Origin of the sequence: Streptomyces sp. CB02980, assembly GCF_014451325.2 — a bacterium.
GTDB lineage: Bacteria > Actinomycetota > Actinomycetes > Streptomycetales > Streptomycetaceae > Streptomyces.
This window is the reverse complement of the sequence record NZ_JACSCH020000007.1, coordinates 1-57,144: the sequence shown is the minus strand read 5'-3', so window position 1 is coordinate 57,144 and position 57,144 is coordinate 1. Positions and strand designations below refer to the sequence as shown.

Below are 57,144 nucleotides of genomic sequence, written 5' to 3'. Positions count from 1 at the left end.
TTGCGGGTGAGCGGGCCCTTGGCGGCGTTCGAGGAGAGCCAGGACGTGACCAGGTTGACCACGTCGAAGGACTCGCCGGTGTAGAAGGCGGGGGTGGTGCCGTAGCGCTTGCGGTAGGCGTCCAGGAAGTCCTGGGCGGGTTTGCGGTCGGCCGCCTTCTGCTTGGTGTCGGTGGCCCGCTGGACGGGGTCGACGACGGGCGCGCAGACGTACCAGCCCTCGGCGGCGCTCCCGGCCTCCTTCAGGAACTCCGACCCGAAGGCGTGCTGGCCGGCGAACCGGGGCCCGGTGAAGCCGAGTTGCGTCAGGGCGCGGGCGGCGAGCACGGCCGTGGAGCGGACACCGCAGTGGACGTACGCGTCGATGCCGGCGTCGATCATCTCGCCGACGATCCGGCGGTAGTCGGTGACCCCGGCCGGGACCACCCGGAAGTGCGGCTCGATGCCGGCGTACCTGAATCCGAAGCGGGCGCCGGCGGTGCACTGCCAGCCGTACTGGTCGTCTGTGCGTTCCTGGAGGACTCCCGGGCGCCGGATCTGCGGCAGCAGGGTGGCGGACCAGGCGAGGTAGGTGCCCGCCAGGATGTGGTTCGGGACGGCGCGGAGGACGGTCGCGTTCGGCGAGGAGCCGGCGTCCTCGCGCAGGGTGAAGAGGTTGTAGCCCGCCGAGGTGGTGAGGAGCGGTATGCCGGCCTCCTCGAAGGCGGGCAGCTCGGCGACGCCGGTGGCGTCGGAGGTGGGGCCGAGGACGGCGATCACGGAGGGGTCGGAGGTGAGCCGACGGGCTGCGGCGAGGGCGCCGGCGACCTCCCCGCGGTCGTCGGAGACCTTGAGTTCGAGGGTGAAGGGCTTGCCCTTGTGCGTGGCGTTGAACCGCTCGACGGCGAGCCGGGCACCGCGCTCCTGGGCCCGGCCGATCTCCCGGGCGGGCCCGGAGAGGTCGGCGAGGACGCCGATGGCCCAGGTGTCCCGGGGCTTCGGCGCGGGGTGCTTCCCGTCGGTGTCGTCCCGCCCGGAGTTCCACAGGGCGTACGCGCCGCCGCCCGCCGCGAGCACCGCGGCACCGGCGCCGAGCAGCAGGAAGCCGCGCCTGCTGGGCCCGGCCGGGGCGGCGGCGTCCGTGCCGTGCGCCGTCGGGTCGATTTCGGGAAGCGCCAGCATGGCCGTGGAGCGGGTGGCGATGGTGGTGACGACGGGCGCGGGCAGCCAGTCGGAGGGGGCGCCCGGGGTGTCCTCGGTGAGCCGGGCGGCGATCTCCTCGGCGGTGGGGCGTGCGGCCGGTTCCTTGGCGAGGCACTGCCGTACGAGGTCGAGCAGCGGCTCCGGTACGCCGGCGAGGTCGGGCTCGTCGTGCACGGTCCGGTAGAGGAGGGCGTCCAGGGCGCCCCTGCCGAACGGCGGGCGGCCGGTGGTCGCGAAGGCGAGCAGACAGCCGAGTGCGAAGACGTCGGAGGCGGGGCCGACCTCGTCGGCGCGGGCCTCGGCCTGCTCGGGGGCGAGGAAGCCGGGCGTGCCGACGACCATGTCGACCGAGGTCAGCCTGGTCTCCCCGGTCGCACGGGCGATGCCGAAGTCGATGAGCCGGGGGCCGTCGACGGCGAGCAGGATGTTGCCGGGCTTCACGTCGCGGTGGACGATCCCGGCCGCGTGGACGGCGGCTAGCGCGCGGGCGACGGCACCGCCGAGGATCCGTGCGCTCCGCTCGGGCAGCGGCCCGTGGGCGAGAACGGCCTCGCCGAGGGACGGGCCCGGCACGAAGGCGGTGGCCATCCACGGCTCGGGGGCGTCGGGATCGGCGCCGGTCACGGGGACCGCCCAGGGGCTGACGACCCGGCGGGCGGCCTCGACCTCGCGGCGGAAGCGGGCCCGGAAGTCGGCCTGGTCGGCCTGGTCGGCGTGGGTGACCTTGACGGCGGCGAGCTCGCCGCTGTCGGTGCGGCCGAGGTAGACGACGCCCATGCCGCCGGCGCCGAGGCGGCCCAGGAGGCGGTAGCCGGCGATCGACGAAGGGTCGGAGGGCAGGAGCGCCTGGAGGGCGCCGGGCTGGGCGCCGGGCTGGGCGCCGGGCTGGGGGCCGGGCTGGGGGCCGGGCTGGGCCATCGGGCTCACGACTGGGCTCCCCACTGCTTCTTGACGCGGTCCTGCATGATGACGTTGGCCCGGACCTGGGCGTCGGTGGTCTTCGCCTCGGTGTAGCCGGGGGCTCCCTTGACGACGGTGGCGAAGCTGACCTGCCCGATGCGGGTCTGGAGCCAGGTGTAGAACTGCGGTTTCTTGAAAGCGTCGTTGAGGTACGAGCCGCGCTCGACGAGGAGGTCGTCCGTGGTGGACTGGTCGTCGTAAAGGGGGCTGACCGACGTGAGGCCGCTGATGCGTTCGCCCTCGCGCAGCCGCTGGTCGGTGCAGCGCAGCGCCTCCTCCAGGGTTTCGGCCATCTCCCAGTCGGCGTCGGACGCGGTGCGGTGGATGGTGACGGTGGCGGCGACGCGCACGGCTCCCTTGCCGCCCGCGGCCGGGATCTCGCTGTAGGAGGTGACGCTGTAGAGGACGGAGCCCGGCAGACCGCCCCCTTCCCAGGTGCAGTTCTCGTCGAGGACCGGCCAGGAGCCGGGGGCGCTGAGGAACGGGCTGCGCTCGACGTACTCGGGCCCCCAGGCGTCCGGGCCCGCCACGACGGCGAGTGCCAGCCGCTTCGCGTCGGCCGCGGTGCGCGGGGCCTTCCTCGGGTCCAGGGTGACGCCCGGTCTGCTCGGTGTCGGGGACGGTGTCGGGGTCCCCGGTGCGCTGGTGCCCGGTGTTCTTCGGGGCGGTTTCCCGTCGCCTTCGCCGTCTCCCGGCGAACAGGCCGCCAGGAGTGCCAAACCCGCCGCCAGTGCGGCACCGGTGCGCAGCACTCTTCCGTACGCGTCTCTCACGATTCCCCCACGGTCGCTCACACGATCCCCCGGTCGGTGAAGGAGATCGTACGGCTCCGCGGATCAACCGGGCGGGGCTACAACGTCATTGGGACGCTTCTCGCACGGTGTCGTAACGCACACGCGCCTTCTCCACCTCGTCGAGACTGCTCTCGGTCCAGCGGGCGAGTTCCCAGACCTGCCGGGCGGCCTCCTCGCCGATTTCGGTGAGGCTGTAGTCGACGCGGGGCGGGATGACGGGCTTGGCGTCGCGGTGGACGAAGCCGTCGCGCTCCAGGGTCTGGAGCGTCTGGGTGAGCATCTTCTCGCTGACGCGGCCGACTCGTCGGCGCAGCTCGCTGAAGCGGTACGAGCGCTCGCGCAGCGCGATCAGGATCAGGACTCCCCACCGGCTGGTGACGTGCTCCAGGACCAGGCGGGACGGGCACATGGTGCCGTCGACGTCGGAAAGCAGGCTCTTCGGTTCCTCACTTACCTTCATGCCAGTACCTTACTTCAAAGTGGGTACTTTCTTTTGGTTAGCGCCCGTCGTACGGTGAGTGCATCGCCCCTCGCACCCCACGGAAAAAGGACGCATCATGAGCCTCGTCGTCACCGGAGCCACCGGCCAGCTCGGCCGCCTCGTCATCGACGCCCTCCTCTCCAGCCCCACCGTCCCCGCCGAGTCCGTCGTCGCCGTCGTCCGCGACAAGGCGAAGGCCGCCGACCTCGCCGAGCGCGGTGTCGAGCTGCGGATCGCGGACTACAGCAGGCCGGAGACCCTGGCCGACGCGTTCGAGGCCGGCGACCGGGTGCTCCTGATCTCGGGCAGCGAGGTCGGGCAGCGCGTCGCCCAGCACTCCGCCGTGATCGACGCCGCGAAGGCCGCGGGCGTGGCCCAGCTCGCGTACACCGGCGTCCTCGGCGGTGACGAGGCCGACTTCGACCTGGCCGCCGAGCACAAGGTCACCGAGCGGCTGATCCTCGACTCCGGAGTGCCGTACACCTTCCTCCGCAACGGCTGGTACACCGAGAACTACACCGCGAACCTCGCCCCCGTCCTGGCCCACGGCGCCGTCGTCGCCAACGCCGGCGAGGGCCGGGTCGCCTCCGCCACCCGCGCCAACTACGCCGCCGCCGCGGCCGCCGTCCTGGCCGGCCCCGCCGAGGAGCACCTGAACACGGCGTACGAGCTCAGCGGCGATACCGCCTGGTCCTTCGCCGAGTACGCGGCCGAGGTGGCCGCCCAGTCCGGCCGGGAGATCACGTACAGCAACGTGCCCGCCGAGGCGCACCTCGCGATCCTCACCGGCGCCGGCGTCCCGGCCGTCTTCGCCGAGATCCTGGTCGACGTCGACCGGGCCGTCGAGCACGGGGCGCTCGCGCGGCAGACCGGCGACCTGGCCCGCCTGATCGGCCGCCCGACCACGCCGATCGCCGTGACGATCAAGGAAGCCCTGAACGGCTCCTGACCACCTCGCTCCCCGGTCATGACCGTATAGCGGTACGGGCATGACAATCCGCCCCGTGCGGCGCTACCTTCGACAGGACAGCGCGGCACAGGGCGGGAGGTCCGGTGAAGACGGAGAACGAGGAACGAGCAGGATTGCTCTACGGGATCGGCGCCTACGGCATGTGGGGTCTGGTCCCGCTCTTCTGGCCCCTCCTCAAGCCCGCCGGATCGGTCGAGATCCTCGCCCACCGCATGGTGTGGTCCCTGGCCTTCGTCGGCATCGCCCTGCTCGCGGTGCGCCGCTGGGGCTGGATACGCGAGCTCGTCCGCAGCCCGCGCAAGCTCGCCCTGATCACCGTCGCCGCCGCCGTCATCACGGTGAACTGGGGCCTCTACATCTGGTCCGTCAACACGGGCCATGTCGTCGAGGCCTCGCTCGGCTACTTCATCAACCCGCTCGTCACCATCGCCCTCGGCGTCCTCGTCCTCCAGGAACGGCTGCGCCCCGCGCAGTGGGCCGCGGTCGGCATCGGCTTCGCCGCCGTCCTCGTCCTGGCGATCGGATACGGGCAGCCGCCCTGGATCTCCCTGACCCTCGCCTTCTCCTTCGCCGTCTACGGGCTGGTGAAGAAGAAGGTCAACATCGGCGGCCTGGAATCGCTCGCCGCCGAGACCGCCGTCCAGTTCCTGCCGGCCCTCGGCTACCTCGTCTGGCTCGGCACCCAGGACACGCTCGCCTTCGGCGCCCACGGCGCGGGCCACACGACCCTGCTCGTCGCCACCGGCATCGTCACGGCGGTGCCGCTCGTCTGCTTCGGCGCGGCCGCGATCCGCGTACCGCTGTCGACGCTCGGCCTCCTCCAGTACCTGGCGCCGACCTTCCAGTTCCTGCTCGGAGTCCTCTACTTCCACGAGGAGATGCCGCCGGAGCGCTGGGCGGGCTTCTCCCTCGTCTGGCTGGCCCTGACCATCCTCACCTGGGACGCCCTGCGCACGGCCCGCCGGAGCAGGGCGGCGATGGAGGCGGCGAAGACGAAGGCGACGGCCGAGGCCGCGGCGGAGGCCGAGGCCGCGGAGGCCGGGACCGTGACGGCGGACGGCACCACGGAGCCGGCTCGGACATCGGCATTCACTCCCGCGCCGGTGGAGCCGAGGACGTAGCCGGCGAGCTCGACCTCGGTCACGGCGTCCAGGGCCCCTGAACCTCCGGAGCCTTTGAGCGGCCCGCGGGGTGGCCGGTTATCGACCCGAGGGGCCGGTTCCCTCTTGTAACCGGCCCCCTCCTGCGGAACCATCTGGTGCCATGGAGACAGCCACGTGGAAGTCAGCGAGCCACTGCACGGCGACGTACGGGGACGGCGGGGACCCCGACCCCTTCCAGTGGGACACCCGGGAGGACTGCGAGGTACGGCAGATCCTCGACCGGGTCGCCGACAAGTGGTCACTCCTCGTCATCGCCCTCCTCGACCGCCGCGTACTGCGCTTCACGGAGCTCAAGCGCGCGATCGACGGCGTCAGCCAGCGCATGCTGACCGTGACCCTGCGCCAGCTGGAGCGCGACGGCCTCGTGAAGCGCACGGTCCACCCGGTCGTCCCACCCCGCGTCGACTACGAGCTGACGCCCCTGGGCGCCACCTTGCACACCACGATCCGCTCGCTCGTCACCTGGACCGAGCAGCACCAGAACGAGATCGCGGCGGCGCGGGAGGAGTACGACACGCGGGAGACGGCCACGGTCTCCTGAGAGCCCGCCCGCAGCAGGGCACGGATAACCGGTGGCCCCGGCCCCGGACTTCCCCCATCCTCATGGCCATGGAAGAAACGAAGTCGGCCATCGACGAGCCGAAGTACCGCATCCGCGCGCTCCACACCGACCGTACGGTCACCGTCTACCAGGCGTACCGGCCCGAGATCGGCCTTCCCGCGGCCCGCGAGGGACGGTTTCCGGCCGCATGGAAGCGGGACCGGATGACATGGATCAAGCCGTCGTTCCTGTGGATGATGTACCGCTCCGGCTGGGGGAGGAAGGAGGGCCAGGAGACCGTCCTCGCCGTGGAGATCACCCGCGAGGGCTTCGAATGGGCCCTGCGGAACGCCTGCCTCTCCCACTACAAGCGCGGGTTCCACCCCGACCAGGCCACCTGGCAGCGGGAGTTGAGGCAGGCGCCGGCGCGCGTCCAGTGGGACCCGGAGCGCGATCCGCACCTCAGGGCACTCCCGTACCGCTCGCTCCAGCTCGGTCTTTCGGGCGAGGCGTCCCGCCGGTACGCGGACGAGTGGACGGTGTCCGTACGCGACGTGACCCCGCTCGCGCACCGGGTCCACGAACTGGTCCGCTCGGGTGACCTGGAGGCGGCCCGGCTCCTGCTCCCGCGCGAGGAGCCGTACCCGGAGCCCGCGGGGCTGCTGGACCACCTGCGCGGGCAAGGGCCGCAGGAGCTCAGCCGGCCGGTGCCGGCGCCGTGACGACCGAGAAGTTGAAGTCGCCGGTGCCGAGCATCCCGTAGAGCCGCAGCCACAGCTGTACGAGCTGCTCGGTGGCGCGGGCGCTCGTCAGGTCACCGAGGTCGAGGATCCGGTCGGGGGCCCAGCCGAAGGAGCCGAGCAGGCCGGCGACGACGGCCTTGGCGTCCTCGTCGTCGCCGCTGAGGAAGACGTTGTGGTGGCCGGGGACCCGGCCGGGCTCAACCATGACCGTGTTGGTCATGGTGTTGAGCGACTTGACGATCCGGGCCTCCGGGAAGGCGTGCTGGAGCTGCTCGGCGACGCTGACGCCGTCGGGGGTGACGACCTTGGGCGGGAAGCCCTCGGAGAAGTCGAGCCCGTTGGACACGTCGAGGAGGACCTTGCCGCGCAGCCCGTCCGCGCCCACGGACTGCAGGACGGCGAGGGAGACGAGCCCGCCCGTCGCGTTGACGACGAGCTCGGCGGGCCCGGCGACGTCCGCGAAGGTCCCGTGCCCGCCGCCGTACTCGTCGGCCCACTTGACGGCCTCGGCGTTGTCGGCGGTACGGGAGCCGATGGCGACCTCGTGACCGAGCGAGGCGAGCTTGGTGGCGAGTCGGCGGCCGACTTCGCCGGTGCCGAGTACGGCGATCTTCATGAGGTGCGCTCCTTCGAGGGAGACGGCGGCCGGGAAGCCGACCCTACGCCGGACCACACGCGGCCGCCGCTCCAATCACACCCGCGGGAAGGTCGGACGCCGGACGGGTCACGGGGCGCGCGCCGCATGGCCCGGAGTGCCCCGCCTACATCCGCCGTATCACCTGCGCCTCCGCCCGCTCCACCGATGCCCGTCCATGGACGTGGACCAGGGCCAGGTGGAAGAGGGACGGGGCCAGGGGCGCCCAGCGGTGGCGGCGTTCCGGGGCCAGGAGGTGGCGGGTCACGTCGGCACTGCGGAAGGGTACGTACTCGATCGTGTCGTGCTCCCAGCGATCCGCGACTCCCCTGCTCATCCGGGCCTGGAGTTCGTCGCCGGTGAGCTCGGTGAGGCGGGCGTAGAAGTGCGCGCTCCAGTGGCGCTTGCCGACGTCGAGGACGAAGGCGAGGAGCGCCATCGAGTACTCGTGGGGTTCGATCGAGAGTTCCTCGCGCATGCCCCGCCTGGCGACGGCATGCACGTCGGGAGCGTTGCGTCCGGCCGAGTCGATGTGGCGGGAGAGGCCCTCGTTGACGGAGGAGTTCCAGAGGCCGGGGGCCATGCGGACACGCTCGCTCCGGCGGCTGACGACGAGCAGGTGGTCGGCGGTGACGACGGCGACGTTCGCCGCAAAGCTGCACTGGAGGAACGCGGGCGAGGTGAGCGGTGCGTCCGGGTCGAGGTAGCGGCCACGCGGTGTGGTGCCGTCCGCGAGGCGCCGGTCGAGCTGCTGGGCGGCGAGGAAGGTGTAGTAGTCGGTGGGCCTCAGCCGCAGGTGGACCTCGGACTGTTCGTCCAGGGCGGTGCGGGAGATCTCGACGGATTCGACGGCGTACCGGGGCCCGTTCCAGACGGGCCCTCGCTCGCCGGCCGCTGCGGCCCTGGCCTCCTCGGCTTCGATGTCGGCGCGCCAGCCCGCCATCTCCTCGGGCAACTCGACGTCTCCGTCGAGCACTTGCACGTGGACCGACTCGGGAGCGATGGCCCGGTCGCCGTCGCCCTCGACGATGAGGGCGGGGGTGTGGAGCGGGCCGAGGGAGAACGTGCCCCAGGCGCGGCCCTGTTCCTGCCGGTAGGTGAGGCTGCGGACGACTCCGGCGGAGCGGCGCCTGACTTTGAACCAGAGGTCCTGGGTCCACTGCTGGAAGAGGGTCGCGAAGACGACTCCGAGGATGGCGCCGACGATTCCGTTCCCGAGATCTATTCCACTCACGGGCAGCAGCGTAGGGCAGCGGAGACCGCCCCGCGATCATGCGCATGGCGACTTTGGTTCACTCGCCACATCACTCATGCCGCCTGCACCCGGCTGGAGTCGGCGAGGGGCGCCGACGCGGCACACGAGAGGCGGCAGGCGAGGTGCTTGTTCGGTGAGCGAACGTGCCTGACCGGTTTCCGCTCTTGACGCGGAGTCAAAATCTCACTGAACATTCAGCACGCACAACAGAACATCTGAACACCCAGACAACTGAACACAGCACACGCACTCGCACAGCTCCAACGCCTCGTGGCACTCAAGCCCGAGGCGTCTCGCACGTTCCGTCCCATCCCCGTTCGGAATCCGGAGCCCCCACAGATGAACATCTCCGTGCCCAGACGTGTCACCAAGGCCACCGCGGTCGCCGCTCTCGCGGCGCTCGCCCTCGCCGGGCTCACCGGCACCACCGCCTCGGCCAACCCGGCCGCGGCCGCAGCCGCGCCCGACATCCCGCTGGCCAACGTCAAGCAGCACTTGACGGACCTCCAGTCGATAGCCACCGCCAACGGTGGCAACCGCGCCCACGGCCGTACCGGCTACAAGGCGTCGATCGACTTCGTGAAGGCCAAGCTGGACGCCGCCGGATACACCACCACCGTCCAGCAGTTCACCTCCGGCGGATCCACCGGCTACAACCTGATAGCCGACTGGCCCGGCGGCGACCCGAACCAGGTCCTGATGGCCGGTTCGCACCTGGACTCCGTGACCTCGGGTCCCGGCATCAACGACAACGGCTCCGGCTCCGCGGCGGTCCTCGAGACCGCCCTCGCCGTCGCCCGCTCCGGCTACCAGCCCACCAAGCACCTGCGATTCGGCTGGTGGGGCGCAGAGGAGCTCGGCCTGGTCGGCTCGAAGTACTACGTGGCCCAGCTGCCCACCGCCGAGCGCGCCAAGCTCTCCGGCTACCTCAACTTCGACATGATCGGCTCGCCGAACCCGGGCTACTTCGTCTACGACGACGACCCGACGATCGAGACCACCTTCAAGAACTACTTCGCCGGTCTCGGCGTTCCGACGGAGATCGAGACGGAGGGCGACGGCCGCTCCGACCACGCCTCCTTCAAGAACGTCGGCGTCCCCGTCGGCGGCCTCTTCACGGGCGCCAGCCGGGTCAAGTCCAGTGCCCAGGTGCAGAAGTGGGGCGGTACGGCCACGGCCTTCGACCGCTGCTACCACTCGTCCTGCGACACGACGTCGAACATCAACGACACCGCCCTCGACCGCAACAGCGACGCGATCGCGCACGCGATCTGGACGCTGTCCGCCGGCACGACCACGCCGCCCGGCACGGTCTTCGAGAACACGGCCGACGTGTCCATCCCGGACAACGGCGCCGCGGTGACCTCCACGGTCAACGTCACGGGTGTCACGGGCAACGCCCCGAGCAACCTCGCCGTCGGCGTGGACGTCGTCCACACCTACCGCGGTGACCTCGTCGTCGACCTCGTCGCCCCGGACGGCTCGGTCTACAGCCTGTCCAACCGGTCCGGCGGCAGCGCCGACAACATCGTCCAGACCTTCACCGTGAACGCCTCCTCCGAGGTCGCCAACGGTGCCTGGAAGCTCCGCGTCCAGGACAAGGCCTCGGTCGACACCGGCTACATCAGCGGCTTCAAGCTGACGTTCCCGTAAGGCCGCAGGAACGGCGGCACAAGAACGCCCGGGCGGGTCGGTGAACATCGCCCCCGACCCGCCCGGGGTCCCAACTCTCCGCGGTACGGCTCTACTTGCCGGCGTTCGCCGCGTCCACCAGCGCGTCCTTCGTCACCGCGCCGACGTAGACCCTGCCGTCGTCGGTGAGGAGCGCGTTCACGATCTTCGTCTTGAAGAGGGTGCCCGAGCCGAACGCGCCGGTGACCTTGTCGCCGAAGGAGTCCAGGAGTCCCTGGAACTCCTTCGGTGCCTCGTCCGTCTTGGGCGCCGGCGCCCCGGTGTCGATCTTCGCGATCGTCGTCCAGCCCTCGCCGATGACGTTCACGCCGCCCTTGTCGGAGGCGGCGCCGGGACCGAAGCCGCCGAACGCGTCCTCAAGGCCCTTCGGCAGCTGTCCGCCGAACGGGTCGCTCTTCTCACCGGCCGCCTTCTCCGCCCCGCCCTCGGTCACCTTCGCGCCCTCCGGCGCCTTGAAGGTGAAGTCGGAGGCCGCCGGCTTCGAGAAGTCGATCTTCGTGAAGCCCGCGTCGACGACGGGCTTGCCGCCCTCGACCGAGGCGAGGGTGAACTTCAGCGGGGTGCCGTTCGCCGCGTCCACCGCGATCTTCACGGACTCGACCGTCGAACCGGACTGCTTCGGCTTGATCACCAGCTGGTACGCGTCCCGGCCGGCCACCTTCGCCGTACCGTCGACGGTGATCGACGTGGTGTCGCCCGCCGCCTTCAGGACCTCGTCCGCGAGCTGCTTGGGCGTGCCCGGGAGCTCCTGGCCCTTCGGGCCGTCGTGGGCGCCCGGGGCGTCCGCGCCCGCCGGGGCCTTCTCGTGGAAGACCTCCTTGGACTTGCTGTCGTACGCCCAGACGTCGTTGCCGTTGTGGATCAGGCTGTACTCGTCGGAGCCGTCGAGCAGGGTCAGCTTCTGGCGCTCGGGGCCGTCCGCCGCCACCCGCAGGGTGTGGCTGCCGGAGATGAGCTGGGTCAGCCGCTCCGAGGGGTCGGCCGACGCGCTGCCGCCGCCGCCCATGCCGCCGGCGAGGCCGCCGAGGCCGGACGTCAGGCCCTCCAGGGGCAGCCCCAGGTCGGTGGAGATCCGGAACGTGCCGGACAGGGTCTGGGTGTCGGAGGCGGCGATCTTCTCGATGAGCTGCTGGGCGGTGATCTCCGGCAGATCGGGGTCGCCGGACGCCGCCAGCGCCGGGACAAGGCCGATGGTCGCCGCGGCAACTCCTGCCACCGCGACCGGGACGATGTACCGGCTCGCCTTACGGGACTCTGCCATGGTCTCCCCTGCCTCCGTGCCCTTGCGGGCCCTCGTGGTCGATGTCTCCATCTCACCGCAAGGGAGGGGCGGAAGCGTCAGTCCCGGGGATCAACCTCACGTACTGCTTCGGGATGACCCGACCCTGAGACGGGCCGCCGTGCGGCGGACCGCGTCGGGCCCGCACGTACGCCGCTTCCGGAGGCCGTCAGCGCGCCCGTACGCCGCTTCCGGCGGCCGTCAGCCCGCCCGGTGCACCACCGCGTCGCACATCTCCGCGAGGGCCGCCTTCGCGTACCCGTCCGGCAGCGGCGCGAGCATCGCGCGCGCCTCCTCGGCGTACCGCACGGTGTCCCGGCGGGCCTGTTCCAGGGCCGGGTGGGCGCGCAGCCGGCGCAGGACCTCGGCGTGCCGGGCGTCGTCGGTCAGGTCGCCGTCGACGAGCTCGACGAGCTCCAGGTCCTCGGGGCGCCCGTGTGTGGCGGCCGCGGCCCGCAGGTGCAGGACGGGCAGGGTCGGGATGCCCTCGCGGAGGTCGGTGCCGGGGGTCTTGCCGGACTCGTGGGAGTCGGAGGCGATGTCGAGGACGTCGTCGGCGAGCTGGAAGGCGACGCCGAGCCGTTCGCCGTACTGGGTGAGGATGTCGACGACGCTCTCGTCGGCGCCGGACATCATGGCGCCGAAGCGGCAGGAGACGGCCACGAGGGAGCCGGTCTTGCCGCCGAGGACGTCGAGGTAGTGGTCGACCGGGTCGCGGTCCTCCTGCGGACCGGCGGTCTCCAGGATCTGGCCGGTGACGAGCCGTTCGAACGCCTCGGACTGGATGCGTACGGCCTCGGGACCGAGGTCCGCGAGCGTGTGCGAGGCGCGGGCGAAGAGGAAGTCACCCGTGAGGACGGCGATCGAGTTGCCCCAGCGGGTGTTGGCGCTGTCGACGCCGCGCCGGACGTCGGCCTCGTCCATGACGTCGTCGTGGTACAGCGTGGCCAGGTGGGTGAGTTCGACGACGACGGCGGAGGGCACGACGCCGGGCGCGTAGGGGTCGCCGAACTGGGCGGCGAGCATCACGAGCAGGGGGCGGAACCGCTTGCCGCCGGCCAGGACGAGGTGCTGCGCGGCCTCCGTGATGAAGGGGACATCGCTCTTGGTGGCGTCGAGGAGGCCCGCCTCCACTGCCGCCAACCCGGTCTGGACATCGGCCTCAAGAGCCTGGTCCCGCACGCTAAGACCGAACGGCCCGACGACGGTCACGAGGGGGTCTCCTGTCTGCTGACGCCTGCTGATGTTCCCACGAATCGTTCACACGGATTGCGGGCGATCACGCTGACGATCACATGGATTGTCGATGTGTCGCTCGATTCACTCAAGCCAGCGTATCCGGTCACCTTTCGATCACCGTGGGCGCCTTCCCGTCACCCCCGGTATGTTCGGGATCAGCTCATACGACCAGGAGTATGCCCTTTGTCCCGAACAACGATCGACACCGATACGAACGGCGAGCAGCCTCCCCCCGAGGACGACCACGCCTTCCTCGGGCACCCCAGGGGTCTGCTGACCCTCTCGGGCCTGGAGGTCTGGGAGCGGTTCTCGTTCCTCGGCATGCAGGCGATCCTCGTCCTCTACTTCGCCGCGGCCGTCTCCGACGGCGGTCTCGGCATGGCGTCGGGCACCGCGGCCTCGGTCTCGGCGGCGTACGGCACGCTCGTCTACCTGGTCTCGGTGGCCGGCGGCTGGCTCGCGGACCGCATCCTCGGCTCGTACCGGGCGGTCCTCTGGGGCGGCATCCTGATCGCGTGCGGCCACTACGCGATGGCCGTGCCGACGGCCGCCATGACCTGGGTGGGCCTCGGCCTGATCAGCGCGGGCACGGGACTGCTCAAGCCGAACGTGGCGACCATGGTCGGCAAGCTGTACCGGACGGACGACGACCGCCGGGACGCCGGTTTCGCGCTCTACTACATGGCGATCAACATCGGCGCGTTCGCCGGCCCGCTGATCACCGGCTGGCTCGCCGACCACAAGGGCTACCACTGGGGCTTCTCGGCCGCCGCGCTCGGCATGACGCTCGGCCTCGTCCAGTACGTGGCGGGCCGCCGTCACCTGGCCGGACGCAAGCACTCCGCCGAGTTCGCGCTGGCCCCCGACGCCATGCGGCGGGCGGTCCGGCTGATGATCGCCGGCGCGGTCGTCGTGGCCGCCGTCGCCACCGCCCTCGCGCTCGCGGGCTGGCTGACCATGGACCGCTTCGTGGACGTGCTGACCGTGATCTCGGTGATCGCGCCGGTCGTCTACTTCTGGGTGATGTTCACGAGCCCCCGCGTCACCGCGGAGGAGCGCGGCCGCCTCAAGCCGTACGTCGTGCTGTTCCTGGCCTCGGTCGTCTTCAACTTCATCCTCTTCCAGGCGTACTCGACGATGATCCTGCTGGCGTCCACCAACGCCCGTACGACCATCCTCGGCTTCGACTTCCCGGCGAGCTGGTACGCCTCCGCCCTCGGCGCCTTCGAGGTGGCCCTGGCGCCCGTCGTGGCCGCCGTCTGGGCCCGGATGGGGCACAGGCAGCCGCACGCCTCCAACAAGATCGCCTTCGGCGTGATCCTCGGCGGTCTGTCGTTCCTCCTGATGGTCCTGCCGACCTCGGGGCACGCCGACGACACCTACCAGATGGCCGCCTGGTGGATCGTCGGCTCGTACCTGCTGCTCGGCCTCGGTGACGTGCTCCTGGAGACCTCCGGGATGTCCGCCACCAGCAAGCTCGCCCCGAAGGCCTTCTCCAGCCAGACCATGTCGCTCTGGTTCCTCTCGCTCGCGCTCGCCAACGGCATCCAGGCACAGACCGTGAAGCTCTACGACGACGTCTCCAAGCCCGTCTACTTCGGGGTGAACGGCGCCGTGGCCGTGGTCGTCGGCCTCGTCGTGATCGCCCTGGCGCCCTGGCTGCGCCGCACCATGCACCCCGTCCGCTGAGGACCGCCCACCCGTCCATTGAGGTGACGTGATGACGAAGATCCGTACCGACTTCCCGTACGAGACCCGCCACGAGGACCTCCGCATCCCGCTGCCGGACGGAACCCGGCTGTACGCGCGCGTGTGGCGGCCCCTCACCGACGAGCCCGTGCCGGCGCTCCTGGAGTACCTGCCGTACCGGCTCACCGACTGGACGGCGCCCCGGGACTGGCAGCGCCACCCCTGGTACGCGGGCCACGGCTACGCCTCCGTACGGGTCGACGTCCGCGGCCACGGCAACAGCGAGGGCCTGCCCGGCGACGAGTACGACCCGGTCGAGCTCGCCGACGGCGTGGCCGTCGTGAACTGGCTCGCCGAGCAGCCGTGGTGCACCGGCAAGGTCGGCATGTTCGGCATCTCCTGGGGCGGCTTCAACTCGCTCCAGGTCGCCGCGCTCGCCCCCGAGCCGCTCAAGGCGATCGTCACCGTCTGCTCCACCGACGACCGCTACGACAACGACGTCCACTACATGGGCGGCTCGGTCCTCGCCGTCGACATGCACGCCTGGGCCGCCACCATGCTCGCCTTCGTCTGCCGCCCGCCCGACCCGCAGTACGTGGGCGAGGAGTGGCGGGAGATGTGGCTGAAGCGCCTGGAGGCCGTGGAACCGTTCCTGCACACCTGGCTCTCCCACCAGACCCGCGACGCGTACTGGCGGCACGGCAGCGTCTGCGAGGACTACGGCGCGATCCGGGCCGCCGTCCTCGCCGTCGGCGGCTGGCACGACCCGTACCGCGACACCGTCCTGCGGCTCGCCCAGCACCTCCCCCAGGACCGGGTGCGCGGCATCATCGGCCCCTGGTCGCACCAGTACCCGGACCGCGGTCTGCCGCCCGGCCCGGCCATCGGCTTCCTCCAGGAGACCCTGCGCTGGTGGGACCACCACCTCAAGGGCGCCGACAACGACGTGATGGCCGAGCCGCTGCTCCGCTCCTGGATCAGCGACTCGCACCTGCCGGCGACGGTGTACGACGAGCTGCCGGGGCGCTGGGTCACCGACCCCGCCTGGCCCTCCCCGAACGTCACCCCCCTGACGTACGCCTTCCAGGGCGTTCCGGTCGTGGTCGACTCGCCGCAGCAGACCGGGCTCGACGCGGGCCGCTTCTTCCCCTTCGGCAACGACGCCGACCTGCCGCCCGACCAGCGCGACGAGGACGCCCACTCGGCGTGCTTCGACTTCCCCGTCCCGGAGGACGGCGGCCCCGTGGAGATCCTCGGCCGCCCGTCGGTGAGCCTCGCCCTGCGCACGGCCGCCCCGACCGGGCAGGTCGTCGCCCGGCTCTGCGACATCGCCCCCGACGGCTCCTCCACCCTGGTCACCCGGGGCGTGCTGAACTTCTCCGCCCGCTACGGCCGCGACCGGGCCGTGGAGGCGCAGATCGGCGAGACGGAGAGCTTCGTCTTCGAGCTGAACGGCATCGGCCACGCCTTCGCGCCCGGCCACCGGGTGCGCCTCGCGGTCTCGTCCGCGTACTGGCCGTGGATCTGGCCGCAGCCGGACGCGGCGGGCTTCACCCTGGACCCGGCGGGCTCCTCCCTGACCCTGCCGGTCCGCCGCCCCACCCAGGACGCCGTCGAATGGGAGGAGCCGGAGCAGTCGGAACCGCTCGGCGTGGCCTTCCCGCGCACCCTGGAGGAACCGCGCCCGGAGCGGGTGGTGGTCAGGGACGTGGCGAAGGGCGAATGGACCCTGGAGGTCGACCCGAAGTACGGCGGCACGCGCGTGTACCCGGACGGCCTCGAATTCACCGAGGACGCGGTGGAGACCTACACGATCGACGAGAGCGGCCCGCTGTCCGCCCGTACGAACTCGGAGTGGACGATCCGGCTCCACCGCCCGGAGCTCGCCTGGGACGTCACGGTCGACACCCGCTCGGAGATCACCTGCGACGAGGACGCGTTCTTCACGACGAACGAGGTGGTGTGCAAGGAGGGCGGGGAGGTCGTCTTCCACCGGACGTGGGAGAAGACGATCCCCCGTACGGCGGGCTGAGAGCACGCCGTACGGGGGACCGGAGGAGCGGGGCCCGGTTACGCGTTCGTGCCGGCCTTGCGGCGGCGGGCGATCACCAGTGCGCCGGCACCGAGGGCGACGGTCGCCGCGGCCGCGAGACCGAGCTGGGTGAGGTTCTCGTTCGCTCCGGTGGCGGCGAGGCTGCCCTTCACCGGGGTGTTCGAGGAGCCGCCCTGCTGGGTGGTGTTGCTGTTGCCACCGGTGGTGGGCGCCGGGGTGGGCGTCGCGGTGGTCTCCGACGGGGTCGGCTCGGGCTCCGGCTTCGGCTTGTCGGTCTTGGCCGCGAGGATGCCGAAGTCGACCTGCGCGAACTGCTCGCCGATGCCGCAGTCGCCGTCGTTGTCGTCGTACTCGCCGACGCTGAAGGCGACGCCCCTGCCCGCGGGGGCGTCGGCGGCGACCGTGAGGCGGAGCTTCACGTCGTAGTGGCCGCCCTTGACGAGCCTGCCGACCTCGATGGAGTCGAACTCCTCGGTGAACGAGGTCCACTCCAGGTTGTCGGCGGAGGACCACTCGACGGGGATGATCCGCTTGGAGAAGTCCGTCTCGTCGTCGATGAGCTCGCCGGGCTCGGGGAGACGCACGGCGTCGACGTTGGCCTCGACGTTCTCCAGGGTCCGGTCGGAGGTGTTGCTCACGCGCAGCGAGAAGTAGGCGCTCTTACCGGCGGTGACCGTCTTCGGGCCGGTCAGCTCGACCTTGATGGAGTCGTCCTCCTCGCAGTCGCCGCCGATCTCCTCGAAGAACTCCAGCTCCTCCTCGGCCTCGGCGAGCTTCTCGGCGGCGGCCTTCTTCACCTTCTGGGCGAGGCCGATGACCGTGGAGGCGGCAACCTCAGCGTCCGCGAGGTCCGTCGAGGCCTTCTTCAGCTTCTCGTCGGCGGCGGTCTTGGCCGTGGCGGCCTCGGTGGCGGCGGTCTGCGCGGCGGTGACGGCTGCGGCGGCGGCCGTCTTCTGCTCCTCGGTGGCGTCGACGGGAAGCTCTGCCAGGGCCTTCTGGGCCTTCCTGAGCTCCTCGTCGGCGGCGGTCTTGGCCGCGGCAGCCGCGTCGGCGGTCTTCTGGGCGTCGGTGGCGGCGAGCTGGAGCGGGTGGTCGGGCTTGTCGTAGGCCTTCAGGGCCGTCATGGCCTTGTCGAGGTCGACGACGGCCTCGTCGTACTCCTTCTGCGCCAGCGCGACGGCCGCCTTCAGCTCGTCGAGCGTCGGCATGTCCTTGTCGGGGTCTTCGTCACCCGGCGCGGGCTTCTGCGTCGACGCGGGCGCCGGCTTCGTGTCGGCGAAGGCGGGCGCGGCCGAGAGGAACACGACCGGGGTGGTCACAGCGGCGGCCACGGCGGTCGCGAGGATGCGACGAATCTTCACAGTACGGGACCCTTTTTCCTGGTCAGGGAGGGATGAGAGACATGCGGGGCGCGCGCCTGCGGCAACCTCACGCGGCGCGATACCACGGTGATCGTATGGCCGGGAACGGCCGTCCGGGAGACCCGTCTTCGCAGCTCGGAGTGGGGTGGTGCACCCTCCGTCCACGCAAAGGGCGCAAAGCCCGACAGTTGCCCACGGAGGCCGCACTTTCTGTGTGATCCATGTCATCCACGCCTGACGGCGCGCCCCGTAACGTGTCCCCCACACACGTGGAAAGCGAGGCACGCACCGATGTCCGAGCACAGCCCGCTCGACCTGGCCGAGGGCGATCCCTTCGGCCCGCACAACCTCCCGTACGGCGTCTTCTCCACCGCCGACGAGCCCGACCGGCGCCGGCTCGGCGTCCGGATCGGCGGGCACGTGCTGGACGCGGGTGCCGCGGCGCACGCGCTCGGCTCCCCGTACGCGGCGCTCCTCGACCGGCCGAGCCTCAACCCGCTCCTGGCAGCCGGGCGGACCGCCTGGCGTGACGTCCGCCGGGCGCTCACCGCCTGGCTCACGGTGCCCGCGCACCGCGCGGACATCGAGCCGCTGCTGCACCCGCTCGGCGAGGTGACCCTGCACCTGCCGTACGAGGTCGCGGACTACGTCGACTTCTACGCGAGCGAGCACCACGCGACGAACGTGGGCAGGATCTTCCGCCCCGACGGCGACGCGCTCACCCCCAACTGGAAGCACCTGCCGATCGGTTACCACGGTCGCGCGGGCACGGTCGTGGTCTCCGGCACCGATGTCGTGCGCCCCTCGGGGCAGCGCAAGGCCCCGACGGACCCGGCGCCGGTCTTCGGCCCCTCCGTCAAGCTGGACATCGAGGCGGAGGTCGGCTTCCTGGTCGGCACCCCGTCGGAGCTCGGCAAGCCGGTCGCGCTCGCCGACTTCCGGGAGCACGTCTTCGGTCTGACGCTGCTCAACGACTGGTCGGCGCGGGACGTGCAGGCCTGGGAGTACGTGCCGCTGGGCCCGTTCCTGGGCAAGTCGTTCCAGACCTCGGTGGGGGCGTGGGTGACGCCCCTGGAGGCGCTGGACGCCGCCCGGACCGCCCCGCCCGCGCGGGACTTCCCGCTCCTTCCGTACCTGGACGACGCGGGTGAGGAGGAGCCGGGCGGCTTCGACGTGCGGATCACGGTGGAGATCAACGGCGAGGCGGTGGCCGAGCCGCCGTTCTCCACCATGTACTGGACGGCCGCGCAGCAGCTCGCCCACATGACGGTGAACGGCGCCTCGCTGCGCACGGGTGACCTGTACGGCTCGGGGACGGTGTCCGGGCCCGAGGTGAACCAGCGCGGTTCGCTGCTCGAGCTCACCTGGAACGGCCGGGACGCGATCGAACTCGCCGGTGGCAAGCGGACGTTCCTGGAGGACGGCGACGAGGTCGTCATGACGGCCTGGGCGCCGGGCCCGGACGGCACGCGGGTGGGCCTGGGCGAGGTCCGGGGCCGGATCGTCCCCTCGGCCTGACCGGCCCGCTACACGGCCCGCCAGAGCGCGGGCACGTTCGGCGGCTCCCAGCCGGCCTGGCCCGTGTGTGCCTGCAGGCACACATAGGCCGGGCCGCCGTACGTGACCCGGTCCCCCGCCCGGTAGGCGGTCCCGGCGGCCCAACTCCCGCCGGGCGGGCGGGTGGTCGCGGTGGCGGTCGGACTCGGGCCGGGGTTCTGCGGCACGTTCAGGACGAAGTCGAAGGCCGCCTCCTTGGCCGCGCCCGCGTCCCGCACGCTCATCAGGAGCCGGGCGTCGAAGATGCTGTCGGTGTTGTTGCGGGGCTCGCCCGGGAAGTACAGCTGCGAAGTGAGCACCGGGCGCCCGGGCGCCTGCACCTTGACGTGGAGGTGGCGGGTGCGGCCGGGATAGAGGCCGGGCACGATCGTGGTCAGCCTGAAGGCGCCCTGGGCGTCGGTGAACTGGTGCCCGCGGAACCGGAAGCCGGTGTTGTCGTAGGCGCCGTTGGTGTCGGCCTGCCAGAAGTCGAGCAGGGCGCCGGCTATCGGCCGGCAGGCCAGCCCGAAGACGTAGCCGCTCACCGTCAGCCGGACGCCGGTCGTACCCGCCTCCAACAGGCTGTTCCGTAAAGGCGAGTTGGGCTTGAAGTACGGGCCCTCGGTCTGCGGCGGGGTGGGGTCGTCGCCGTCGTCGCACTCCGGCGTGAGCGGGGGCGCCACCTCGCCCGCCGTGAGCGTACGGGCGAGCGCCGGTACGCCCATGAGGACCGCGGGTGCCGCGATGCCGGCCGCGAGCGCGGCCCGCAGCACCGCCTTACGGGTGACGTGCCCGGTACTGGTCTCGTTGTCCATGCCTGCCTGCTCCTCGCGTGGGGGCTGAGGGGGGTCGGCACTGAACCTAGGCGGGCCGGGCGCCGCCTTCGATGGACGGATCACGGCGGTCGTGGTGTTTCCGACCGCCGCGCCTCCGCTCGTGCTCCTGCCGCTCGTGCTCCTGCCGCTCGTCGCGCGTCCGTTCGTGGGACCGTCGGAAGTCCCCGGGACTGAGTCCCGTCTCGCGACGGAAGAAGCGGCAGAAGTACGCGGGGTCGTCGAATCCGACCCGGGCCGCCACCTGACGTATCGAAAGACCGCTTCCGACGAGCAGGCGTTGGGCCTCCCTGGAGCGCGCCTCGCGGAGCAGCGCCCCGGGGGTGCGGCCCGTGGCGGCCCTGACGGCTTCGGCGAGGTAGCCCGGGGTGACGCCGATCAGCTCGGCGCACTCCCGTACGGTCACCCCTTCCGTTCCGGTACGGGCGAGCAGGCCGACGAACTCCTCGGCGACGGCCGCGGGTCTGCCCGGTGGGGGCGCGTGGGTGCCCGGGCCGCGCAGTCGCGCCGTACGGACCAGGAGGACGTGCAGCAGGGAGCGCAGGACGGTCGCGAAGCCGTCGGCGCCGTGCCCGTACTCCTCGACGAGTTCGCCCATCAGACGGCCGGTACGCGCGTGCGTGGGTCCGTCGAGGGTGAGCCAGGGCCGTTCGCCGAGGCGGCGCAGGAGGTCCCGGTCGCCGGGGTGGTCGAGGAGGAAGTCCTCGGTGAAGAGGACGACGGTGCCGTCCAGGCCCCGGGCGTCCTCCCAGTGGTGCAGCTGCCCGGGCAGGATGAGGCCCAGGTGGGGCGGGTGGAGCTCCCAGCGGGCGAGGTCCACGACATGGGTGCCGGTCCCGGCGGTGACGTGGACGATCTCGTAGAAGGTGTGCCGGTGCGGGAAGGCGGCCCTGGACATGGGGCCGATGGTGTCGAAGGTCCCCACGGCGAACGGAACCTGGTCGGGCAGCCGGACCTCCAGGCGGTGCATGGGCGGGTCGCCGGCTCTGGGGGCGGTGCAGGGGGTCCCGGGTAAGGCGGTCGTGCCGCTCATGGCGCGGCTCCCTCTCCTCGACTGGTACAGACCACTGGGGGCGGTTCCCACGATGGCACGGACACCTCCCCCGGGTCACCCCCGCGTACGACGAAGGGCCCGGCTCGCCCCCGAGCCGGGCCCCTCACGCGTACGGCCGGAGCTACCGGACGAACACGCTCGCCTGGTTCGCGAGGTCCAGGAAGTACTGCGGCGCGAAGCCGAGCACCAGCGTGACCGCCACACCCGCCGCGATCGTGACCGTCGTCAGGGCCGAGGGCACGGCGACCGTGGGGCCGTCCGCCTTCGGCTCGCTGAAGAACATGAGCACGATGACCCGGATGTAGAAGAACGCGGCGATCGCCGAGGAGATCACACCGACCACGACGAGCGCGCCCGCGCCGCCGTCCGCCGCCGCCTTGAAGACCGCGAACTTCCCGGAGAAGCCGGAGGTCAGCGGGATGCCGGCGAAGGCGAGCAGGAACACCGCGAAGACCGCCGCGACGAGCGGCGAACGGCGCCCGAGACCGGCCCACTTGGAGAGGTGGGTGGCCTCGCCGCCCGCGTCCCTGACCAGCGTGACGACGGCGAAGGCGCCGATGGTCACGAAGGAGTAGGCGCCCAGGTAGAAGAGGACGGACGAGATTCCGCTGGGCGTGGCCGCGATGACACCGGCGAGCAGGAAGCCCGCGTGCGCGATCGACGAGTACGCGAGGAGCCGCTTGATGTCGGTCTGGGTGATGGCGACGATCGCACCGCCCAGCATGGTGACGATGGCGACGCCCCACATGACCGGCCGCCAGTCCCAGGTGAGGCCCGGCAGCACCACGTACAGCAGGCGGAGCAGCGCACCGAACGCGGCGACCTTGGTCGCGGCCGCCATGAAGCCGGTGACCGGGGTCGGGGCGCCCTGGTAGACGTCCGGGGTCCACATGTGGAACGGCACGGCGCCGACCTTGAAGAGGAGCCCGGTGAGGACCATCGCGAAGCCGATGAGCAGCAGTGCGTCGTTGCCCATGGTGTCGGCGAGCGCCGGGTTGACGGTGGCGATCGAGCCGTCGACGACCTGGGCGATGGTGGCGTACGAGACGGAGCCCGCGTAGCCGTAGAGCAGGGCGATCCCGAAGAGCAGGAAGGCCGAGGAGAAGGCGCCGAGCAGGAAGTACTTGACGGCCGCCTCCTGCGACATCAGCCGCTTGCGGCGGGCGACGGCACAGAGCAGGTACAGCGGGAGGGAGAAGACCTCCAGGGCGACGAAGAGCGTCAGGAGGTCGTTGGCGGCCGGGAAGACGAGCATGCCGGCGATGGCGAAGAGGGCGAGCGGGAAGACCTCGGTGGTGGTGAATCCGGCCTTGACGGCGGCCTTCTCGTGGTCGCTGCCGGGGACGGCGGCGGCCTCGGCGGCGAAGGAGTCGACCTTGTGGCCGTGGTCGGCCGGGTCGAGCCTGCGCTCGGCGAAGGTGAAGATCGCGACGACGGAGGCGAGGAGAATGGTGCCCTGGAGGAAGAGGGCGGGTCCGTCGACGGCGATGGCGCCCATGGCCGCGATGTGGGCCTTGGTGGAGCCGTAACCGCCGGCCGCGAGGCCGACGATGGCGGCGAAGGCGGCGACGAGCGCCACGACGCTGAGGAAGACCTGGCTGTAGTAGCGGGCCTTGCGGGGCACGAAGGCCTCGACGAGGACGCTGACGATCGCGGCGCCGAGCACGATGAGTACGGGCGAGAGCTGGACGTACTCGATGTGGGGTGCCGGGATCTTGTCCAGCGGTTCGGCAGCGGTCGTCCACAGGCTGTGGACAGAGGACGCGACGGCTGATGTGCTCACTTGGCCGCCTCCACTTCGGGGCTGGGGTCCTTCTGCTGGACGTCGGACATGGTGTGCTGCACGGCCGGGTTGACGACGTCCGTCAGCGGCTTCGGGAAGACCCCGAGGAAGATCAGAACGGCGATCAGCGGGACGACCACCGCGAGTTCACGCACCCGCAGGTCGGGCAGGTCCCGCACCTCCTCCTTCACCGGCCCGGTCATCGTCCGCTGGTACAGGACGAGGGTGTAGAGCGCGGCGAGGACGATGCCGGTGGTGGCGATGACACCGGCCACCGGGTAGCGGGCGTACGTGCCGACCAGGACGAGGAACTCGCTGACGAACGGCGCGAGTCCGGGCAGCGACAGGGTCGCGAGACCGCCGATGAGGAAGGTGCCGGCGAGCACCGGGGCGACCTTCTGCACACCGCCGTAGTCGGCGATGAGCCGCGAGCCGCGCCGGGAGATCAGGAAGCCGGCGACGAGCATCAGGGCGGCCGTCGAGATGCCGTGGTTGACCATGTAGAGCGTGGCACCGGACTGGCCCTGGGTGGTCATCGCGAAGATGCCCAGGATGATGAAGCCGAAGTGCGAGATCGACGCGTAGGCGACCAGGCGCTTGATGTCCCGCTGGCCGACGGCGAGCAGCGCCCCGTACACGATGCTGATGAGGGCGAGGACGACGATCGCCGGGGTGGCCCACTTGCTCGCCTCGGGGAAGAGTCCGAGGCAGAAGCGGAGCATCGCGAAGGTGCCGACCTTGTCGACGACGGCGGTGATGAGGACGGCGACCGGGGCGGTCGCCTCCCCCATCGCGTTCGGCAGCCAGGTGTGCAGCGGCCAGAGCGGCGCCTTCACCGCGAAGGCGAAGAAGAAGCCGAGGAACAGCCAGCGTTCCGTGCTGGTCGCCATCTCCAGCGAGCCGTTGGCCCGGGCTTCGGCGATCTCGGTGAGCGAGAAGTTCCCCGCGACGACGTAGAGCCCGATGACGGCGGCCAGCATGATGAGGCCGCCGACCAGGTTGTAGAGGAGGAACTTGACGGCCGCGTACGAGCGCTGGGCCGCCGCGTTCTCGTCGGAGCCCGTGTGGGCCCGGTCGCCGAAGCCGCCGATGAGGAAGTACATCGGGATGAGCATGGCTTCGAACAGGATGTAGAAGAGGAAGACGTCGGTGGCCTCGAAGGAGAGGATCACCATCGCCTCGACCATGAGGATCAGCGCGAAGAAGCCCTGAGTGGGCCGCCACCGCTTGGAGGAGGTCTCCAGGGGGTCGGCGTCGTGCCAGCCGGCCAGGATGATGAACGGGATCAGCAGCGCGGTCAGCGCGATGAGCGCGACCCCGATGCCGTCGACCCCGAGCTCGTAGCGGACACCGAAGTCCTTGATCCAGGAGTGGGATTCGGTCAGCTGGTACCGCTCGCCGCCGGGCTCGAACCGTACGAAGACGACGGCGGCGAGCACGAGCGTGGCGAGCGAGACGAACAGCGCCAGCCACTTGGCGGCGGTGCGGCGGGCGGCGGGGACGGCGGCGGCGAGGATCGCACCGACCGCCGGAACCGCTGCCGTCACCGTAAGGAGCGGGAATGACATGGTGGTTACACCGCCCTCATCAGCAGGGTCGCGGCGATCAGCACCGCCGTACCTCCGAACATGGAGACCGCGTACGAGCGGGCGTAGCCGTTCTGGAGCTTGCGCAGCCGGCCGGAGAGTCCGCCGACGGAGGCCGCGGTGCCGTTGACCACGCCGTCGACCAGGGTGTGGTCGACGTAGACGAGCGAGCGGGTCAGGTGGGTGCCGCCGCGGACGAAGACGGCGTGGTTGAGGTCGTCCTGGAGGAGGTCGCGGCGGGCGGCCCGGGTGAGGAGCGAGCCGCGCGGGGCGACGACCGGGACGGGCTTGCGCCCGTACTGGACGTACGCGAGGCCGACACCGATCACCATGACGGCGACGGTGGCGGTGGTGACGGTGGCGGCGCTGAGCGGCGAGTGCCCGTGGGCGTATCCGGTGACCGGCTCCAGCCATTCGACGAACCCGGCGAACTCGAAGATCGCGCCCGCGGCGACGGAGCCGACGGCGAGCAGGACCATGGGGATGACCATGGACTTGGGCGACTCGTGCGGGTGCGGCGGGTTGCCTTCGGCGTCGGGCTGCCAGCGCTTCTCGCCGAAGAAGGTCATCAGCATCACGCGGGTCATGTAGTACGCGGTGATGGCCGCGCCGAGCAGGGTGACCGTGCCGAGGATCCAGCCCTCGGTGCCGCCCTTGGCGAAGGCCGCCTCGATGATCTTGTCCTTGGAGAAGAAGCCGGACAGGCCGGGGAAGCCGATGATCGCGAGGTAGCCGAGACCGAAGGTGACAAAGGTGATCGGCATGTACTTCCGCAGGCCGCCGTACTTCCGCATGTCGACCTCGTCGTTCATGCCGTGCATGACCGAACCGGCGCCGAGGAACAGACCGGCCTTGAAGAAGCCGTGGGTCACGAGGTGCATGATCGCGAAGACGTAGCCGATGGGGCCGAGGCCGGCGGCCAGGATCATGTAGCCGATCTGCGACATCGTCGAGCCGGCGAGGGCCTTCTTGATGTCGTCCTTCGCGCAACCGACGATCGCACCGAAGAGGAGCGTGACGGCGCCGACCACGGTGACGACGAGCTGCGCGTCGGGGGCGGCGTTGAAGATGTCGGCGGAGCGGACGATCAGATAGACACCGGCGGTCACCATCGTGGCCGCGTGGATGAGGGCCGAGACCGGGGTCGGGCCCTCCATCGCGTCCCCGAGCCAGGACTGCAGCGGCACCTGGGCCGACTTGCCGCAGGCGGCGAGGAGCAGCATCAGACCGATCGCGGTCAGCGTGCCCTCGCTGGTCTCGCCGGTCGACGCCAGCACCGGCCCGAAGGCGAAGGTGCCGAAGGTGGTGAACATGATCATGATGGCGATGGAGAGGCCCATGTCGCCGACCCGGTTGACCAGGAAGGCCTTCTTCGCGGCGGTGGCCGCGGTGGGCTTGTGCTGCCAGAAGCCGATCAGGAGGTACGAGGCGAGACCGACGCCCTCCCAGCCGAAGTACAGGAGCAGGTAGTTGTCGGCGAGGACGAGCAGGAGCATCGCCGCGACGAACAGGTTGAGGTAGCCGAAGAAGCGGCGGCGGCGCTCGTCGTGCTCCATGTATCCGATGGAGTAGACGTGGATGAGCGTGCCGACCCCGCTGATCAGCAGGACGAAGGTCATCGACAGCTGGTCGAGCTGGAAGGCCATGTCCGCCTGGAAGCCCTCGACGGGGATCCAGGTGAAGAGCCGCTGGTGCAGGGCCCGGTCGTCGGCGCTCTTGCCGAGCATGTCGGCGAAGAGCGCAAGACCGATGACGAAGGAGACGGCCGCGAGGAGCGTGCCGATCCAGTGCCCGGCCTTGTCGAGCCGCCGTCCGCCCAGGAGCAGGACGGCCGCGCCGAGCAGGGGTGCCCCGATGAGCAGCGCAATGAGATTTTCCACGGTCAGCCCCTCACAGCTTCATCAGGCTGGCGTCGTCGACCGAGGCCGAGTGGCGGGCACGGAAGACGGACACGATGATCGCGAGCCCGACGACGACCTCCGCGGCGGCCACGACCATCGTGAAGAACGCGATGATCTGGCCGTCGAGGTTTCCGTGCATGCGGGAGAAGGTGACGAACGCGAGGTTGCAGGCGTTGAGCATGAGCTCGACGCACATGAAGACCACGATCGCGTTGCGCCGGATCAGGACCCCGGCCGCACCGATGGTGAACAGCAGGGCGGCGAGGTACAGGTAGTTGACGGGATTCACCGGGTGGCCTCCTCTTCGTCCCGGTCCCGGCCGAGCCGCTCCTCGGAGCGCTGCTCCAGGGCCTTGAGGTCGGCGAGGGCCTCGGTGGACACGTCCCGGATCTGGCCCCGCTTGCGCAGGGTCTGCATGACGGTGAGCTCCGCGGGGGTGCCGTCGGGCAGCAGACCGGCGATGTCCACGGCGTTGTGCCGGGCGTACACGCCGGGCGCGGGCAGCGGCGGCACGTGCGTGCCCTCGCGTACGCGCTGCTCGGAGAGTTCGCGCTGGGTGGCGGCCCGCTCGGTGCGCTCGCGGTGGGTGAGCACCATCGCGCCGACGGCGGCGGTGATGAGGAGCGCGCCGGTGATCTCGAAGGCGAACACGTACTTGGTGAAGATGAGGGCGGCGAGGCCCTCGACGTTTCCGCCGTGGGCGCTGTTGGCGGCGCCGAGTCCGGCGAACTCCTTCAGCGAGGCGTTGCCGATGCCGGCGGCGAGCAGGATGCCGAAGCCGAGTCCGCAGGCGACGGCCCACCAGCGCTGGCCCTTGATGGTCTCCTTCAGCGAGTCCGCGGCCGTGACACCGACCAGCATGACGACGAAGAGGAAGAGCATCATGATCGCGCCGGTGTAGACGACGATCTGGACGATGCCGAGGAAGTACGCCCCGTTGGCCAGGTAGAAGACCGCCAGGATGATCATGGTTCCGGCGAGGCAGAGCGCCGAGTGCACGGCCCGCCGCATCAGGATCGTGCAGAGGGCGCCGACGACGGCGACGGTGCCGAGGACCCAGAACTGGAAGGCCTCGCCCGAGGACGTCGCGTATGCCGCGAGGTTCGCGCTCATGCGTCCGCCCCCTCCGGCTCGCCCTTCTCCCCCTTGGACACGGCGACCTGACGGACGGTCCCGGGTGCGGCCCCTTCGACGAGGCCCAGGTAGTAGTCCTGCTCCGTCATGCCCGGGAAGATCGCGTGCGGCGAGTCGACCATGGTGTCCTCGAGGCCCGCGAGAAGCTGCTCCTTGGTGTAGATCAGGTTCTCGCGGGAGGAGTCGGCCAGTTCGAACTCGTTGGTCATCGTCAGCGCCCGGGTGGGGCAGGCCTCGATGCAGAGTCCGCAGAGGATGCAGCGGGCGTAGTTGATCTGGTAGACGCGGCCGTACCGCTCGCCCGGGGAGTAGCGCTCCTCGTCCGTGTTGTCCGCGCCCTCGACGTAGATGGCGTCGGCGGGACAGGCCCAGGCGCACAGCTCGCAGCCGATGCACTTCTCCAGACCGTCGGGGTGACGGTTGAGCTGGTGCCGGCCGTGGAAGCGGGGCGCCGTCGTCTTCTGCTGCTCCGGGTACTGCTCGGTCAGCCGCTTCTTGAACATGGCCTTGAAGGTCACGCCGAAGCCGGCCACCGGATTCTGGAAATCAGACACCGTCCGTCTCCTTTCCATCACTCGCAGTAGCAGTATCGGGGGCGCCACTGACAACGAGGTCCCGGTCCTGCCGCGACCTGCGCCGGGGCACGGACGGCAGGGACTGTCCGGGCTTGGGCGGCACGGGGAAGCCTCCGGCCATCGGGTCGAAGGAGCGGGTGTCCTCCGGTGCGGGCGCCGCGGCCTTCGCCTTGCGGTCGCGGAACACGTCGACCACGAAGGAGAGCAGCAACAGCCCGAGGACGGCTCCGGCGACGTACAGGACGATGTTGCCGAAGGCGATGTTCTCGTTCCGCAGCGCCCGGACGGTGGCGACCAGCATCAGCCAGACCACGGAGACCGGGATGAGGACCTTCCAGCCGAGCTTCATCAGCTGGTCGTAGCGGACGCGGGGAAGCGTGCCGCGGAGCCAGATGAAGAAGAAGAGCAGCAGCTGCACCTTGATGACGAACCAGAGCATCGGCCACCAGCCGTGGTTCGCGCCCTCCCAGAAGGTGGAGACCGGGTACGGGGCCCGCCAGCCGCCCAGGAAGAGCGTCACCGACACGGCCGAGACCGTCACCATGTTCACGTACTCGGCGAGCATGAACAGCGCGAACTTGATGGACGAGTACTCGGTGTTGAAGCCGCCGACGAGGTCGCCCTCGGACTCCGGCATGTCGAACGGGGCGCGGTTCGTCTCACCGACCATCGTGACGATGTAGATGATGAACGAGACCGGCAGCAGGATCACGAACCAGCGGTCCGCCTGCGCCTCGACGATCGCCGAGGTCGACATCGACCCGGAGTAGAGGAAGACGGAGGCGAAGGCCGCGCCCATGGCGATCTCGTACGAGATCATCTGCGCGCAGGAGCGCAGACCGCCGAGCAGCGGGTACGTGGAGCCGGAGGACCAGCCGGCGAGGACGATGCCGTAGATGCCGACGGAGGCGACCGCGAGGACGTACAGCATCGCGATCGGCAGGTCGGTGAGCTGCATCGAGGTGCGGTGACCGAAGATCGACACCTCGTTGCCGGCCGGGCCGAAGGGGATCACGGCGATCGCCATGAACGCCGGGATGGCGGCGATGATCGGGGCGAGGACGTAGACGACCTTGTCGGCCTTCTTGACGATCACGTCCTCCTTGAGCATCAGCTTGACGCCGTCCGCGAGGGACTGGAGGAGGCCCCAGGGGCCGTGCCGGTTGGGGCCGACGCGCAGCTGCATCCAGGCGACGACCTTGCGTTCCCACACGATGGAGAACAGCACGGTGATCATCAGGAAGGCGAAGCAGAAGACGGCCTTGATCAGGACGAGCCACCACGGGTCCGTACCGAACATGGACAGGTCTTCGGCGGCGAGCGGCGTGGTCATGCCTGCACCTCCGTGACATCGACGGGGCTCGGGGTCGCCGGGCCGATGCGGACCAGGTCGCCGGGGTGGGCGCCGGTGTCGGAGAGGACGCCGCGCCCGGCCGAGTTCAGCGGGAGCCAGACGACGCGGTCGGGCATCTCGGTGACCCGGAGCGGGAAGGCGACGGAGCCCGCGGGGCCGGTGACTTCGAGGGTGTCGCCGTCCTTGACGCCGGTGTCGGCGGCCGTGACGGCGGAGAGCCGGGCGACGGCCGCGTGCCGGGTGCCCGCGAGGGCGGTGTCGCCCTCCTGGAGCCGGCCGAGGTCGAGCAGCATCCGGTGTCCGGCGAGGACGGCCTCGCCGTCACCGGGCCGCGGCGCGGCCCGGCCGGGTTCGACGGGCTCGGAGGCCCGCTCCTCCGTCCAGCCGCCGAGCCGGTCGAGTTCCCGGCGTACGGCCCTGAGGTCGGGAAGCGCCAGGTGGGCGTCGAGGGCGTCGGCGAGCATGTGGAGCACGCGCGCGTCGGCCGGGGCCAGGGGCCGGGTCATCTGCTCGGGCTTGAGCGCGGCCTCGAACATCCGGGCCCTGCCCTCCCAGTTGAGGAAGGTGCCGGGCTTCTCGGCGACGGCGGCGACCGGGAGGACGACGTCGGCGCGTGCGGTGACCTCGCTGGGCCGCAGCTCCAGGGAGACGACGAAGGCCGCGTCGAGTGCTTCTCGCGCGCGTGCCGGGTCCGGGAGGTCGGAGACCTCGACGGCGCCGACGAGCAGGGCGGCGAGTTCGCCGGTGGCGGCGGCCTCCACGATCTGGCCGGTGTCGCGGCCGTAGCCGTGCGGGAGTTCGCGGACGCCCCAGGCGGCGGCGACCTCCTCACGCGCGCGCGGGTTGGTCGCGGGCCGGCCGCCGGGCAGCAGCGCGGGCAGCGCTCCGGCCTCGACGGCTCCGCGTTCGCCGGAACGGCGCGGGATCCACACGAGCCGGGCGCCGGTGGCGGCGGAGACGCGCAGGGCGGCGGTCAGGGCGCCGGGGACGCCGGCGAGGCGCTCGCCGACGGCCAGGACCGCGCCTTCCTGGCGGAGGGCCTCGGCGGCGGCGAGTCCGTCGCCTTCGAGGCCGACCCTGGAGGTGAGCGCGTCGAGCCACTCGGTCTCGGTGCCGGGGGCGGCGGGCAGCAGGGTGCCGCCCGACTTCTCCAGGCCGCGGGTGGCGAACGCGGCGACCGCGTAGGTCTTCTGGCCGTGCTTGCGCCAGGCCTTGCGGAGCCGCAGGAAGACACCAGGGGCCTCCTCCTCGGACTCCAGGCCGACGAGGAGGACGGCCGGGGCGGCTTCGAGCGAGGTGTACGTGACGCCCGTTCCGTCCAGGTCGCGGCCCCGTCCGGCGACGGCGGAGGCCAGGAAGTCGGCCTCCTCGCCGGAGTGGATCCGGGCCCGGAAGTCGATGTCGTTGGTGTCGAGGGCGACCCGGGCGAACTTGGCGTACGCGTAGGAGTCCTCGACGGTCAGCCTGCCGCCGGTGAGGACGCCGGTGCGGCCGCGGACGAGACCGCGGGCGGCCGCCTCCAGGGCCTCGGGCCAGGACGCGGGCTCCAGTTCACCGGTGTCGGCGTTGCGGACCAGCGGGGTGGTGAGCCGGTCGCGCTGCTGGGCGTACCGGAAGCCGAAGCGGCCCTTGTCGCAGACCCACTCCTCGTTGACCTCCGGGTCGTCGGCGGCGAGCCGCCGCATGACCTTGCCGCGCCGGTGGTCGGTGCGGGTGGCGCAGCCGCCGGCGCACTGCTCGCACACGGACGGCGAGGAGACGAGGTCGAAGGGGCGGGAGCGGAAGCGGTAGGCGGCCGAGGTGAGGGCGCCGACCGGGCAGATCTGGATGGTGTTGCCGGAGAAGTACGACTCGAAGGGGTCGCCCTCACCGGTGCCGACCTGCTGGAGGGCGCCGCGCTCGATGAGTTCGATCATCGGGTCGCCGGCGACCTGGTTGGAGAAGCGGGTGCAGCGGGCGCACAGAACGCAGCGCTCGCGGTCGAGCAGCACCTGGGTGGAGATCGGGACCGGCTTCTCGTAGGTGCGCTTGACGCCCTCGAAGCGGGACTCGGACTGCCCGTGGGACATGGCCTGGTTCTGCAGGGGGCACTCGCCGCCCTTGTCGCAGACCGGGCAGTCCAGCGGGTGGTTGACGAGCAGCAGCTCCATCACACCGTGCTGGGCCTTCTCGGCGACGGGGCTGGTCAGCTGCGACTTCACCACCATGCCGTCGGTGCAGGTGATGGTGCAGGAGGCCATCGGCTTGCGCTGGCCCTCGACCTCGACGATGCACTGGCGGCAGGCGCCGGCGGGGTCGAGGAGCGGGTGGTCGCAGAAGCGCGGGATCTCGATGCCGAGCTGTTCGGCGGCGCGGATGACCAGGGTCCCCTTGGGGACGGAGATCTCGATGCCGTCGATCGTCAGTGAGACGAGATCTTCCGGTGGTACGGCCGGGCTGCCGCCGCCGGCGGGCTGGGGCGTGGTGACGGTCATGCGGTCACCTCCTTGTGATTGTCCGCCCAGGCGGTCGACTTGGCCGGGTCGAAGGGGCAGCCGCGGCCGGTGATGTGCTGCTCGTACTCCTCGCGGAAGTACTTGAGCGAGGAGAAGATCGGCGAGGCGGCACCGTCGCCGAGGGCGCAGAACGACTTGCCGTTGATGTTGTCGGCGATGTCGTTGAGCTTGTCGAGGTCGGACAGCTTGCCCTTGCCGGCCTCGATGTCACGGAGCAACTGGACGAGCCAGTACGTGCCTTCGCGGCAGGGCGTGCACTTGCCGCAGGACTCGTGGGCGTAGAACTCGGTCCAGCGGGTGACGGCCCGGACGACGCAGGTGGTCTCGTCGAAGCACTGGAGCGCCTTGGTGCCGAGCATCGATCCGGCGGCGCCGACGCCCTCGTAGTCGAGGGGCACGTCGAGGTGCTCGTCGGTGAACATCGGGGTGGAGGAGCCGCCGGGCGTCCAGAACTTGAGCCGGTGGCCGGGGCGCATGCCGCCGCTCATGTCGAGGAGCTGGCGCAGGGTGATGCCGAGGGGGGCCTCGTACTGGCCGGGCGAGGAGACGTGCCCGGACAGCGAGTACAGCGTGAAGCCCGGGGACTTCTCGCTGCCCATCGAGGTGAACCACTCCTTGCCCCGGTTGAGGATCGCGGGAACGGACGCGATGGACTCGACGTTGTTCACCACAGTGGGGCAGGCGTACAGACCGGCGACCGCGGGGAAGGGCGGGCGCAGCCGGGGCTGGCCGCGGCGCCCTTCGAGCGAGTCGAGCAGCGCGGTCTCCTCACCGCAGATGTACGCGCCGGCGCCGGCGTGCACGGTGACGTCCAGGTTCAGTCCGCTGCCGAGGACGTCCCGGCCGAGGTAGCCGGCGGCGTACGCCTCGCGCACCGCCTCGTGGAGGCGGCGCAGGACGGGGACGACCTCGCCGCGCAGGTAGATGAACGCGTGCTCGGAGCGGATCGCGTAGCAGGCGATGATCATTCCCTCGATGAGGGAGTGCGGGTTGGCGAAGAGGAGGGGGATGTCCTTGCAGGTGCCGGGCTCGGACTCGTCGGCGTTGACGACGAGGTAGTGCGGCTTGCCGTCGCCCTGCGGGATGAACTGCCACTTCATGCCGGTGGGGAAGCCGGCGCCGCCGCGCCCGCGGAGGCCGGATTCCTTGACGTACGCGATGAGGGCGTCGGGGCTCATCGCGAGAGCCCGCCTGAGCCCCTGGTATCCCTCGTGCCGCTCGTACGTCTCCAGGGTCCAGGAGTCGGGCTGGTCCCAGAAGGCGGAGAGGACGGGCGACAGGAGCTTCTCGGGGCTGCTGTTGTTGATCTCGGCGGCCAAGGTCATCACTCCCCCTCCTGACCGGAGGTCTCACCGCGCGGGTGGACGATTCGGTGGTGCGGCTGCTCGCCCTTGGCGAGTCGGAGTCCCACGAGCGAGGCGGGGCCCGCGCCGCCGGTGGCCTCGACGGCGCCGGGCCGCTCGTCGGGGAAGCCGGCGAGGATGCGGGCGGTCTCCTTGAACGTGCAGATCGGGGCGCCGCGGGTCGGTTCGACGGTCCGGCCGGCCCGCAGGTCGTCGACCATGCGCTTGGCGGACTCGGGGGTCTGGTTGTCGAAGAACTCCCAGTTGACCATCACCACGGGGGCGAAGTCGCAGGCCGCGTTGCACTCGATGTGCTCAAGCGTGATCTTGCCGTCGTCGGTGGTCTCGTTGTTGCCGACGGCGAGGTGCTCCTTGAGCTCCTCGAAGATGGCGTCGCCGCCCATGACCGCGCAGAGCGTGTTCGTACAGACGCCGACCTGGTAGTCGCCGGAGGGCTTGCGCCGGTACATCGTGTAGAAGGTGGCGACGGCGGTGACCTCGGCGGTGGTCAGGCCGAGGGTCTCGGCGCAGAACGCCATGCCGGTACGGGTGACATGGCCCTCCTCCGACTGCACGAGGTGCAGCATCGGCAGGAGCGCGGAGCGGGAGTCCGGGTAGCGGTCGATGATCGCCCGCGCGTCCTCGGTCAGGCGGGCGTGGACCTCGGCCGGGTACGCGGGGGCGGGGAGCTGGGGCATGCCCAGACTGATCTGGTCGGTCATCGGTCGACGCCTCCCATCACGGGGTCGATGGAGGCGACGGCGACGATGACGTCGGCGACCTGGCCGCCCTCGCACATCGCGGCCATGGCCTGGAGGTTGGTGAACGACGGGTCGCGGAAGTGGACCCGGAAGGGGCGGGTGCCGCCGTCGGAGACGACGTGCACGCCGAGTTCGCCCTTGGGCGACTCGACGGCCGCGTAGGCCTGCCCGGCCGGGACCCGGAAGCCCTCGGTGACCAGCTTGAAGTGGTGGATCAGGGCCTCCATGGAGGTGCCCATGATCTTCGCGATGTGGTCCATCGAGTTGCCGAGGCCGTCGGCGCCGAGCGCGAGCTGCGCGGGCCAGGCGATCTTCTTGTCGCCGACCATGACGTCGCCCGGCTCCAGACGGTCGAGGCACTGCTCAACGATCCGGAGGGACTGGCGCATCTCCTCGAGCCGGACGAGGAAGCGTCCGTAGGAGTCGCAGGTGTCGGCGGTGGGGACCTCGAAGTCGTAGTTCTCGTAACCGCAGTACGGGTCGGTCTTGCGCAGGTCGTGCGGGAGGCCCGCCGAGCGCAGGATCGGTCCGGTGGCGCCGAGCGCCATGCAGCCGGTGAGGTCGAGGTAGCCGACGTCCTGCATGCGGGCCTTGAAGATGGGGTTGCCGGTGGCGAGCTTGTCGTACTCCGGCAGGTTCTTCTTCATGGTCTTCACGAACTCGCGCACGGCGTCGACGGCGCCGGGCGGCAGGTCCTGGGCGAGGCCGCCGGGGCGGATGAACGCGTGGTTCATGCGCAGGCCGGTGATCAGCTCGTACAGGTCCAGGATCATCTCGCGGTCCCGGAAGCCGTAGATCATGATCGTGGTGGCGCCGAGCTCCATGCCGCCGGTGGCGATGCACACCAGGTGGGAGGAGAGCCGGTTGAGCTCCATCAGCAGGACGCGGATGACGGTGGCCCGGTCCGGGATCTGGTCGGTGATGCCGAGCAGCTTCTCCACGCCGAGGCAGTACGCCGTCTCGTTGTAGAACGAGGTGAGGTAGTCCATGCGCGTGACGAAGGTGGTGCCCTGCGTCCAGGTCCGGTACTCGAGGTTCTTCTCGATGCCGGTGTGGAGGTAGCCGATGCCGCAGCGGGCCTCGGTGACGGTCTCGCCGTCGATCTCCAGGATGAGCCGGAGCACGCCGTGGGTGGACGGGTGCTGGGGGCCCATGTTGACGATGATGCGCTCGTCGTCGGCCTTCGCGGCGGACTGGACGACCTCTTCCCAGTCACCGCCGGTCACCGTGTAGACGGCGCCTTCTGTCGTCTCGCGGGGAGACGCGTGGGAAGTGCTCACGAGTACGACCTCCGCTGGTCCGGAGCCGGGATCTGGGCGCCCTTGTACTCGATGGCGATGCCACCGAGGGGGTAGTCCTTGCGCTGCGGGTGGCCCTGCCAGTCGTCCGGCATCATGATCCGGGTGAGGGCGGGGTGGCCGTCGAAGACGATGCCGAAGAAGTCGTACGTCTCGCGCTCGTGCCAGTCGTTCGTCGGGTAGACCGCGACGAGCGACGGCAGGTGCGGGTCGGTGTCCGGGGCGGACGTCTCCAGGCGGATCAGCCGGCCGTGGGTGAGCGAGCGCAGGTGGTAGACGGCGTGCAGCTCGCGGCCCTTGTCGCCCGGGTAGTGGACGCCCGAGACGCCGGTGCAGAGCTCGAAGCGGAGCGCCGGGTCGTCGCGGAGGGTCCGGGCGACGCGGACGAGGTGCTCCCGCTCGATGTGGAAGGTGAGCTCGCCGCGGTCGACGACCGTCTTCTCGATGGCGTTCTCGGGGAGCAGGCCCTGCTCCTCCAGCGCGCCCTCGAGTTCGTCGGCCACCTCGTCGAACCAGCCGCCGTAGGGGCGGGAGGCCGGCCCGGGGAGCCGGATCGAGCGGACGAGTCCGCCGTAGCCGGAGGTGTCGCCGCCGTTGTTGGCGCCGAACATGCCGCGCTGGACGCGGACCTCCTCGCCGTGCTCCCCGCGCTGCCCCGGCAGGTTCTGCGCGCTGAGGTCCTTCTCGGGATTGGGTGTCTCGTCGCTCACTGTGCTGAACCGTTCCCTTCTCCACCCGCGCTGGGGGTACCGCCCGCCGAAGGCAGGGGGAGCAGAGGCGCGGCTTTCGCTGTCGTCTGCGGCCCGGCGGCCGCGCGCGCGTCGGTCACCTCAGCAGACCCTTCAGTTCAATCGTCGGCAGCGCCTTGAGCGCCGCCTCCTCCGCCTCCCGGGCCGCCTCCTCGGCGTTCACGCCGAGCTTGGAGGTCTGGATCTTCTGGTGGAGCTTGAGGATCGCGTCGAGCAGCATCTCCGGGCGCGGCGGGCAGCCGGGCAGGTAGATGTCGACCGGCACGATGTGGTCGACGCCCTGGACGATCGCGTAGTTGTTGAACATGCCGCCCGAGGAGGCGCAGACGCCCATGGAGATGACCCACTTGGGGTTGGGCATCTGGTCGTAGACCTGCCTCAGGACCGGCGCCATCTTCTGGCTGACCCGGCCGGCCACGATCATCAGGTCGGCCTGGCGCGGTGAGCCGCGGAAGACCTCCATGCCGAAGCGGGCCAGGTCGTACCGGCCGGCTCCGGTGGTCATCATCTCGATGGCGCAGCAGGCGAGGCCGAAGGTCGCGGGGAACACGGACGCCTTGCGCACCCAGCCCGCGGCCTGTTCGACCGTCGTCAGCAGAAAGCCGCTCGGGAGTTTCTCTTCGAGTCCCATAGGTGCCCCTCAGCCCCTCAGTCCCATTCCAGGCCGCCGCGACGCCACACATACGCGTAGGCGACGAAGACGGTGAGCACGAAGAGCAGCATCTCCACGAGCCCGAAAAGCCCCAGGGCGTCGAAGGTGACCGCCCAGGGGTAGAGGAAGACGATCTCGATGTCGAAGACGATGAAGAGCATCGCCGTCAGGTAGTACTTGATCGGGAAGCGGCCGCCTCCGGCGGGAGTGGGTGTCGGCTCGATGCCGCACTCGTACGCCTCAAGCTTTGCCCTGTTGTACCGCTTTGGCCCGATAAGCGTGGCCATGACCACGGAGAAGATCGCAAACCCCGCACCCAGGGCACCGAGCACGAGGACGGGCGCGTACGCATTCACGCTCCTCGCTCCTTCCAGTCGTCCTTGACCGTTGGATCGCACGACCGGACCGTGAAAGATCGCCCCCATGTGAGGCAGTTCACAAGCCCGGCTGCCCCGCATCCTATGCCTGCCCCTCTGTGATCTGCGACACGGGGTACACCAACGACTTTGTGATCTCCACCACCTGACGAAGGATCATGAAGTCGGATGAGCGGTGATCTTGTTGCGCGAAGCGCCCAGGTGATCACCAGATGTGACATCCGGACTGGAAATCGCTGATCGGAGGGGGTGTCGCACTATCAAGTGATGGTCACTACAGGCAAATTGGTGATGGACGCATCCGGGTGATAAAGGAACCGCCCTTCGCCCGGTCGGGGGGTCCTGCGTACGACGGTGGACGCGTGCGCCCGTTCACGAGCGCTCGTGAGACGGAAGTGTGACCTGCACCACACCTCGAAGCCTCCAAAAAACATGGGGCTTGGCCACACGCGTCAAGAGGTGGTAAGCGTCGGGCAATTCGGACGTTTCATTGAAAACCCGTGATCAAGGGCCAGATGAGCCGTGCCCGATTTGCCCGTTACGGCGTCAATAAGGGCGCCACAGAAGCGGATTAGGAGATTCCGAACGTAACTGTGGCGCAACCCACGTTTCTTGAAGGGAACCGTGAAGCCCTGATAGCGGTTGTCCTCATGTCCCACACCGCTCACATACCCAGCCACCGGAAGCCCCGCCGCAGCGCCTCGAAGCTCGCGCTGCGAGCCGGAGTTGCCGGTGGCGTCCTCGGCACCATCGCGGTGGCCGGTGCTGCCGGGCCGGCGAATGCCGAGCCGGTGACCGAGACCATCGAAATGCCCACCCTGGGCTCGCTCGAGACCGGCGCCGGTCTCGCCTCCGCCGTCGCCGCCTCCGCCGAGGCCTCCCAGCAGGAGGCGCTCGACCAGAGCCTCCAGACGCAGGAGAACCTGGCGCTGCAGAAGGCCGCCAAGGAGGCCAAGACGGCCAAGGCGGAGGCCGACCGCAAGGCCGCCGCCGAGAAGGCCGAGAAGGCCCGCCTCAAGGCCGAGGCCGAGGCCAAGGCCGAGCAGGAGCGCAAGGAAGCCCAGGAGCGCGCCTCCCGTGCCAGTGAGCGCACTCAGCTCACCTCCACGTCGGCGAGCGACGACTCCTCGGACTCCGACTCCTCCAGCGGCTCCTCGGCCGGTTCCGGCGAGAGCGAGACGCAGGCCCCCTCCGGCTCCGCCGCCGCGATCGTGGCCTTCGCCCGCGCCCAGGTCGGCGACTCGTACGTCACCGGTGGCACCGGCCCCAACTCCTGGGACTGCTCCGGTCTCGTCCAGGCCGCCTACCGTCAGGCCGGCATCGACCTGCCCCGCATCTCGTACGACCAGTCGAGCATGGGCACCTCCGTCTCCCTGAGCAACCTCCAGCCGGGCGACATCCTGTACTGGGGCAGCCGCAGCGGCTCGTACCACGTCGCGATCTACGTGGGCGGCGGCAACTACGTCGGCGCGCAGAACTCGTCGACCGGTGTCGTCGAGCGCTCCCTGGACTGGGACATGCCCTCCGGCGCGGTCCGTCTCCTCTGACCGACCCGCACCTCGCGGCACACGGAAAGCCGTCACTCCTCGGGGGAGTGACGGCTTTTCCCTGTTCAGTACCTATCTGCCCTGCACGTCCTACTTGCGGAAGTTTTCAATGATCCGGGCGTAACTGTCCCCTCCGTGGCCCGCCCCGACCGCCGCGCGCATCAGCTCCAGGTGCAGCTCCGGCAGCCGGTTGTCGATGCCCCGCGCCTCCCCCGCGTGCAGCAGGTGCCCGATCGTCGCCACCTGGACGTCGATCGTGGCGTCGTCGCCCGGGTACGTCCCCTCGTCGATCTGCTCGGCGTACGTCGTCATGAACCAGGAGACCGTCTTCAGCCAGCGGGTGGCCACCGCCGTGAAGTCCCGGGCCGGCACCCCGTCCGCGCCCGCGAGGGCGGTCGCGTGCAGCCAGCCGCCGAAGACGGACCACATGAGGCCGAGCAGCCCCGCGTCGTAGAGCGAGGCGAGCCCCGCGTCCGGGCCGAGGTCCACCGGGTCGCCGAGGACGGCGAGCGTCGCGCGGTGCGCGTCGAGCAGCTCGGGCGATCCCGAGTAGAGGAACATGTTGGCGCTGTCGCCGACCCCCGGCGGGGTCGTCATGACGGCTCCGTCGAGGTAGCCGATGCCGTGCTCGGCGGCCCACTCCGCCTCGGCGCGGGCCTGCTCCGGCGAACCGGAGGTCAGGTTGACCAGGACCCGGCCCCGCAGCGACTCGGTGACGGGGGCGAGGAGTCCGCGTACGGCCGGGTAGTCGAGGACGCAGACCACGACGAGCGCGCTCGCGGCGACGGCCTCCGCGACGGAGCCGGCGCGGACGGCGCCCCGGGCGACGAGGGCGTCGGCCTTCCCGGGGGTGCGGTTCCAGACGGTGGTGCGGTGGCCGGCGGTGAGGAAGGCGTCGGCGAGGGCGGAGCCCATCTGGCCGAGACCGATGACCGTGATGCTCTGCGCGTCGACGTTCTGCGCGTCGGCGTTCTGCGCGTCGGCGTTCTGTGCGTGGGCGTTCTGTGCGGTGACGTTCTGTGCGCTCATGGAAACCACGCTCTCAGCGGCGGAATCCGGACGACAGTGGCAGGACCGACGACGACCGCACGATTCCTGCCGTACGGTCGACGGCATGAACGCAGGGGTCGTCGCCATCGCCGTCGTACCGGACCGGCGGATCGGAACGTCGATGTGGGAGCTGTACGAACTCTCCCTGGCGTGCGGGGTCTTCGGCATCCCGCATCCGGACCTCGCCGACCCCTGGTACCGGCTGCGGCTGTGCGGGGACTCCGGCGAGGGCGGCGTCTTCTCCGTGCGGACCGACCACGGTCTCGACGGACTCGTGGGCGCGGACACGGTCATCGTGCCGTCCGTGCCCGACGCGGTCGTGGAGGACGGCGAGGAGGTCCCGGCCGAGCTGGTCGAGGCACTGCGCGCGGCCGCCGCGTCCGGCGCCCGGATGGTGTCGCTGTGCACCGGCGCCTTCGCACTCGCCGCCGCCGGCATCCTCGACGGGCGACGGGCCACCGCGCACTGGCAGCACAGCGCGCAACTGGCCGCCCGCCACCCCGAGGTGATCGTGGACGACTCGGTCCTCTACACGGACGAGGGGTCCGTCCTGACCAGCGCCGGGGCCACCGCCGCGCTCGACCTCTGCCTGCACCTGGTGCGCACCGACCTCGGGGCGACCGTCGCCGGGCAGCTCGCCCGTCGCCTCGTCGTCCCGGCCCACCGTCCGGGTGGCCAGGCCCAGTTCATCGAGGCGCCGCTCCCGCCGAGCGACGAGGACAGCCTGGGGCCCGTACTGCAGTGGGCGACCGAGCACCTGGCCGAGCCGCTGACCGTGGAGGAGCTGGCCCGGCGGGCCCGGATGAGCCCGCGCACCTTCCACCGGCGGGTGCGCGAGGAGTACGGCACCACCCCGCTGCAGTGGCTGCTCCAGCAGCGGGTGGCCCGCGCCCAGACCCTGCTGGAGTCCACCGACCTGCCCGTGGAGATGGTCGGCGACCACAGCGGGCTGGGCTCGGCGGCCAATCTGCGCCGCCACTTCACCCGTGCCGTCGGGGTGTCCCCGTCCGGCTACCGGCAGACGTTCAGGCCTTCGGGGCCACCTTCGAGAGTCCGTTGATGATGCGGTCCATGGCGTCGCCGCCCGACGGGTCGGTCAGGTTCGCCAGCATCTTCAGCGTGAACTTCATGAGCAGCGGGTGGGTCAGGCCGCGCTGGGTCGCGATCTTCATGACCTTCGGGTTGCCGATGAGCTTCACGAAGGCGCGGCCGAGCGTGTAGTAACCGCCGTAGGTGTCCTTGAGGACCTGCGGGTAGTTCTGCAGGGCGAGTTCGCGCTGGGCGGGGGTCGCGCGGGCGTGTGCCTGGACGATGACGTCGGCCGCGATCTGGCCGGACTCCATGGCGTACGCGATGCCCTCGCCGTTGAACGGGTTGACGAGGCCGCCGGCGTCACCGACGAGCAGCAGGCCCTTGGTGTAGTGCGGCTGGCGGTTGAAGGCCATCGGGAGGGCGGCGCCGCGGATCGGCATCGTCATGTTCTCCGGGGTGTAGCCCCAGTCCTCCGGCATCGAGGCGCACCAGGCCTTGAGGACCTCGCGCCAGTCCAGCTCGCGGAAGGCCTTCGAGGAGTTGAGGATGCCGAGGCCGACGTTGGACGTGCCGTCGCCCATGCCGAAGATCCAGCCGTAGCCGGGCAGGAGCCGGTCCTGCGGGCCGCGCCGGTCCCACAGCTCCAGCCAGGACTCCAGGTAGTCGTCGTCGTGCCGGGGCGAGGTGAAGTACGTGCGGACGGCGACGCCCATCGGGCGGTCCTCGCGCCGGTGCAGGCCCATCGCCAGGGAGATCCGGGTGGAGTTGCCGTCGGCGGCGACGACGAGCGGGGCGTGGAAGGTGACCTCGCGCTTCTCCTCGCCGAGCTTGGCGTGGACGCCGGTGATCCGGCCCGTACGGTCGTCGATGATCGGGGCGCCCACGTTGCAGCGCTCGTAGAGGCGCGCGCCGGCCTTCTGGGCCTGGCGGGCGAGCTGCTCGTCGAAGTCGTCGCGCTTGCGGACGAGTCCGTAGTCCGGGTACGAGGCGAGTTCCGGCCAGTCGAGCTCCAGGCGGACGCCGCCGCCGATGATCCGCAGGCCCTTGTTCCGCAGCCAGCCGGCCTCTTCGGAGATGTCGATGCCCATGGAGACGAGCTGCTTGGTGGCGCGGGGGGTGAGGCCGTCGCCGCAGACCTTCTCACGGGGGAACGCGGTCTTCTCCAGGAGGAGGACGTCGAGTCCGGCCTTGGCGAGGTAGTACGCGGTGGTCGAGCCGGCCGGGCCCGCCCCGACGACGATCACATCTGCGCTGTGCTCGGAGAGGGGCTGCTCGGTCACGGCGGATTCTCCCGAAGACTCGACGGTAGGGGGCGGTACGGACGTACCGGGGCAGTCTATGGGGGCGGGTCGCGGACCGTCCGGAGGGCCACCCGAAGGGCCGTCCGGAGGACCGCTCGGAGGACCGCCCAGCGAGATGGAACCGATCCGGAATTAGCACATCCGTGCGATGATGTCATGATCACCGGTCGTGACCACTATTCGTACGACCGACATACGGCGGGGCTCGCTGATCACAGCCGTCCTCGCCCTCATCTGTTCGGCGTTCCTCATCCTGCCCGCGAACGCCGACCCCGTCCCCTTCGAGGACTGCGGCCAGGGCACGTTCTGCCTCTACGACGGCTCCGGCGGCACCGGCACCCGCCTGGACGTCGCCGAGGGCGGCAAGGACGAGCAGTACACCGGCACCGCCCTGTCCGTGCAGAACAACACCCGCATGTGGGCCTGCGTCTACACCAAGGGCCGGTACGGCGGCTCCCTCCAGACCGTCAAGCCGGGCAACGACGACGAGTACGTCACCGGCGGCACCCGCTGGGTCGTCGCCTCGTACAAGCTCGTGCCCACCCGCGCCCTGTGCTTCACCGGCTACGAGCGCTGCGAGAACGGCGAGGTCTGCACCTTCGCCGAGCGCAACGGACGCGGCGCGATGACCGTCCACGTCCCGGCCGTCGACCCCGCCACCCAGAACCTCGGCAACAGCTACGGCGCCGAGATCGCCCCCCAGTCCGTCTGGAACCGGACCGGCAAGCACCTGTGCTTCTACCCCAAGCCCGACTACACCGGCACCTGGACCGAAGGCACCCGGACGTACGGCGCGTACGTCGTCCTCCGCGGCGACAACATCACCGTCCCCTTCTCCCTCGCGGGCGCCTTCCGCTCCCACGAACTCGTCAACGGAACCTCGGAGTGCCAGTGACCACGCCCCTGCGCCCGGCTCTCGCCGCCGCCGCCGCGCTCACCGCGGCCCTCGCCCTGACCACCTCGGCCGCCGCCGCCCCCACCGCGGTGAAGCCTCCGAGCCTGCTCGCCCTGAACTGGGAACTGAACGCGGAGGTCGACCTGAGCGTCCCCGGCGTCACCCGCACCACGTGGACCGAGAAGAACCTCGACAACCGCACCAGACCCCGCATCCTCCAGATCGTCGAGATCGACCCGGTCTCCGCCCCCGTCAGCCTGGAGAGCACCATCGGCGCGGGCGACGGCGTGGCCGAGACGCTCGCCGAGCAGCTCGCCGGGGCCGGCACCGCGGCCCGGCACCCCGTGGCCGGTGTGAACGGCGGCCTGTTCAAGTCGGAGAAGAAGCACGACGACCACGTCGTGCCCGCCCACACCGAGCCCGCCGACACCCTGCCCACCACCCTCCAGCACATGGGCGTCTCGGTCACCGACGGCGTCCTGCACAGCTCCAGCTGCTGGCGGCCGGACGACAAGGGCACCTCGGGCGCCGTGATCCAGTACGGCGTCCCGTACATCACCAAGCTCCGCACGAAGCTCGACCTCACCGCGGCCGACGGGGCCACCACGCGCTTCGACGACATCAACCGGGACCCGGGCCGTGCCCGCGGCTGCGCCCGTGACGCCGACGACCGGCTCGTCCTCGAGTCGATCACCGGGGAGAAGGGCGTCTACACCGACCCCGACGAGATCGTCCTGTTCACCGACGACTACAAGTTCCCGGTGCCGAAGCCCAATCTCGACAAGACGGTCACCACCGACGACGACCCCGGCTTCGAGGTCGTCCTCGACTCCACGGGCAAGGTGACGGCCGCCCACGCGAGCCGCGGCGGTACGACCACCACCGAGCAGGTCAAGGTGCCGGCCGGCGGCCGCATCCTCCAGGGTGTCGGCACGGGTGCCGCGTGGCTGAGCGCCCACGCCGTCCCCGGCACCAAGATGACGGTCGACCAGAAGCTCACCGACACGCGGCTCGACCGGGAGATCCCGCTGGACCCGTCGGTCGACGTGGTCAGCTCCTTCCACCAGGTCCTCCGCGACGGCGACATCCCGCTCGAACTCCCCGACACCTGCAACCAGTCGGGCCCGGGCAAGGATCCCGGCACCGAGAACTGCACCGACTCGCGGGTGGCCGTCGGCACCAACGTCTACGGCCGTCCGGTGCTCGTCACGCTGACCGGGCAGGTCCAGCCGAACAACACCACCACGCACGAGGACGGCGCGACCCTGGGCACGTTCGCCAAGCTCCTGGACTCCGAGGAGCTCGGCCTGATCGACGCGCTCAACCTGGACGGCGGCGGCTCGGCGACGCTGATGACGGGCGAGACGACGCACACCCCGCCGACGGACCGCGTGAACGGCAAGTACGTGCACCGGCACGTGGCCGACGCCGTGTACGCGGGGATCAGCGGCTACGGCATGTACGCCAAGTAGCCGCCGGGACACCCCTCAGGCCTTGAACCCCCGGTGGAGGGCGACGATCCCACCGGTCAGGTTCCGCCACGCCACCTGCGACCAGCCGGCCTTCTGGAGCATGCCCGCCAGGGTCGGCTGGTCCGGCCAGGAGCGGATCGACTCGGCCAGATACACGTACGCGTCCGGGTTCGAGGAGACCGCACGGGCCACCGGCGGCAGCGCGCGCATCAGGTACTCCTCGTACACCGTGCGGAACGGCGCCCAGGTGGCGTGCGAGAACTCGCTGATGACGACCCGGCCGCCGGGCTTCGTCACGCGGTACATCTCGCGCAGCGCCTGCTCGGTGTCCTGGATGTTCCGCAGGCCGAAGGAGATGGTGACCGCGTCGAACACGTCGTCGCGGAACGGCAGCTTCGTGCCGTCGCCGGCCGTGAACGGCATCCACGGGTGGTTCTTCTTGCCCACCCGGAGCATCCCGAGCGAGAAGTCGCAGGGCACGACGTACGCGCCCGCGCGGGCGAAGGGCTGCGAGGAGGTCGCCGTACCGGCGGCCAGGTCCAGCACCTTCTGCGCGGGGCGCGCGTCGACCGCCTTCGCGACCTCCTTGCGCCAGCGCCGGTCCTGGCCCAGGGAGAGCACGTCGTTCGTGAGGTCGTAGTTCGCCGCCACGTCGTCGAACATCGAGGCGACTTCGTGCGGCTGCTTGTCCAGGGTGGCGCGGGTCACTGGCGTTCGGCCTCGCAGAATCGGGGTACGGGCGGGCGCGACCATTGTCTCAGGGCCGCTCCCGGCCCGACCGGCAGGGCGCGCTCAGCGGGCCCGGTAGACCAGCTTGCCGCCGATGACGGTGGCGACGCAGGTGGACGCGCCGAGGCGGACCAGGGACGCGCGGTCGGGGACGTCGAAGACGGCGAAGCGGGCGGGGCCTCCCGGCGCCAGGCCGGGCAGCAGGATCAGCGGCACCGGGGAGAACGACGGCCCGCCGGGGAGCTTCTCCGGGCGGCGGCCGACGGCGAGACCGGCCCGGCGTACGGCGTCCACGGCGGCCCGGCCGCGCAGTTCGCCGGCGACGGCGACCACCCCGTGGGCGAGGAGCCGCTGCACGCCACGGCGTGCCGAGGCACCGCGGCGGGACGGATCGGCCCGGAAGATCCGCTGCGCCCGCTCACCGGTGATCGGCTGGGTGCCGAACCCCTCGGCCTCCCGGGGGTCCGGGTGGTACATGCCTTCGAGCAGCTCGGGGCCGAACGGGTTGAGGAGTCCGGGCGTGAGGACGCCGGGCCACCGCCGGACCCGGGCCTCGGGCCGGACGGCGGCCAGGTCGTCGAACGGACCGACGGCGGCGATGCGGTCGCCGTCGACGAGGACGGCGGTCTCGGGCGACGCCTCGGCGACGTGGATGGTCAGCACGGGCGCGTCAGTTGGCGTCGAGGAGCTTCAGCTCGGGGTGTGCCGTGCCGCCCTCGATCGCCGTGGACGAGATGTGGGAGGCGACGCGCTCGTCGACCGGGTCGTTCGCCGGGTCGTCGTGGACGACGATGTGCTCGTACGTCGTGGTGCGCTGCGCCGGGACGCGGTCCGCCGTACGGATCATGTCGATCATCTCGCGCAGGTTGGAGCGGTGCTTGGCGCCGGCCGAGGAGACGACGTTCTCCTCCAGCATGATCGAGCCGAGGTCGTCCGCGCCGTAGTGCAGGGTGAGCTGGCCGATCTCCTTGCCCGTGGTGAGCCAAGAGCCCTGGATGTGGGCGACGTTGTCGAGGAACAGCCGGCCGATGGCGATCATGCGCAGGTACTCGAGGAGCGTGGCCTGCGTGCGGCCCTTGAGGTGGTTGTTCTCGGGCTGGTACGTGTACGGGATGAAGGCCCGGAAGCCGCCCGTCCGGTCCTGCACGTCGCGGATCATCCGAAGGTGCTCGATCCGCTCGGCGTTGGTCTCGCCGGTGCCCATCAGCATGGTGGACGTCGACTCGACCCCGAGGCCGTGCGCGATCTCCATGATCTCCAGCCAGCGCTCGCCGCTCTCCTTGAGCGGGGCGATGGCCTTGCGCGGCCGCTCCGGCAGGAGCTCGGCGCCGGCGCCCGCGAAGGAGTCGAGGCCCGCCGCGTGGATGCGGGTGATGGCCTCCTCGACGGAGACCCCGCTGATCCGGGCCATGTGCTCGACCTCGGACGCGCCGAGGGAGTGGATGACCAGCTGCGGGAACTCGGCCTTGATGGCGGCGAAGTGCTTCTCGTAGTACTCGACGCCGTAGTCCGGGTGGTGGCCGCCCTGGAACATGATCTGGGTGCCGCCGAGCTCCACGGTCTCCGCGCAGCGGCGCAGGATGTCGTCGAGGTCGCGGCTCCACCCCTTCTTCGTGTCCTTGGGGGCGGCGTAGAAGGCGCAGAACTTGCACGCCGTCACGCAGACGTTCGTGTAGTTGATGTTCCGCTCGATGATGTACGTCGCGATGTGCTCGGTCCCCGCGTACCGGCGGCGGCGCACGGCGTCGGCGGCGGAGCCGAGGGCGTGCAGGGGCGCCGAGCGGTAGAGGTCGAGCGCCTCCTCGGGGGTGATCCGGCCACCCGCGGCAGCGCGGTCGAGAACGGACTGGAGTTCGGCCTTCTCGGTCACCGGGTGTGTCCCTTTCGGAGGGGTTCTGTCGACCGAACCAGCCTACGCCAGCGCTCCTCACGGCTTCCGTCGGGTGGCGTGCGGGGGCGGGGCGGTAATACGGACGGTCCGGACGTGGATAAAGGGGTGAATTACCGAACGGAGACGCGACGGCGAATTCCGGGAAGCCGGCGGAAGGCCGACGGGAGATCGGCGGTAGGCCGACGGAAGGCCGACCGGAGATCGGCAGAAGACCGACCGGAAGGCCGGCCGGAAGCCGAATCGGGAACCCGGAACGCGCGCGCCCCGCTAATCCCGCGCGGGCTGAAGCAGTTCCACGGCGACGTCCGCGGGGAAGCCGGTCGTGGGGCCGGTCCGGCGGGCGAACTCGCGGACCCCGGCGAGCTGCTCGGGGCCGAAGCGGAAGTCGAGCGTACGGAAGTACCGCTCCAGGAGTTCGGCGTCGAAGGTCTCCCAGCGGGCGGCCTGCTCGGCGACCTTCGCGACCTCCTCGAGGGAGAGGTCCCGGGAGGCGAGGAACGCCTGGTGCACCTCGTGGACCGTCTCCGGCTCGCGCGCCAGGAAGTCCTTGCGCGCCGCCCACACGGCGAAGACGAACGGGAGGCCCGTCCAGTCCTTCCACATGAGGCCGAGGTCGTGGACCTGGAGGCCGAGCCGGGGCGCGTCGTGCAGCGAGGCGCGGAGCGCGGCGTCGCCGATGAGGACGGCCGCCTCGGCCTCCTGCATCATCAGGCCCAGGTCAGGGGGGCAGGTGTAGTAGTCCGGCGCCACCCCGTACCGCTCGGCCAGGAGCAGCTGGGCGAGACGTACGGAGGTGCGGGAGGTGGAGCCGAGCGCGACGCGCGCCCCGTCCAACTCCTCCAGGGGCCGCTGCGAGACGATCACGCAGGACATGACGGGCCCGTCGCAGCCGACGGCGATGTCGGGGAGCGCGACCAGGTCCGACGCGTTGCGGAGGTACTCGACGAGGGTGATGGGGCCGATGTCCAGATCGCCCCGGACGAGCCGCTCGCTGAGCTTCTCGGGGGTGTCCTTGGTCAGCTCGAGGTCGAGGAGCGTTCCGGTCCTGGCCAGGCCCCAGTACAGGGGAAGGCAGTTCAGGAACTGGATGTGCCCGACGCGGGGCCGGCTGCGCTGCTGGTCGTCGGTTGCATTGTCCACATCGTGAGGCTAGACCCGTCTCGTACCGTGGGCATCGCCGGGGCACGCGCGTCAGCACACGGAGCGAGATCAAACATGCGAGTGACGTGATCTTTCCCTCTACCGTCCCGGGCGGCCTGCGTGCTACGCTCAACGCAAGTTGCAGTTTGGTTTCCCTTGCAGTACAGAGCCTGCGGAGCATGTGACCCGCAGGCTTTTGTAGTTTTCAGACTTGTTTGCAGGTTCTGGAGCAGGGCGACCCTTTGGCCCATAGGAGGGCTCATGGCTACCGGAACCGTGAAGTGGTTCAACGCTGAAAAGGGCTTCGGCTTCATCGCCCAGGACGGCGGCGGCCCGGATGTCTTCGTCCACTACTCCGCGATCAACGCGAACGGCTTCCGTTCGCTCGAGGAGAACCAGCTCGTGACCTTCGACGTCACGCAGGGCCCGAAGGGCCCGCAGGCGGAGAACGTCTCCCCGGCCTAAGGGCCTGGGTCGGCGAACACGCACGACTAGAGCAGTACCCAAGGAGCCCCGCTCCGTGCCTTCGGGCACGAGCGGGGCTCCTGCCCTTTGGGGCCCTTCCCGGGCGCTCAGCAGTTCGGGATCACGGTTCCGTTGTTGTCGCGGGCCTCGTCGTTGCCCCAGCGCGACAGGTAGTAGGCGGAGACGTACGCCCCACGCCCGTTCTTCCCTGCGTACACGGTGTCGAGGTCGGTCTTGAGCCACCAGTGGTTGTGGTTCCCGGCGGCGTCCCGGATCTCCTGGCCCCAGACCTTGCAGTAGACGTAGTTCGTGCCCTGGTTCAGGACGCCCTGGGGCGCGGTGGTGTCGGCCTGGGCGTAGCCCGTGGCGTTGGCGAAGGTGTCGACCCAGTACTTCCCGCCTCCCCCGCCCGAGCAGCCGTTGTCGCTGGTCGAAGACTTGGATCCGTACGAGCCGGGGTAGGGCGCGAGCGAGGCGCCGTTGATCACGATCGACTGGCCGACGCCGTTGTAGAGCTGCTCGTAGTGGATGTGGGCGCCGGAGCTGTTGCCGGTGCTGCCGGTGGTGCCGATCTGCCGGCCCTGGGAGACAGCGGCGCCGTCGGCCACCGAGTACGCGTTCAGGTGGAAGTAGTACGTCTTCCAGCCGCCACCGTGGTCGACCACGATGTAGTTGCCCGCGCCGGACGGCTGGGAGTAGCGGTACGCCGTCCCGGACGCCGAGGCCAGGACCGGGGTGCCGGCGGTCGTACCGCCGTCGGACCGGATGAAGTCGAGGGCCTGACGGACCTCGGCCGAGTGGTGGCTGTACGTCCAGGTCTGGCCGCAGGGGAAGGGCGCCTTGAAGAGCGGCGCGGCCTGGGCGGGGGTGGTGGTGACGAGCGCGGTGAGCAGGCCCGCGACGAGCGCGAGCAGGGTGCCGAGCGGGGTGATCCGGGCACGCATGCGTCCTCCGGTACGTGGGGGTCGGTGGCCTGGGGACAGGGGTCGACGCGCGTTGACCCACAGGGAACGGACCACAGCGTGCCGGAAGATCACGTCTCGCAGTAGACGGCGAAGACCACACCCGCACCACGGGGCTTACGTAGTCTGGACACATGACCGAACGCAAGCCGCCCGGAGTCAGCTTCGAATCGTTCGTGGACAAGCAGATCCGCGAGGCGTCGGAACGTGGTGAGTTCAGCAGCCTGTCGGGGTTCGGGAAGCCGCTCCCCGACGACTCGGCCCCGTACGACGAGCTGTGGTGGATCAAGGGAAAGATGCACAGCGAGGGCGCGTCCGTGCTCCCGCCGTCGCTGGCCCTGCGCAAGGCCGCGGAGGACGCGGAGGAGGCGGTGGCCGCGGCCGTCTCGGAGAGCCAGGTCCGCCGGATCCTCGGCGAGATCAACACCAGGATCGCCGAGGCGCTGCTCCGCCCGCCGGCCGGTCCGCCGCTGAACCTCAAGCCCTTCGACGTCGAGGCGACGGTCGAGCGATGGCGGGCGGAGCGGAGCTCGTAAACCCTGCTCACTCGTCGTTGAGAGGAGCTCCTCATGTCCCACCTGAACAGCGCCGGTCTGCTGGTCGACTCGTTGGGCCGGGTCCAGGAAGCCGTCCACGAGGCCGTGGACGGCCTCACGGAGGACGAGCTCGCCGCCCGGATCGATCCGGACGCCAACTCGATCGCCTGGCTGGTCTGGCACCTCACCCGGATCCAGGACGATCACCTCGCCGGCGCCTTCGACACGGACCAGCTGTGGGACACGGACGGCTGGCGGGACCGCTTCGGGCTGCCCTTCGGGAAACGGGCCACCGGGTACGGCCAGACGAGCGCACAGGTGGGCAAGGTGCGCGCCCCGGCGGAGCTGCTGCTCGGCTACTACGACGCGGTGCACGCACGGAGCCTCGACCTGGTGCGGCCGGTGACCGACGCGGACCTCGACCGGGTCGTCGACGCCGCCTGGGACCCGCCGGTCACCCTCGGCGTGCGCCTGGTGTCGGTGATCGCGGAGGACCTCCAGCACGCGGGGCAGGCGGCGTACGTACGGGGTGTGGTGGAGCGGCGGTGAAGGGCGTGACGGGGGGCTGAGCCGGCCTTCGTGCCGCGTACGCCTCACGGGCACTCGCCCGTCGTCCGACCCGCCGCCCTTCTCCCCTTCCTGCTGCCCGTCCCCGCTCGCCCGTCCGGGCCTTCGGGGGCGGGCAGTTGGCGTTCGGGGAGGAGGTCCACGGGCTCCCGCGCGACGCCCTGAACTTCCGGTGAATCCCGCACAACCCTCGGACTCGATCATGTGTCTGACTCTGCAGCGCCTCGTGATCGATCTTTCTTCACGCCCGGTGCTTCACGATGTCCGGGTGCCGCCCTCTTCACCGCGCGCACCCTCCTTGGGGGAGGAACGTTTTTCTTGCGTCACATCACCGCATCACGCCGCCGCATCGCCGCAGCCGTCGCCGTCACCCTCGCCGCCACGCTCGGCGCCACCGCCCTGAACGCCCCGGCGTTCGCCACGCCCGCGACCGGCACCGCCGCGCCCGCCGCCGCCCGGCACGACTTCAACGGGAACGGCACTCCGGACCTGGTCCAGATCGCCCGGGACGGCAAGGTCTTCCGGTGGGACACCGCGTACGACGCGGCCGCCGGCAAGGTCACCGCCAAGGCTCCCGTGGCCGCCACGGCGCCCGGTTGGTCGCAGAGCTCCCGTACCGAGGCGACCGGCGACCTCGGCGGTTCCGCCGTCGGCGATGCCGTCGGCGTCGGTGACGACGGCCACCTGCGGCTCTACAAGGGCCGCGGCGACGGCGGCTTCGACGCCCCCGTCCGCGTCGGCGCCGGATGGCACACGTACAACCACCTCGTCGGCGGCGCCGACGTCACCGGCGACGGGAAGCCCGACCTGCTCGGAGTCTCCCACTCCGGCGGCGATCTGTTCGTCCACACCGGCACCGGCAAGGACACCGCCCCGTTCCTCCCGGCCCGCAAGAAGGTCGGACCCGGCTGGGGCGTCTACCGGCACCTCGCCCTCGGCGACTTCGCCGGAAGCAAGGCCGGCGACATCGTCGCCGTCGACCACAACGGGATCCTCTGGCTCCACCAGGGCAAGGGCGACGGCACCTTCGCCAACCGCACGAAGGTCGGCGCGGGCTGGAAGGTCTACGACGACATCGTCGGCGTGGGCGACGCCAACCGCGACGGCCGCGACGACCTGATCGGCGTCGGCCCCGGCGGCGCCGCCTTCTACCAGGGCACCGGCGCGTGGAGGGCCCCGTTCGCTCCGGCCCAGCCGTTCGCGCTGAACGTCATCCCGAACCCGTTCGCGGACCTCTTCATCTGATCCGCCGACCGGACCGGACCAGTCCGGACCGGTGTCACTCCAGGGGGTATGGGCACACCCCGTACCCCCTCCTCCCTCTCCCCTCCGAAGGACCACGCGTGCGCCACACCTCTCCCCGACGCCTCACCACGGCGGTCACCGCCGTCCTCGCCGTCACCCTCGCCGCGGGCGCCCTGACCGTGCCCGCGATCGCCGCCCCGGCCACCGGCACGACCTCCGCCGCCGCCCCGGCCGCCGCCGCGGACGCCGTCATCTCCATACCCCGCACCTCGTCCGTCATCAGCTCGGGCCCCTCCGGGTTCCTGGCCATGGAGTACTCGGGCGGGTCCGACGCCCCGGTCTACCGCTGGACGAGCACGGTGGACGGCACCACCAAGGCGCTGCCCGCGCTCACCGCGTACCACGGCGGCTTCTCCGACATCGTCGTGAGCAGGGAGCCGAGCCGGGCGACCTACCGCGTCTACGACATGTCGTCGCCGGACGCGGCCTACGAGTCCTGGACCGTGAGCGGCTCGCCCACCCTCCAGGGCGTGGTCGGCTCGACGCTCCTCATGTCGACCTGGAACGAAGCGAACCTCACGGGCGAACTCCGGCTCAAGACGCGGGGCATCGGCGTCGGATCCGACCGCCAGGTGACCGGCCTGCCGACCAACGCCCGGATCCTCAGGGCCGAGCCGGCCTCGGCCTCCACCGCGCTCGTCCACTACACGGCCCGCGACGCGGAGTCCGCCGTCCACCACTACCTCGCCCTCGTCGACACCGTCACCGCCTCGGTCGTCGAGAAGCGCGAGACGGGCGTCGCCGTGTACTCGGCCGACTCGGCCGTCTCCGCCTCGCGCTTCGCCTGGGTCGAGACCTCCGCCACGGGCCCGACGGCCACGCTGATGCACGCCGAGCGCGGCGGCGAGGGCGCGGGCCCGACCGGCACGCCGATCCCCCTGGGCAACGGCGCCAACACCCGCCTCGCCTTCCTCGGCGACTGGCTCACGTACGCGTTGCCCAACGCCGACAACGCCACCGAACCCAACCCCCTGCACGCGCTGACCGCGCACAACCTCAGCACCGGCGCCAAGGTCAAGCTCCTCGACCACGCCGGCTCCTCCGTCCCCTCGGTCGACGGCACCCTCCTCGTACGCGGCGGCACCCTCGCCCACGGCGAGGGCGTCTACCGGATCTCCCTCGGCGAGAACGGCACCCCGGTCGCCACGCTCGTCGCGAGCACGGGCCAGCCGACCGCACTCAAGATCACGGACAGCAAGGTCCCCACCGTCGTCGCCCTCGACGAGAACGACGGCAAGGCGACGCTGGAGTGGACGCTGTCCCGGCCCCTGGCCGCGGGGACCGTGAAGCTCCGCCACGTCCGCACGGGGAGGACGGTCATCGACCACACCTTCGACTCCAGCCTGAACTGGACCTCCGGCACCGGCCTCGTCCAGGTGAAGTGGAACGACCGTGCCGGTTCCGGGCACGCCCCCAACGGCGACTACGTCTGGGAGTTCAGCGCCACCCCGAAGAACGGCATCGGCCCCGCGGTCAAGCAGACCGGCACCCTGAAGGTCGTCCGCAAGGCCAACCCGCACGACTTCAACGACAACGGCTCCCCCGACCTGCTCGCCCTGGACGCCGCCGGTGTCCTGTGGCGAGACGACGTCGTCGACTCGGACAGCTCCGCCGGCATCACCTCTGTAGACCGCACCAAGCTCAGTGCGGGCTTCCAGGCGTACAACCTGATCGAGGCCGCCGGAAACCACGCGGGCGGCCCGGCCGGCGACTTCGTCGCCCGCGACGCCTCCGGCATCCTGTGGAGCTTCCTCGGCAAGGGCGACGGCACCTTCGTCGGCCGCACGAAGGTCGGCCCCGGCTGGCAGGCGTACAACAAGATCGCCGCGGGCTCCGACCTGACCGGCGACGGCCGCCCCGACATCGTCGCGACCGACGCCGCCGGAGTCCTCTGGCTCCACAAGGGCACCGGCGTCTGGAACTCCCCGTACGCCACCCGTACGAAGGTCGGCGCGGGCTGGGGCATCTACAACCAGATCACCGCCGTCGGCGACATCGCGGGCGGCCCGGCCGGCGACCTCGTCGCCCGCGACACCTCCGGCATCCTGTGGAGCCTCCTCGGCAAGGGCGACGGCACCTTCGCCGGCCGCACGCAGATCGGCACCGGCTTCAACGCGTACACGCAGCTCGTCGGCGCCGGCGACATCGACAAGGACGGCCGCCCCGACGTCGTCGCGTACGGCCCTGCGGGCACCTACGTGTACCTGGGCACCGGCCTCTGGTCCGCCCCGTTCAGCCAGAAGCAGCACGGCTCGCTGTACTTCGGCGAGGGCAGCAGGTTCAAGATCATCGTCTGACGCCCACCGGCTTCCGCCCCGTCCGGGACACCGGCGGGGCGGTCTCCCGGACCGTCTTGCCGACGCAACGTTCCGTCACGCATTGACCATGCCGTGTTATCGTCACATCGACGGTAATGGCGGGGTCGCGACGGGGAAGCAAGCATGGGCGCGATGATCGACGAGTACTGGCTCAGCGTGTTCAGTTCCAACCTGCGGAACGGCATCGGGAGCCATTTCGGCCATGTCGTGGGCTACGCCACGGCGGAGCAGATGGGCCGGTTCCAGGGCGAGCGGCCGACCGACACGCGGGACCGGTACAGCTGGGAACCCGCGACGCGGATCGCGCGGCTCGTGACACCGCAGGACAGCAAGCTCGCGCAGAGGCTCCGGGCCACCAGCTGGGCGCGCATCGTCCGGGACGAGTCGAACTACGCCTACTGGACAGCCGCCGAGGGCACGGTCGACGTCTCCGCGCCCTCGCTGGAGCCGGGCGACGAGACCGATCAGGAGATCCGGGCCGGCACGGACTACTTCCGTTCGGAGAAGACGGAGATGTGGCAGGAACTGGCCCGGCTCGGACACCTCAACGTGCACAACCTGGTGGTGGTCCGGCTGCACGTCACCCGGCTCTACGGCGCGTTCCGCCCCGAGGACGAGCTGGACGAATGGGTGGAGCCGATGTATTGGTGAGCCCGCACCCGCACCCGCACCCGCACCCGCACCCGCAGGAAGGATGAGGGGATGGAGCCGATCGCCATCGGTCTCCCGGCAGAGTTCTGGACCGTCCGGTACGACGGCTCACGCTTCCCGGGCTCCGCCGCCGTGGCCGCGCGGCCGGGCCTCGCGGCCGGCGCCAACTGCCAGGTGTTCGCGTACGAGGTACTCAGGCACTTCGGCCTGGCCGCTCCGGACCTGCGCTCCTCCGAGCTGTGGAGCGACACGGGAGTCACGGCCCACGTGCCGGTCGCACGGCCCCTCGACCTGGTCCTGTTCAACTCCACGGCCGACGCGTACGGGGCTCATGTCGGCGTCCACGTCGGGGACGACGCGATCCTCCACCTGTGCGCGGAGGTCGGGCACCCGGCGGTGTGGGGGCCGGCGGACTTCGCGGCACGAGAGCGGTACGCCGTCCGGCTCGGCGCCAAGAGGGTCCTCCCCCAGCCCGCCGGAGGCGTTCCGATAAACACATCGACAGGGACGCGGTGATCGGGAACCCTTCGTGCGATGACCAGACTCAGCGACACCCCGTCCGCGTGGGACGAGCGCACCCAGCTCACCACGTTCCTCGACTACGCACGTGACACCGCCCGCGCCAAGTGCGAGGGCGTCTCCGCGGAGAACGCCCGCAGGGCGCCTCTGCCGGGCTCACCCCTGATGACCATGAGCGGAGTGATCAACCACCTCCGCTGGGTCGAGTACTACTGGTTCCAGGTGGTCTTCCTCGGCGAGGACGACAAGGGCCCGTGGACCGAGGAGGACCCCGACCGCGAGATGCGCATCGCGGTCGACTTCCCCCTCGCGCAGCTGCTCGACGAGTACGCCGAACAGGGCGCCCGCTACCGCGAACTCGTCGCCGGGCACGACCTGGACGCCCGGGCCGAGCGAACCATCCGCGACGGCCGGCACGTCGACCTCCGCTGGATCCTCCTCCACCTCGTGGAGGAGACGTCCCGGCACAACGGCCATCTGGACATCCTGCGCGAGCTGGTCGACGGCACGACCGGCGCCTAGCACCGGGCGCGCGGCCAGCACGCTCGACCTGAGGAAGTGGCCGGTCTGGAAGGGGAGTCGGAGTTCACGCCTCGTCCGGCCGCGTCCGGGGTACGGGGAGGTCATCCGAAGACCATGATGCGGGTATGAAGATTCCCGACCGACGGATCGAACTGTTCACCGGCGCCGAGAGCGAGCGCCGGTTCGGTGGACCTGCGACCGGCGACGAGAAGACCATGCTGGTGGCCATGCTGGACGCGCAGAGGGCCACCTTGAAGCTGAAGTGCTCGGGGCTGGAAGCGGAGTTGGCCGTGCGGTCCGTGCCCCCTTCCTCGCTGTCCCTGCTGGGACTCGTGCGGCACCTCGCCGACGTGGAACGCCGCTGGTTCCGGTCGGTGCTCGCCGGACACGACGTCGAGCTGCGCTTCTCCTCCGCCGAAGCCCCGGAGGGCGACTTCGACGGCTCGGCGCCGGAACCCGAGATCGTCGCGGAGTCCTGGGCGGCCTGGGAGGCCGAGGTCGCCTTCGCGGAGGCCTTCGTGGCCGAGGCTCCGCACCTCGACGGCGAGGGGCATGACTCGTGGCGGGGAGCGGTCTCGCTGCGCTGGGTGATCGTCCACATGATCGAGGAGTACGCCCGTCACAACGGCCACGCCGACCTGATCCGCGAGCGGATCGACGGAGCGGTTGGGGTGTGATGGCGGGTGCGTGGGGGGCGGGGGTGGGGGTGCGGGTCTTGGGGTCCTGGGGGTGGGCCGGGTGCGTGAGTGTCGGGTGGGACCGCCCTCTTTCCGAGA

Annotated in this window: 52 protein-coding genes (1 of these 52 only partly in view); 21 read left to right on the top strand and 31 right to left on the bottom strand. The window is 70.7% G+C overall.

Annotated elements, in window-relative coordinates; all coding sequences use genetic code 11:
* From E0F75_RS16500 to E0F75_RS16490, 3 genes are all read right to left on the bottom strand, one after another.
* Window positions 1-2,099: the 5' portion of a bifunctional serine/threonine-protein kinase/ABC transporter substrate-binding protein gene (locus tag E0F75_RS16500; protein ID WP_187623534.1), read on the bottom strand. 175 nt of this gene lie to the left of the window's left edge; 2,099 of the gene's 2,274 nt are visible here — the first part of the coding sequence; the start codon lies at window positions 2,097-2,099; its stop codon lies beyond the left edge, outside the window.
* A gap of 5 nt (window positions 2,100-2,104) precedes the next feature.
* Entirely contained in the window at window positions 2,105-2,914 is an 810-nt protein-coding gene (locus tag E0F75_RS16495) for a hypothetical protein (RefSeq protein ID WP_229312703.1), read from the bottom strand.
* 85 nt (window positions 2,915-2,999) lie between these two features.
* Window positions 3,000-3,395: a helix-turn-helix domain-containing protein gene (locus E0F75_RS16490; RefSeq protein ID WP_187623294.1), complete on the bottom strand. Its 396-nt coding sequence runs from the start codon at window positions 3,393-3,395 to the stop codon at window positions 3,000-3,002.
* A 97-nt stretch (window positions 3,396-3,492) separates the two neighbouring features.
* Between E0F75_RS16490 and E0F75_RS16485 the strand changes: the two genes are divergently transcribed.
* The 4 genes from E0F75_RS16485 to E0F75_RS16470 all read left to right on the top strand — a co-directional run bounded on the left by E0F75_RS16485 (window position 3,493) and on the right by E0F75_RS16470 (window position 6,812).
* Window positions 3,493-4,365, top strand: coding sequence for an SDR family oxidoreductase (locus E0F75_RS16485; RefSeq protein WP_187623293.1), 873 nt, complete (start codon window positions 3,493-3,495; stop codon window positions 4,363-4,365).
* Between the two features lie 104 nt (window positions 4,366-4,469).
* On the top strand, window positions 4,470-5,507 hold the full coding sequence (gene rarD / locus E0F75_RS16480; RefSeq protein WP_229312702.1) for an EamA family transporter RarD: 1,038 nt from the start codon (window positions 4,470-4,472) through the stop codon (window positions 5,505-5,507).
* A 142-nt stretch (window positions 5,508-5,649) separates the two neighbouring features.
* On the top strand, window positions 5,650-6,090 hold the full coding sequence (locus tag E0F75_RS16475) for a helix-turn-helix domain-containing protein (protein WP_187623292.1): 441 nt from the start codon (window positions 5,650-5,652) through the stop codon (window positions 6,088-6,090).
* Window positions 6,091-6,158: 68 nt separating this feature from the next.
* Entirely contained in the window at window positions 6,159-6,812 is a 654-nt protein-coding gene (locus tag E0F75_RS16470) for a DUF4291 domain-containing protein (protein ID WP_187623291.1), read from the top strand.
* Here E0F75_RS16470 and E0F75_RS16465 read toward each other — a convergent pair.
* Window positions 6,787-7,449 (bottom strand): NADPH-dependent F420 reductase, encoded by a 663-nt coding sequence (locus E0F75_RS16465; protein ID WP_187623290.1) that lies wholly within the window; start codon window positions 7,447-7,449, stop codon window positions 6,787-6,789. The genes E0F75_RS16470 and E0F75_RS16465 overlap by 26 nt on opposite strands.
* A 145-nt stretch (window positions 7,450-7,594) precedes the next feature.
* Entirely contained in the window at window positions 7,595-8,701 is a 1,107-nt protein-coding gene (locus E0F75_RS16460) for a hypothetical protein (protein WP_187623289.1), read from the bottom strand.
* Between the two features lie 360 nt (window positions 8,702-9,061).
* On the opposite strand from E0F75_RS16460, the gene E0F75_RS16455 reads away from it, so the two are divergent.
* Window positions 9,062-10,375, top strand: a complete 1,314-nt coding sequence (locus tag E0F75_RS16455) for a M28 family peptidase (RefSeq protein WP_187623288.1) — start codon at window positions 9,062-9,064, stop codon at window positions 10,373-10,375.
* 91 nt (window positions 10,376-10,466) lie between these two features.
* On the opposite strand, the gene E0F75_RS16450 is transcribed toward E0F75_RS16455, so the two are convergent.
* A complete protein-coding gene (locus tag E0F75_RS16450; RefSeq protein WP_187623287.1) occupies window positions 10,467-11,675 on the bottom strand; it encodes a sigma-E factor regulatory protein RseB domain-containing protein in 1,209 nt (402 codons plus the stop codon).
* Window positions 11,676-11,894: 219 nt separating this feature from the next.
* The gene (locus E0F75_RS16445) at window positions 11,895-12,905 is read right to left on the bottom strand and encodes a polyprenyl synthetase family protein (RefSeq protein WP_187623286.1); all 1,011 of its coding nucleotides are present in this window, start codon (window positions 12,903-12,905) and stop codon (window positions 11,895-11,897) included.
* Window positions 12,906-13,115: 210 nt separating this feature from the next.
* Between E0F75_RS16445 and E0F75_RS16440 the strand changes: the two genes are divergently transcribed.
* Together E0F75_RS16440 and E0F75_RS16435 are read left to right on the top strand one after the other, a co-directional pair.
* Entirely contained in the window at window positions 13,116-14,621 is a 1,506-nt protein-coding gene (locus E0F75_RS16440; RefSeq protein WP_187623285.1) for a peptide MFS transporter, read from the top strand.
* A 31-nt stretch (window positions 14,622-14,652) separates the two neighbouring features.
* The gene (locus E0F75_RS16435) at window positions 14,653-16,653 is read left to right on the top strand and encodes a CocE/NonD family hydrolase (protein WP_187623284.1); all 2,001 of its coding nucleotides are present in this window, start codon (window positions 14,653-14,655) and stop codon (window positions 16,651-16,653) included.
* A 38-nt stretch (window positions 16,654-16,691) separates the two neighbouring features.
* Here E0F75_RS16435 and E0F75_RS16430 read toward each other — a convergent pair whose 3' ends face one another.
* A complete protein-coding gene (locus tag E0F75_RS16430; RefSeq protein WP_187623283.1) occupies window positions 16,692-18,035 on the bottom strand; it encodes a peptidase in 1,344 nt (447 codons plus the stop codon).
* 291 nt (window positions 18,036-18,326) lie between these two features.
* Between E0F75_RS16430 and fahA the strand changes: the two genes are divergently transcribed.
* Window positions 18,327-19,553 (top strand): fumarylacetoacetase, encoded by a 1,227-nt coding sequence (fahA, locus tag E0F75_RS16425; protein WP_187623282.1) that lies wholly within the window; start codon window positions 18,327-18,329, stop codon window positions 19,551-19,553.
* Between the two features lie 8 nt (window positions 19,554-19,561).
* Here fahA and E0F75_RS16420 read toward each other — a convergent pair whose 3' ends face one another.
* From E0F75_RS16420 to E0F75_RS16345, 16 genes are all read right to left on the bottom strand, one after another.
* On the bottom strand, window positions 19,562-20,386 hold the full coding sequence (locus tag E0F75_RS16420) for a carbohydrate-binding protein (RefSeq protein WP_187623281.1): 825 nt from the start codon (window positions 20,384-20,386) through the stop codon (window positions 19,562-19,564).
* Window positions 20,387-20,432: 46 nt separating this feature from the next.
* Entirely contained in the window at window positions 20,433-21,437 is a 1,005-nt protein-coding gene (locus E0F75_RS16415) for an AraC family transcriptional regulator (RefSeq protein WP_187623280.1), read from the bottom strand.
* 142 nt (window positions 21,438-21,579) lie between these two features.
* The gene (gene nuoN / locus E0F75_RS16410; protein ID WP_187623279.1) at window positions 21,580-23,241 is read right to left on the bottom strand and encodes an NADH-quinone oxidoreductase subunit NuoN; all 1,662 of its coding nucleotides are present in this window, start codon (window positions 23,239-23,241) and stop codon (window positions 21,580-21,582) included.
* Entirely contained in the window at window positions 23,238-24,809 is a 1,572-nt protein-coding gene (locus tag E0F75_RS16405) for an NADH-quinone oxidoreductase subunit M (protein ID WP_187623278.1), read from the bottom strand. The genes nuoN and E0F75_RS16405 overlap by 4 nt, the downstream gene beginning before the upstream one ends.
* A gap of 5 nt (window positions 24,810-24,814) precedes the next feature.
* The gene (gene nuoL / locus E0F75_RS16400; protein ID WP_187623277.1) at window positions 24,815-26,707 is read right to left on the bottom strand and encodes an NADH-quinone oxidoreductase subunit L; all 1,893 of its coding nucleotides are present in this window, start codon (window positions 26,705-26,707) and stop codon (window positions 24,815-24,817) included.
* Between the two features lie 10 nt (window positions 26,708-26,717).
* Complete coding sequence (nuoK, locus tag E0F75_RS16395) at window positions 26,718-27,017, bottom strand: NADH-quinone oxidoreductase subunit NuoK (protein WP_017239464.1); 300 nt, start codon at window positions 27,015-27,017, stop codon at window positions 26,718-26,720.
* On the bottom strand, window positions 27,014-27,841 hold the full coding sequence (locus E0F75_RS16390; protein ID WP_187623276.1) for an NADH-quinone oxidoreductase subunit J: 828 nt from the start codon (window positions 27,839-27,841) through the stop codon (window positions 27,014-27,016). The genes nuoK and E0F75_RS16390 overlap by 4 nt, the downstream gene beginning before the upstream one ends.
* A complete protein-coding gene (gene nuoI, locus E0F75_RS16385; protein ID WP_187623275.1) occupies window positions 27,838-28,434 on the bottom strand; it encodes an NADH-quinone oxidoreductase subunit NuoI in 597 nt (198 codons plus the stop codon). The genes E0F75_RS16390 and nuoI overlap by 4 nt, the downstream gene beginning before the upstream one ends.
* Entirely contained in the window at window positions 28,409-29,770 is a 1,362-nt protein-coding gene (gene nuoH / locus E0F75_RS16380; RefSeq protein ID WP_187623274.1) for an NADH-quinone oxidoreductase subunit NuoH, read from the bottom strand. Before nuoH ends, nuoI begins: the two co-directional genes overlap by 26 nt.
* Entirely contained in the window at window positions 29,767-32,265 is a 2,499-nt protein-coding gene (locus E0F75_RS16375) for an NADH-quinone oxidoreductase subunit G (protein ID WP_187623273.1), read from the bottom strand. The genes nuoH and E0F75_RS16375 overlap by 4 nt, the downstream gene beginning before the upstream one ends.
* The gene (nuoF, locus tag E0F75_RS16370) at window positions 32,262-33,614 is read right to left on the bottom strand and encodes an NADH-quinone oxidoreductase subunit NuoF (RefSeq protein ID WP_187623272.1); all 1,353 of its coding nucleotides are present in this window, start codon (window positions 33,612-33,614) and stop codon (window positions 32,262-32,264) included. Before nuoF ends, E0F75_RS16375 begins: the two co-directional genes overlap by 4 nt.
* Window positions 33,611-34,351, bottom strand: coding sequence for an NADH-quinone oxidoreductase subunit NuoE (gene nuoE / locus E0F75_RS16365; RefSeq protein ID WP_030318838.1), 741 nt, complete (start codon window positions 34,349-34,351; stop codon window positions 33,611-33,613). Before nuoE ends, nuoF begins: the two co-directional genes overlap by 4 nt.
* Window positions 34,348-35,670: an NADH-quinone oxidoreductase subunit D gene (locus E0F75_RS16360; RefSeq protein ID WP_187623271.1), complete on the bottom strand. Its 1,323-nt coding sequence runs from the start codon at window positions 35,668-35,670 to the stop codon at window positions 34,348-34,350. The genes nuoE and E0F75_RS16360 overlap by 4 nt, the downstream gene beginning before the upstream one ends.
* Window positions 35,667-36,398, bottom strand: a complete 732-nt coding sequence (locus tag E0F75_RS16355) for an NADH-quinone oxidoreductase subunit C (RefSeq protein WP_187623270.1) — start codon at window positions 36,396-36,398, stop codon at window positions 35,667-35,669. Before E0F75_RS16355 ends, E0F75_RS16360 begins: the two co-directional genes overlap by 4 nt.
* 115 nt (window positions 36,399-36,513) lie before the next feature.
* Entirely contained in the window at window positions 36,514-37,068 is a 555-nt protein-coding gene (locus tag E0F75_RS16350; RefSeq protein ID WP_024756031.1) for an NADH-quinone oxidoreductase subunit B family protein, read from the bottom strand.
* Window positions 37,069-37,085: 17 nt separating this feature from the next.
* Window positions 37,086-37,445, bottom strand: a complete 360-nt coding sequence (locus E0F75_RS16345) for an NADH-quinone oxidoreductase subunit A (protein WP_019888619.1) — start codon at window positions 37,443-37,445, stop codon at window positions 37,086-37,088.
* Window positions 37,446-38,116: 671 nt separating this feature from the next.
* On the opposite strand from E0F75_RS16345, the gene E0F75_RS16340 reads away from it, so the two are divergent.
* Complete coding sequence (locus tag E0F75_RS16340) at window positions 38,117-39,013, top strand: C40 family peptidase (protein ID WP_187623269.1); 897 nt, start codon at window positions 38,117-38,119, stop codon at window positions 39,011-39,013.
* 90 nt (window positions 39,014-39,103) lie between these two features.
* On the opposite strand, the gene E0F75_RS16335 is transcribed toward E0F75_RS16340, so the two are convergent.
* Entirely contained in the window at window positions 39,104-40,042 is a 939-nt protein-coding gene (locus E0F75_RS16335; protein ID WP_187623268.1) for an NAD(P)-dependent oxidoreductase, read from the bottom strand.
* An 85-nt stretch (window positions 40,043-40,127) separates the two neighbouring features.
* Between E0F75_RS16335 and E0F75_RS16330 the strand changes: the two genes are divergently transcribed.
* Window positions 40,128-41,123 carry a GlxA family transcriptional regulator gene (locus E0F75_RS16330; protein ID WP_187623267.1) on the top strand — a complete coding sequence of 332 codons (996 nt, stop codon included), beginning with the start codon at window positions 40,128-40,130 and terminating at the stop codon, window positions 41,121-41,123.
* Here the strand turns inward: E0F75_RS16330 and E0F75_RS16325 are convergent.
* Window positions 41,089-42,375 carry a geranylgeranyl reductase family protein gene (locus E0F75_RS16325; protein ID WP_187623266.1) on the bottom strand — a complete coding sequence of 429 codons (1,287 nt, stop codon included), beginning with the start codon at window positions 42,373-42,375 and terminating at the stop codon, window positions 41,089-41,091. The genes E0F75_RS16330 and E0F75_RS16325 overlap by 35 nt on opposite strands.
* A gap of 190 nt (window positions 42,376-42,565) precedes the next feature.
* On the opposite strand from E0F75_RS16325, the gene E0F75_RS16320 reads away from it, so the two are divergent.
* Window positions 42,566-43,291 carry a peptidase inhibitor family I36 protein gene (locus tag E0F75_RS16320; protein ID WP_229312701.1) on the top strand — a complete coding sequence of 242 codons (726 nt, stop codon included), beginning with the start codon at window positions 42,566-42,568 and terminating at the stop codon, window positions 43,289-43,291.
* Entirely contained in the window at window positions 43,288-44,763 is a 1,476-nt protein-coding gene (locus tag E0F75_RS16315; protein WP_187623265.1) for a phosphodiester glycosidase family protein, read from the top strand. The genes E0F75_RS16320 and E0F75_RS16315 overlap by 4 nt, the downstream gene beginning before the upstream one ends.
* Window positions 44,764-44,778: 15 nt before the next feature.
* On the opposite strand, the gene E0F75_RS16310 is transcribed toward E0F75_RS16315, so the two are convergent.
* The 4 genes from E0F75_RS16310 to E0F75_RS16295 form a co-directional block, all read right to left on the bottom strand.
* A complete protein-coding gene (locus E0F75_RS16310; protein ID WP_187623264.1) occupies window positions 44,779-45,471 on the bottom strand; it encodes a demethylmenaquinone methyltransferase in 693 nt (230 codons plus the stop codon).
* A gap of 84 nt (window positions 45,472-45,555) precedes the next feature.
* Entirely contained in the window at window positions 45,556-46,155 is a 600-nt protein-coding gene (locus E0F75_RS16305; protein WP_187623263.1) for a hypothetical protein, read from the bottom strand.
* A gap of 7 nt (window positions 46,156-46,162) precedes the next feature.
* On the bottom strand, window positions 46,163-47,362 hold the full coding sequence (gene mqnC / locus E0F75_RS16300) for a cyclic dehypoxanthinyl futalosine synthase (protein ID WP_187623262.1): 1,200 nt from the start codon (window positions 47,360-47,362) through the stop codon (window positions 46,163-46,165).
* A gap of 288 nt (window positions 47,363-47,650) precedes the next feature.
* Window positions 47,651-48,523, bottom strand: a complete 873-nt coding sequence (locus E0F75_RS16295; RefSeq protein WP_187623261.1) for a menaquinone biosynthetic enzyme MqnA/MqnD family protein — start codon at window positions 48,521-48,523, stop codon at window positions 47,651-47,653.
* Between the two features lie 261 nt (window positions 48,524-48,784).
* On the opposite strand from E0F75_RS16295, the gene E0F75_RS16290 reads away from it, so the two are divergent.
* Window positions 48,785-48,988, top strand: coding sequence for a cold-shock protein (locus E0F75_RS16290; protein ID WP_015035453.1), 204 nt, complete (start codon window positions 48,785-48,787; stop codon window positions 48,986-48,988).
* Between the two features lie 107 nt (window positions 48,989-49,095).
* Here the strand turns inward: E0F75_RS16290 and E0F75_RS16285 are convergent, their stop codons facing one another.
* Window positions 49,096-49,932 carry a M23 family metallopeptidase gene (locus E0F75_RS16285; RefSeq protein ID WP_187623260.1) on the bottom strand — a complete coding sequence of 279 codons (837 nt, stop codon included), beginning with the start codon at window positions 49,930-49,932 and terminating at the stop codon, window positions 49,096-49,098.
* Window positions 49,933-50,084: 152 nt separating this feature from the next.
* Between E0F75_RS16285 and E0F75_RS16280 the strand changes: the two genes are divergently transcribed.
* The 8 genes from E0F75_RS16280 (at window position 50,085) to E0F75_RS16245 (ending at window position 57,045) form a co-directional block, all read left to right on the top strand.
* Complete coding sequence (locus E0F75_RS16280; protein ID WP_187623259.1) at window positions 50,085-50,486, top strand: DUF1992 domain-containing protein; 402 nt, start codon at window positions 50,085-50,087, stop codon at window positions 50,484-50,486.
* A 42-nt stretch (window positions 50,487-50,528) separates the two neighbouring features.
* On the top strand, window positions 50,529-51,035 hold the full coding sequence (locus E0F75_RS16275) for a DinB family protein (RefSeq protein ID WP_187623531.1): 507 nt from the start codon (window positions 50,529-50,531) through the stop codon (window positions 51,033-51,035).
* Window positions 51,036-51,371: 336 nt separating this feature from the next.
* Window positions 51,372-52,298, top strand: coding sequence for a VCBS repeat-containing protein (locus E0F75_RS16270; protein WP_187623258.1), 927 nt, complete (start codon window positions 51,372-51,374; stop codon window positions 52,296-52,298).
* Between the two features lie 98 nt (window positions 52,299-52,396).
* The gene (locus E0F75_RS16265) at window positions 52,397-54,655 is read left to right on the top strand and encodes a VCBS repeat-containing protein (protein ID WP_187623257.1); all 2,259 of its coding nucleotides are present in this window, start codon (window positions 52,397-52,399) and stop codon (window positions 54,653-54,655) included.
* Between the two features lie 144 nt (window positions 54,656-54,799).
* On the top strand, window positions 54,800-55,327 hold the full coding sequence (locus E0F75_RS16260; RefSeq protein WP_187623256.1) for a hypothetical protein: 528 nt from the start codon (window positions 54,800-54,802) through the stop codon (window positions 55,325-55,327).
* Between the two features lie 51 nt (window positions 55,328-55,378).
* Complete coding sequence (locus E0F75_RS16255; RefSeq protein WP_187623255.1) at window positions 55,379-55,843, top strand: hydrolase; 465 nt, start codon at window positions 55,379-55,381, stop codon at window positions 55,841-55,843.
* 18 nt (window positions 55,844-55,861) lie between these two features.
* A complete protein-coding gene (locus E0F75_RS16250; RefSeq protein WP_187623254.1) occupies window positions 55,862-56,368 on the top strand; it encodes a DinB family protein in 507 nt (168 codons plus the stop codon).
* A 125-nt stretch (window positions 56,369-56,493) separates the two neighbouring features.
* Entirely contained in the window at window positions 56,494-57,045 is a 552-nt protein-coding gene (locus E0F75_RS16245) for a DinB family protein (protein WP_187623253.1), read from the top strand.
* The last annotated feature ends 99 nt before the right edge of the window (window positions 57,046-57,144 follow it).

Excerpts from the sequence above, each read along its gene's own strand:
- E0F75_RS16490 (WP_187623294.1), bottom strand. The coding sequence starts at position 3,395 with ATGAAGGTAAGTGAGGAACCGAAGAGCCTGCTTTCCGACGTCGACGGC.
- E0F75_RS16485 (WP_187623293.1), top strand. The coding sequence starts at position 3,493 with ATGAGCCTCGTCGTCACCGGAGCCACCGGCCAGCTCGGCCGCCTCGTC.
- E0F75_RS16475 (WP_187623292.1), top strand. The coding sequence starts at position 5,650 with ATGGAGACAGCCACGTGGAAGTCAGCGAGCCACTGCACGGCGACGTAC.
- E0F75_RS16470 (WP_187623291.1), top strand. The coding sequence starts at position 6,159 with ATGGAAGAAACGAAGTCGGCCATCGACGAGCCGAAGTACCGCATCCGC.
- E0F75_RS16465 (WP_187623290.1), bottom strand. The coding sequence starts at position 7,449 with ATGAAGATCGCCGTACTCGGCACCGGCGAAGTCGGCCGCCGACTCGCC.
- E0F75_RS16455 (WP_187623288.1), top strand. The coding sequence starts at position 9,062 with ATGAACATCTCCGTGCCCAGACGTGTCACCAAGGCCACCGCGGTCGCC.
- E0F75_RS16450 (WP_187623287.1), bottom strand. The coding sequence starts at position 11,675 with ATGGCAGAGTCCCGTAAGGCGAGCCGGTACATCGTCCCGGTCGCGGTG.
- E0F75_RS16435 (WP_187623284.1), top strand. The coding sequence starts at position 14,653 with ATGACGAAGATCCGTACCGACTTCCCGTACGAGACCCGCCACGAGGAC.
- fahA (WP_187623282.1), top strand. The coding sequence starts at position 18,327 with ATGTCCGAGCACAGCCCGCTCGACCTGGCCGAGGGCGATCCCTTCGGC.
- E0F75_RS16420 (WP_187623281.1), bottom strand. The coding sequence starts at position 20,386 with ATGGACAACGAGACCAGTACCGGGCACGTCACCCGTAAGGCGGTGCTG.
- E0F75_RS16415 (WP_187623280.1), bottom strand. The coding sequence starts at position 21,437 with ATGAGCGGCACGACCGCCTTACCCGGGACCCCCTGCACCGCCCCCAGA.
- E0F75_RS16405 (WP_187623278.1), bottom strand. The coding sequence starts at position 24,809 with ATGTCATTCCCGCTCCTTACGGTGACGGCAGCGGTTCCGGCGGTCGGT.
- E0F75_RS16390 (WP_187623276.1), bottom strand. The coding sequence starts at position 27,841 with ATGAGCGCGAACCTCGCGGCATACGCGACGTCCTCGGGCGAGGCCTTC.
- nuoI (WP_187623275.1), bottom strand. The coding sequence starts at position 28,434 with ATGGAAAGGAGACGGACGGTGTCTGATTTCCAGAATCCGGTGGCCGGC.
- nuoH (WP_187623274.1), bottom strand. The coding sequence starts at position 29,770 with ATGACCACGCCGCTCGCCGCCGAAGACCTGTCCATGTTCGGTACGGAC.
- E0F75_RS16375 (WP_187623273.1), bottom strand. The coding sequence starts at position 32,265 with ATGACCGTCACCACGCCCCAGCCCGCCGGCGGCGGCAGCCCGGCCGTA.
- nuoE (WP_030318838.1), bottom strand. The coding sequence starts at position 34,351 with ATGACCGACCAGATCAGTCTGGGCATGCCCCAGCTCCCCGCCCCCGCG.
- E0F75_RS16350 (WP_024756031.1), bottom strand. The coding sequence starts at position 37,068 with ATGGGACTCGAAGAGAAACTCCCGAGCGGCTTTCTGCTGACGACGGTC.
- E0F75_RS16340 (WP_187623269.1), top strand. The coding sequence starts at position 38,117 with ATGTCCCACACCGCTCACATACCCAGCCACCGGAAGCCCCGCCGCAGC.
- E0F75_RS16335 (WP_187623268.1), bottom strand. The coding sequence starts at position 40,042 with ATGAGCGCACAGAACGTCACCGCACAGAACGCCCACGCACAGAACGCC.
- E0F75_RS16330 (WP_187623267.1), top strand. The coding sequence starts at position 40,128 with ATGAACGCAGGGGTCGTCGCCATCGCCGTCGTACCGGACCGGCGGATC.
- E0F75_RS16290 (WP_015035453.1), top strand. The coding sequence starts at position 48,785 with ATGGCTACCGGAACCGTGAAGTGGTTCAACGCTGAAAAGGGCTTCGGC.
- E0F75_RS16285 (WP_187623260.1), bottom strand. The coding sequence starts at position 49,932 with ATGCGTGCCCGGATCACCCCGCTCGGCACCCTGCTCGCGCTCGTCGCG.
- E0F75_RS16280 (WP_187623259.1), top strand. The coding sequence starts at position 50,085 with ATGACCGAACGCAAGCCGCCCGGAGTCAGCTTCGAATCGTTCGTGGAC.
- E0F75_RS16260 (WP_187623256.1), top strand. The coding sequence starts at position 54,800 with ATGGGCGCGATGATCGACGAGTACTGGCTCAGCGTGTTCAGTTCCAAC.
- E0F75_RS16255 (WP_187623255.1), top strand. The coding sequence starts at position 55,379 with ATGGAGCCGATCGCCATCGGTCTCCCGGCAGAGTTCTGGACCGTCCGG.
- E0F75_RS16250 (WP_187623254.1), top strand. The coding sequence starts at position 55,862 with ATGACCAGACTCAGCGACACCCCGTCCGCGTGGGACGAGCGCACCCAG.
- E0F75_RS16245 (WP_187623253.1), top strand. The coding sequence starts at position 56,494 with ATGAAGATTCCCGACCGACGGATCGAACTGTTCACCGGCGCCGAGAGC.